At 44.3% G+C, this 55,036-nt stretch carries 52 protein-coding genes and 3 pseudogenes; 36 read left to right on the top strand and 19 right to left on the bottom strand.

What is annotated here, in order from left to right:
• Positions 1-158: 158 nt before the first annotated feature.
• Positions 159-725, bottom strand: coding sequence for a Uma2 family endonuclease (locus tag ACLGGO_RS19430; RefSeq protein WP_446420544.1), 567 nt, complete (start codon positions 723-725; stop codon positions 159-161).
• Positions 726-1,037: 312 nt separating this feature from the next.
• Here ACLGGO_RS19430 and ACLGGO_RS19425 point away from each other — a divergent pair, with 312 nt between their 5' ends.
• From ACLGGO_RS19425 to ACLGGO_RS19375, 11 genes are all read left to right on the top strand, one after another.
• Positions 1,038-1,247 carry a hypothetical protein gene (locus tag ACLGGO_RS19425; RefSeq protein ID WP_446420543.1) on the top strand — a complete coding sequence of 70 codons (210 nt, stop codon included), beginning with the start codon at positions 1,038-1,040 and terminating at the stop codon, positions 1,245-1,247.
• Between the two features lie 526 nt (positions 1,248-1,773).
• Positions 1,774-2,523, top strand: coding sequence for a DUF6920 family protein (locus ACLGGO_RS19420; protein ID WP_446420542.1), 750 nt, complete (start codon positions 1,774-1,776; stop codon positions 2,521-2,523).
• Positions 2,524-2,596: 73 nt separating this feature from the next.
• Positions 2,597-3,289: a hypothetical protein gene (locus tag ACLGGO_RS19415; RefSeq protein ID WP_446420541.1), complete on the top strand. Its 693-nt coding sequence runs from the start codon at positions 2,597-2,599 to the stop codon at positions 3,287-3,289.
• 58 nt (positions 3,290-3,347) lie between these two features.
• Positions 3,348-4,139, top strand: a complete 792-nt coding sequence (locus tag ACLGGO_RS19410) for a CPBP family intramembrane glutamic endopeptidase (RefSeq protein ID WP_446420540.1) — start codon at positions 3,348-3,350, stop codon at positions 4,137-4,139.
• A 105-nt stretch (positions 4,140-4,244) separates the two neighbouring features.
• Positions 4,245-4,568, top strand: a complete 324-nt coding sequence (locus ACLGGO_RS19405) for a hypothetical protein (RefSeq protein WP_446420539.1) — start codon at positions 4,245-4,247, stop codon at positions 4,566-4,568.
• Positions 4,569-4,760: 192 nt separating this feature from the next.
• The gene (locus ACLGGO_RS19400; RefSeq protein ID WP_446420547.1) at positions 4,761-4,994 is read left to right on the top strand and encodes a hypothetical protein; all 234 of its coding nucleotides are present in this window, start codon (positions 4,761-4,763) and stop codon (positions 4,992-4,994) included.
• A 516-nt stretch (positions 4,995-5,510) separates the two neighbouring features.
• The gene (locus tag ACLGGO_RS19395) at positions 5,511-6,131 is read left to right on the top strand and encodes a FeoB small GTPase domain-containing protein (RefSeq protein ID WP_446334209.1); all 621 of its coding nucleotides are present in this window, start codon (positions 5,511-5,513) and stop codon (positions 6,129-6,131) included.
• Positions 6,097-7,548: a nucleoside recognition domain-containing protein gene (locus ACLGGO_RS19390; protein WP_446334208.1), complete on the top strand. Its 1,452-nt coding sequence runs from the start codon at positions 6,097-6,099 to the stop codon at positions 7,546-7,548. The genes ACLGGO_RS19395 and ACLGGO_RS19390 overlap by 35 nt, the downstream gene beginning before the upstream one ends.
• Positions 7,549-7,767 carry a FeoA family protein gene (locus tag ACLGGO_RS19385; protein ID WP_446334207.1) on the top strand — a complete coding sequence of 73 codons (219 nt, stop codon included), beginning with the start codon at positions 7,549-7,551 and terminating at the stop codon, positions 7,765-7,767. It begins immediately after the preceding gene.
• 60 nt (positions 7,768-7,827) lie between these two features.
• A complete protein-coding gene (locus ACLGGO_RS19380) occupies positions 7,828-7,950 on the top strand; it encodes a hypothetical protein (RefSeq protein ID WP_446420538.1) in 123 nt (40 codons plus the stop codon).
• 317 nt (positions 7,951-8,267) lie between these two features.
• Complete coding sequence (locus tag ACLGGO_RS19375) at positions 8,268-10,628, top strand: heavy metal translocating P-type ATPase (RefSeq protein WP_446420537.1); 2,361 nt, start codon at positions 8,268-8,270, stop codon at positions 10,626-10,628.
• Positions 10,629-10,801: 173 nt separating this feature from the next.
• Here ACLGGO_RS19375 and ACLGGO_RS19370 read toward each other — a convergent pair whose 3' ends face one another.
• Positions 10,802-11,338 (bottom strand): DUF3172 domain-containing protein, encoded by a 537-nt coding sequence (locus ACLGGO_RS19370; protein ID WP_446334204.1) that lies wholly within the window; start codon positions 11,336-11,338, stop codon positions 10,802-10,804.
• 196 nt (positions 11,339-11,534) lie between these two features.
• Complete coding sequence (locus tag ACLGGO_RS19365; protein ID WP_446420536.1) at positions 11,535-12,638, bottom strand: TRAP transporter substrate-binding protein; 1,104 nt, start codon at positions 12,636-12,638, stop codon at positions 11,535-11,537.
• A 175-nt stretch (positions 12,639-12,813) separates the two neighbouring features.
• On the opposite strand from ACLGGO_RS19365, the gene ACLGGO_RS19360 reads away from it, so the two are divergent.
• The 3 genes from ACLGGO_RS19360 (at position 12,814) to ACLGGO_RS19350 (ending at position 17,864) form a co-directional block, all read left to right on the top strand.
• Positions 12,814-13,011, top strand: a complete 198-nt coding sequence (locus ACLGGO_RS19360; protein ID WP_446420535.1) for a hypothetical protein — start codon at positions 12,814-12,816, stop codon at positions 13,009-13,011.
• A gap of 595 nt (positions 13,012-13,606) precedes the next feature.
• Entirely contained in the window at positions 13,607-15,847 is a 2,241-nt protein-coding gene (locus ACLGGO_RS19355; protein ID WP_446420534.1) for a caspase family protein, read from the top strand.
• Positions 15,848-16,028: 181 nt separating this feature from the next.
• On the top strand, positions 16,029-17,864 hold the full coding sequence (locus ACLGGO_RS19350; protein WP_446420533.1) for a vWA domain-containing protein: 1,836 nt from the start codon (positions 16,029-16,031) through the stop codon (positions 17,862-17,864).
• 38 nt (positions 17,865-17,902) lie between these two features.
• Here ACLGGO_RS19350 and ACLGGO_RS19345 read toward each other — a convergent pair whose 3' ends face one another.
• Complete coding sequence (locus tag ACLGGO_RS19345) at positions 17,903-18,565, bottom strand: HAD family hydrolase (RefSeq protein ID WP_446420532.1); 663 nt, start codon at positions 18,563-18,565, stop codon at positions 17,903-17,905.
• A gap of 105 nt (positions 18,566-18,670) precedes the next feature.
• On the bottom strand, positions 18,671-20,059 hold the full coding sequence (locus ACLGGO_RS19340; protein WP_446420531.1) for a PEP-CTERM sorting domain-containing protein: 1,389 nt from the start codon (positions 20,057-20,059) through the stop codon (positions 18,671-18,673).
• Between the two features lie 343 nt (positions 20,060-20,402).
• Here ACLGGO_RS19340 and selD point away from each other — a divergent pair, with 343 nt between their 5' ends.
• From selD to ACLGGO_RS19325, 3 genes are all read left to right on the top strand, one after another.
• Positions 20,403-22,664 carry a selenide, water dikinase SelD gene (gene selD, locus ACLGGO_RS19335; RefSeq protein ID WP_446420530.1) on the top strand — a complete coding sequence of 754 codons (2,262 nt, stop codon included), beginning with the start codon at positions 20,403-20,405 and terminating at the stop codon, positions 22,662-22,664.
• 147 nt (positions 22,665-22,811) lie between these two features.
• Positions 22,812-23,309, top strand: coding sequence for a DUF4365 domain-containing protein (locus tag ACLGGO_RS19330; protein WP_446420529.1), 498 nt, complete (start codon positions 22,812-22,814; stop codon positions 23,307-23,309).
• Entirely contained in the window at positions 23,306-23,854 is a 549-nt protein-coding gene (locus tag ACLGGO_RS19325) for a hypothetical protein (RefSeq protein ID WP_446420528.1), read from the top strand. The genes ACLGGO_RS19330 and ACLGGO_RS19325 overlap by 4 nt, the downstream gene beginning before the upstream one ends.
• Positions 23,855-23,951: 97 nt before the next feature.
• Here the strand turns inward: ACLGGO_RS19325 and ACLGGO_RS19320 are convergent, their stop codons facing one another.
• The 4 genes from ACLGGO_RS19320 to ACLGGO_RS19305 form a co-directional block, all read right to left on the bottom strand.
• Entirely contained in the window at positions 23,952-24,281 is a 330-nt protein-coding gene (locus tag ACLGGO_RS19320; protein ID WP_446420527.1) for a hypothetical protein, read from the bottom strand.
• Positions 24,282-24,428: 147 nt separating this feature from the next.
• Complete coding sequence (locus ACLGGO_RS19315; protein WP_446420526.1) at positions 24,429-25,469, bottom strand: hypothetical protein; 1,041 nt, start codon at positions 25,467-25,469, stop codon at positions 24,429-24,431.
• An 11-nt stretch (positions 25,470-25,480) separates the two neighbouring features.
• Entirely contained in the window at positions 25,481-26,260 is a 780-nt protein-coding gene (locus tag ACLGGO_RS19310) for a hypothetical protein (protein WP_446420525.1), read from the bottom strand.
• Entirely contained in the window at positions 26,257-28,140 is a 1,884-nt protein-coding gene (locus ACLGGO_RS19305) for a tetratricopeptide repeat protein (RefSeq protein WP_446420524.1), read from the bottom strand. Before ACLGGO_RS19305 ends, ACLGGO_RS19310 begins: the two co-directional genes overlap by 4 nt.
• Before the next feature lie 226 nt (positions 28,141-28,366).
• Here ACLGGO_RS19305 and ACLGGO_RS19300 point away from each other — a divergent pair, with 226 nt between their 5' ends.
• Positions 28,367-28,606, top strand: a complete 240-nt coding sequence (locus tag ACLGGO_RS19300; RefSeq protein ID WP_446420523.1) for a hypothetical protein — start codon at positions 28,367-28,369, stop codon at positions 28,604-28,606.
• Positions 28,596-28,781, top strand: coding sequence for a hypothetical protein (locus ACLGGO_RS19295; protein WP_446340569.1), 186 nt, complete (start codon positions 28,596-28,598; stop codon positions 28,779-28,781). Before ACLGGO_RS19300 ends, ACLGGO_RS19295 begins: the two co-directional genes overlap by 11 nt.
• 161 nt (positions 28,782-28,942) lie before the next feature.
• Here ACLGGO_RS19295 and ACLGGO_RS19290 read toward each other — a convergent pair whose 3' ends face one another.
• Positions 28,943-29,743, bottom strand: coding sequence for a Uma2 family endonuclease (locus ACLGGO_RS19290; RefSeq protein ID WP_446420546.1), 801 nt, complete (start codon positions 29,741-29,743; stop codon positions 28,943-28,945).
• A gap of 305 nt (positions 29,744-30,048) precedes the next feature.
• On the opposite strand from ACLGGO_RS19290, the gene ACLGGO_RS19285 reads away from it, so the two are divergent.
• The 4 genes and pseudogenes from ACLGGO_RS19285 (at position 30,049) to ACLGGO_RS19270 (ending at position 31,632) form a co-directional block, all read left to right on the top strand.
• Entirely contained in the window at positions 30,049-30,405 is a 357-nt protein-coding gene (locus ACLGGO_RS19285) for a hypothetical protein (RefSeq protein WP_446334195.1), read from the top strand.
• Between the two features lie 21 nt (positions 30,406-30,426).
• Positions 30,427-30,525, top strand: a pseudogene (locus ACLGGO_RS19280) (CHAT domain-containing protein); the annotation flags it as partial.
• Positions 30,526-30,544: 19 nt separating this feature from the next.
• The gene (locus ACLGGO_RS19275) at positions 30,545-31,159 is read left to right on the top strand and encodes a hypothetical protein (RefSeq protein ID WP_446420522.1); all 615 of its coding nucleotides are present in this window, start codon (positions 30,545-30,547) and stop codon (positions 31,157-31,159) included.
• A gap of 53 nt (positions 31,160-31,212) precedes the next feature.
• Positions 31,213-31,632 (top strand): MAPEG family protein, encoded by a 420-nt coding sequence (locus ACLGGO_RS19270; RefSeq protein ID WP_446420521.1) that lies wholly within the window; start codon positions 31,213-31,215, stop codon positions 31,630-31,632.
• Between the two features lie 225 nt (positions 31,633-31,857).
• On the opposite strand, the gene ACLGGO_RS19265 is transcribed toward ACLGGO_RS19270, so the two are convergent.
• A complete protein-coding gene (locus ACLGGO_RS19265) occupies positions 31,858-32,256 on the bottom strand; it encodes a hypothetical protein (protein ID WP_446334192.1) in 399 nt (132 codons plus the stop codon).
• Between the two features lie 324 nt (positions 32,257-32,580).
• On the opposite strand from ACLGGO_RS19265, the gene ACLGGO_RS19260 reads away from it, so the two are divergent.
• From ACLGGO_RS19260 to ACLGGO_RS19200, 13 genes and pseudogenes are all read left to right on the top strand, one after another.
• Positions 32,581-34,794 carry a phosphoketolase gene (locus ACLGGO_RS19260; RefSeq protein ID WP_446420520.1) on the top strand — a complete coding sequence of 738 codons (2,214 nt, stop codon included), beginning with the start codon at positions 32,581-32,583 and terminating at the stop codon, positions 34,792-34,794.
• Between the two features lie 225 nt (positions 34,795-35,019).
• A complete protein-coding gene (locus ACLGGO_RS19255) occupies positions 35,020-35,277 on the top strand; it encodes a hypothetical protein (RefSeq protein ID WP_446420519.1) in 258 nt (85 codons plus the stop codon).
• A gap of 154 nt (positions 35,278-35,431) precedes the next feature.
• On the top strand, positions 35,432-39,700 hold the full coding sequence (locus ACLGGO_RS19250; RefSeq protein ID WP_446420518.1) for an NACHT domain-containing protein: 4,269 nt from the start codon (positions 35,432-35,434) through the stop codon (positions 39,698-39,700).
• Positions 39,701-39,717: 17 nt separating this feature from the next.
• On the top strand, positions 39,718-39,960 hold the full coding sequence (locus ACLGGO_RS19245) for a hypothetical protein (protein WP_446420517.1): 243 nt from the start codon (positions 39,718-39,720) through the stop codon (positions 39,958-39,960).
• A complete protein-coding gene (locus ACLGGO_RS19240; protein ID WP_446420516.1) occupies positions 39,960-40,364 on the top strand; it encodes a PIN domain-containing protein in 405 nt (134 codons plus the stop codon). Before ACLGGO_RS19245 ends, ACLGGO_RS19240 begins: the two co-directional genes overlap by 1 nt.
• A gap of 74 nt (positions 40,365-40,438) precedes the next feature.
• Positions 40,439-40,573, top strand: a pseudogene (locus tag ACLGGO_RS19235) (ACP S-malonyltransferase); the annotation flags it as partial.
• Positions 40,574-40,595: 22 nt separating this feature from the next.
• Positions 40,596-40,805: a DUF4926 domain-containing protein gene (locus ACLGGO_RS19230; RefSeq protein WP_446420515.1), complete on the top strand. Its 210-nt coding sequence runs from the start codon at positions 40,596-40,598 to the stop codon at positions 40,803-40,805.
• Between the two features lie 657 nt (positions 40,806-41,462).
• On the top strand, positions 41,463-41,705 hold the full coding sequence (locus ACLGGO_RS19225) for a hypothetical protein (protein ID WP_446420514.1): 243 nt from the start codon (positions 41,463-41,465) through the stop codon (positions 41,703-41,705).
• Positions 41,698-41,898: a hypothetical protein gene (locus tag ACLGGO_RS19220; protein WP_446420513.1), complete on the top strand. Its 201-nt coding sequence runs from the start codon at positions 41,698-41,700 to the stop codon at positions 41,896-41,898. The genes ACLGGO_RS19225 and ACLGGO_RS19220 overlap by 8 nt, the downstream gene beginning before the upstream one ends.
• Positions 41,899-42,201: 303 nt before the next feature.
• Positions 42,202-42,579, top strand: coding sequence for a DUF433 domain-containing protein (locus ACLGGO_RS19215; RefSeq protein ID WP_446420512.1), 378 nt, complete (start codon positions 42,202-42,204; stop codon positions 42,577-42,579).
• On the top strand, positions 42,576-42,968 hold the full coding sequence (locus ACLGGO_RS19210; protein WP_446420545.1) for a DUF5615 family PIN-like protein: 393 nt from the start codon (positions 42,576-42,578) through the stop codon (positions 42,966-42,968). The genes ACLGGO_RS19215 and ACLGGO_RS19210 overlap by 4 nt, the downstream gene beginning before the upstream one ends.
• Before the next feature lie 214 nt (positions 42,969-43,182).
• A complete protein-coding gene (locus tag ACLGGO_RS19205; protein WP_446420511.1) occupies positions 43,183-43,779 on the top strand; it encodes a Uma2 family endonuclease in 597 nt (198 codons plus the stop codon).
• A gap of 124 nt (positions 43,780-43,903) precedes the next feature.
• Positions 43,904-44,002: pseudogene (locus ACLGGO_RS19200) on the top strand (type II toxin-antitoxin system VapC family toxin); the annotation flags it as partial.
• 110 nt (positions 44,003-44,112) lie between these two features.
• Here ACLGGO_RS19200 and mutL read toward each other — a convergent pair.
• From mutL to ACLGGO_RS19160, 8 genes are all read right to left on the bottom strand, one after another.
• Complete coding sequence (gene mutL / locus ACLGGO_RS19195) at positions 44,113-45,849, bottom strand: DNA mismatch repair endonuclease MutL (protein WP_446420510.1); 1,737 nt, start codon at positions 45,847-45,849, stop codon at positions 44,113-44,115.
• Between the two features lie 96 nt (positions 45,850-45,945).
• On the bottom strand, positions 45,946-46,452 hold the full coding sequence (locus ACLGGO_RS19190; RefSeq protein WP_446334183.1) for a Rab family GTPase: 507 nt from the start codon (positions 46,450-46,452) through the stop codon (positions 45,946-45,948).
• A gap of 78 nt (positions 46,453-46,530) precedes the next feature.
• The gene (locus ACLGGO_RS19185) at positions 46,531-49,377 is read right to left on the bottom strand and encodes an OmpA family protein (protein WP_446420509.1); all 2,847 of its coding nucleotides are present in this window, start codon (positions 49,375-49,377) and stop codon (positions 46,531-46,533) included.
• A gap of 311 nt (positions 49,378-49,688) precedes the next feature.
• A complete protein-coding gene (locus ACLGGO_RS19180) occupies positions 49,689-50,300 on the bottom strand; it encodes a hypothetical protein (protein ID WP_446334181.1) in 612 nt (203 codons plus the stop codon).
• Between the two features lie 501 nt (positions 50,301-50,801).
• Positions 50,802-51,620 (bottom strand): DUF928 domain-containing protein, encoded by an 819-nt coding sequence (locus ACLGGO_RS19175; protein ID WP_446339102.1) that lies wholly within the window; start codon positions 51,618-51,620, stop codon positions 50,802-50,804.
• Between the two features lie 16 nt (positions 51,621-51,636).
• Positions 51,637-52,449 (bottom strand): DUF928 domain-containing protein, encoded by an 813-nt coding sequence (locus ACLGGO_RS19170; RefSeq protein WP_446339101.1) that lies wholly within the window; start codon positions 52,447-52,449, stop codon positions 51,637-51,639.
• A gap of 232 nt (positions 52,450-52,681) precedes the next feature.
• Positions 52,682-53,518, bottom strand: a complete 837-nt coding sequence (locus ACLGGO_RS19165) for a DUF928 domain-containing protein (protein ID WP_446420508.1) — start codon at positions 53,516-53,518, stop codon at positions 52,682-52,684.
• Positions 53,519-54,025: 507 nt separating this feature from the next.
• Complete coding sequence (locus ACLGGO_RS19160; RefSeq protein WP_446420507.1) at positions 54,026-54,874, bottom strand: DUF928 domain-containing protein; 849 nt, start codon at positions 54,872-54,874, stop codon at positions 54,026-54,028.
• Positions 54,875-55,036 lie beyond the last annotated feature (162 nt).

The raw sequence follows: 55,036 nt of genomic DNA, 5'->3' as shown, positions 1-55,036 counted from the left end.
AAGCTGTTTCTTCATTTTTCGACTGTGTTTATTCAGGTATTAACTAACATTTTAGCATAATAAGTCCTGAAGAACCAAACTTCCTCGCCATCAGTAACTTGACCTTTAGCAATTTATTCGGCTCCCACTTCAATCTGTGGGCGGAGTTCGCGGAACAGTTAGAAGGCAATGTCTTCGTACAGGTTAGTCAACTCAGCTTCAAACTCAAGGCTAGTAAGGTGAAAGGTGTTTTGACTGGGGGCATAGAATTGAAATAACCACAGCCCCCCCTCGGTACGACGGTAACAGTCTACCCGTTGCTGTCTGGTACTAATCAAGACATATTCTTGCAGACTTTCGAGGGTTTGATAGTCGATGAATTTATCCCCTCGGTCAAAGGCTTCGGTAGAGTCAGAGAGGACTTCAATGATTAGTTTGGGATAACGCTTATAGGTAGTGGTTTCTGCGTCGCGGGGGTCACAAGTCACCATCAAATCAGGATAGTAGTAACAGTTGCAGTCTTCAAGTTTGGCTTTAACATCGGCAAAATATACGCGACAGTCTGACCCCCGTAGGTGGCTACGCAGCAGGGTGTAGAGGTTTCCGGCAATAGTATTATGAGCATCGGTTGTCCCCGCCATAGCGTAGGCTTCACCATTGCGATATTCGTGTTTGGTGTCGCTGGTGGCTTCGAGTTGGAGGTATTCGTCAGGAGAGAGGTAATAATTGTCTGGGGTAGCAATCATGGGTTAGGAAAGAGGAAATTGGGTAGGGTGCTATTTTTAATGTAGTTCAAAAAGCGCGATGCCTACGGCAGACAATACCCTCGCCCTATTCTCTGGGATAAACTCAAACTATGCTCCTGGAAATTAAAGGACTCGCTGAACCCAAAAGCCAGGAAGCCCAACGGGTTTGTCGGGAGGACTTAACCGAGTTCATCAACTCATTCAATAAATCCAACACAGCTTTGACATAGTTAGGGACATATTAGTTGTCGAGGTTAGTTACAATAGGTTGACGAGCCTAGTGCAATCAAACAAAAGACAGTGGAAGAGCCAATGGCAACACAATATAAAGTGATCAGCGACTGGCTATGCCTGACGACCAAACAAAAAGCCAGGAAAATTGAGAGCCATCTTAATCGACTTTCTGCGGAAGGATGGGAGTTTGTCGCCCTTGATGCCGTGATGTTTTTTGGGAATGACGTTGGATTCTACCTGATCCTCAAGAGATCATTTTCAGAAAACCCTACTATTCAACAGGGTTAGGAATGTAGCTTATGAAATATAAGATTGTATTTCTAGTATTATCGCTTTTCCTATATGGCATAGCACTTGCGCTACCTTGCCTTTTGTTTAATGTAGTTCCTACAGACTCTGTTGGCGTGAGTCCCTCTGACCCTAATGACGTTTATGCCATGAAGGGGATCGAACTGACTTTCTTTGGCATTTTTGGATTACTTTTTCTGCAAATTCCCGCGATTGGATGGTTCGCTAATCCACTCTATTGGTTGTGCTGCATCACTTTTATAATGCAACGATACAGGTTCTCAGCTATAGCTGGAATAGCCGCCATTCTTATTGGTTTTGGAGGAACGTTTTCAGCATTTTGATTCAACTTGCCTGCGGATAGTGGTGGCGTTTCTGAATTTACTCTGAATCAATTATTGTTGGGTTTCTGGCTATGGCTAGCGGCTCCTGGCTTAATAGCCCTAGCTTCTTTCATCGGTCTATTAAAAGAGCCAGCCCGATTAACCACTAGAAGTGATTAAGAAAGGAGCGATAGATTAGAGATATGAACACTAAACAGCTTTCCCTCGATGCCCTATGGGAGTCATCAATATCTCAGGAGCGCGTATTCAGTCCAGATGACTTTGCTCATTTGCCAGATGCAGCTAGACGATATCTCGAACATGCGATCGCGCCTGGAACTGCGATCGCCTCAGCAGTGCGCCTAAAAATGCATGGCGAAATCAAATTAAAGAACTGGAGTCCCTTCACCGCAGAACAAGTCGTCTGCTGGGAGCGCGGATTTATTTGGAGTGCCACCGCCTGGATGAACCACTTACCGATCGTGGGATCAGATCGGATCATTGATGGCATCGGGGCGATGCAATGGAAGCTGCTGGGGCTATTTCCGGTGATGACCGGAACCGGTGCTGATATTACCCGATCGGCGGCGGGTCGCTTCCACACCGAGTTAATGCTGTTGCCATCGGCGCTTTGTCGGAGTGACGTGACCTGGAGCAGCACAGAGACATCGCACCTACATGCCAGTTTTATGGCCCAAGGTGAACAGGCAGGACTCGACTTAACCATTGACCAGAAAGGTCGACTCAAAACTGCGAAACTGCCGCGCTGGGGCAATCCAGAAGGTGCGGAACACCATTATGTGGACTTCGGGGCAATTGTAGAAGAAGAAGGCACATTCTGTAGCTACACGATTCCTACCCGTTTGCGGGTTGGGTGGTACTTCGGCACTGAGCGGTTTGAGTCAGAAGGCGAGTTCTTCCGCGCCACCATTGATGAGGTCATCTATCAGTAATCATGAGTAGTTTCAGAAAGCCCGATCTGAAGAAATCTATGCTGATTAAAAAGATGCAATAACGAGGCCTGCGATGACGATCTTCATTCTGACCCAGATTCTGTTTCCCCTTATCTTGATTGGGTGGTTGGCTTTTGTGCCGCCCCGCAATCTACTGGGTATTGGGATTCAATCCCTGATGACGGCGATCGCCCTAGTTGCGATCGCCCGTATGGGCATCTGGGTCTTTCCGCCTTGGTGGACGCCCTATCTCTATGGGGTGCTGTTTATACTGGCGTTGGCGTTGGGGTTTCTGAGGCATCAGCCAAAGCGCCGGATGCCATTAAGCTGGCCGGGCTGGGTGATGATTGTGGGCTTCGTGGCCTTTGGAGCGTATGCAGGCAATGAGGCAGCCCGCAGTTGGACGGGGCAGTTTCCTGCTGCTGCGCCTGCTGTTGACCTCACCTTTCCGTTGCGTGGTGACAATTTTTTGATCGTCAATGGCGGTAGCGATATTCGCATCAATGCCCACCTAAAAACTTTAGACGAGTCAGTACCGCGTTTTCGAGACTACCGGGGCCAAAGTTACGGCACCGATATCATTCAGGTTAATCGGTGGGGGTTGCGATCGCGCGGCATCATTCCTAAGCACCCTGCGGCGTACTTGATCTACGGCGCGCCGGTGTTCGCTCCCTGTGCAGGTCAGGTGGTGCAGGCGATCGATGGCTTCCCAGATATGACCATCCCAGAGATTGACCTGGTCAAGGTCGCTCCGGCGATCGCTTGAGTCTGTGCTGGTTTGAGAGCATTCCATCTAAAAAATATCCCTGTCAAGGCAACTTGTAATGAAAAAACATCCCGTAACTTGGTTCTACATCTTAGCGTTTAGCTTCTCATGGCTTGGCATGATATCAGCAGCCTTAGGCTCGCGAGCTATTGCCCCATTTGACAGTCCCTACGTCCAGATTCTTTCCATCTTTTATGCGGTTGGACCTGCGCTTGCGGCTGTTATTGTGTCACAAGTGGCCTATGGGAAGACAGGGGTGCAAGAATTTGATAAGGGGCTTATTCAATGGCGGGTTGGTCTAGTCTGGTACATCGTAGCGGTGCTGGGTCCTGTTGTTCTTTTAATTGCGGCACAAGTCGTCACAAAATTACTTAGCTTGCCCGTAACAATCGCAGTGCCACAAGGCAATTTATCTTTCTTCGCCATTTTTGGTTTCGTGATTAATTTCTTCGCCAATACCTGTGAAGAAATTGGGTGGCGTGGTTTCGCATTGCCACGATTGCAGAAACGACATAATGCCTTGACTGCCACCCTCATAGTGGGCATATTGTGGGGTTTTTGGCATTTGCCGCTTGTCTTTTTGGTAGGCAACCCGATGTCTGAGTTTCCTTTCCTCTGGTTCATCATCATCGTGACCAATGCTTTTATCTATACTTGGATTTACAACAGTACTAAAGGCAGTATTTTGCTCGTGGCACTTTTTCATGGTTCGCTGAACATATTTGGAGCATTTATACCTGGAGTGTCTGCTATCTCGTATGTCCTTCTGAATTGTGTGGTGGCTATCATCCTGATCGCCGTGTTTGGAAGAACGAATCTCTCTCGCCGAAAAAGAGTTTGTGCAGGCTAAAATCTGGTTCCAACTAACCGTTAGGCTCCTGAGTGATTAACACAATGGTCTTGGGCCTGCTGGCTGCTGTCTTCGGTTGTTAGACCACAGTTGCCCACCTTAGGTATGGTGCTGTTTATCCCGGGGATTTTTGGCACCGGTATCGCGGCGATCTCTGTGGTGAGGTATGCCAGTGGACAGAACGGGCGGCATAGTTTGCTCTGGCGTTCTCTTCAATGGCGGCTTGGCTGGCGCTGGCTGGCTCTCTCGTTTTTCTTGCCTCTGGCAGTCATGGCGCTGGCCGCCGCTGTGCACATTGCCCTGGGTATTCCATCCGATGACAAGGAACTTCCCCGAAATCATTACCAGTCCGAGTCTTCACCGACAACCGATCGCCCAGTCAATCGACATAGCTGGTCAGTTTTACCAAGTAATTTTTCAATTTGTTAAGGCTTTGGTAACTCTTGTATCATCCTCACTACAATCGTGAGTTGGTTGGGCGAGATGAGCTATGGTAAGAAAAACCAAGCAATCCTTAAGTAATTCTTAAAGGAGTCGTGCTCTTTGCGGGATCGCGACACAGCGCTGGAAAACCAGCTTTATTTCTCGGCTGCTGCAATTTTACCTAAGGAAGGAGATTGTATGAACCCCACAATGCTGCGTCAGTTGTGGTCTTTAATTGAAACGACTCAAACTAACCTACTACTGAAACTTGACGATGCCAGTCTCGTTCAGTGGATACTCAAGCAACTCAAACAAGAGCGAGGTCTCAATTCTGAGGAAATGCATATTTTGAATGAGTACCTCTATAATCGCTTGTCTCTGATCCGGGATCTGGCAGAGCAACGGTATGCGACTAATCACTCGTCATCCTAGTGCAGCTTGGCTGAAATACCCATCAGTCAACAAAAGACGCCATGACAGGGTGACAGGGTGACGGACACAAAGAAGATTCAGGTGGGCAACAGCACTCTCTTGATAACCTGAGCATTTCCAGGTTTATTGCTCTTGCCCACCCTGCTTAAAATTGAATTAGCTTATTCTCAACTTTTATTAAAAAATATTTCGGTAAATTACTAAGTGTTTCCTGAAGAGCCAACGCCAAGTTGCCGCCAATCCCGCGAATGACAAAGGGAATCTGTTTCAGTTTGTATCCGTCTTGTCAGATTGAGACAAGGGGTTTAGACTTTGATCAGGACACAGAAGAAGACTTACATGTCAACATTCGGTTAATGGATCTCAGCTTAAATAGGTTCCTCATCCCCCTCAAATATTAAGCTTTCTTAAAAGGTAGACCTGATACAGAAACCGAGGTTATTATTGACTACACTTAATGAGAATTACTTTTAACAAGTTGCAGAATTCGCTTCCCATCATCGGAGTCAAGAAGATATGGAATGTCACAAATGTCAAAACACTTGCCACCATAAGCCCAGTAGAGGGAGTGGCTGGAAATGGTGGGGCAAACCGCCGCAACCATCACCTCTGAAAACTGAACCCATTCCCCAAGTGGCTTTGGTGGGAACGCCCAATGTGGGTAAAAGTGTTCTGTTTAATGCCCTTACGGGTACTTATGTTACCGTCTCCAATTATCCCGGTACAACAGTGGAAGTCTCTAGGGGTCAGATGACGGTTGGGGATCGCCCGTTTGCGGTGGTGGATACGCCGGGAATGTATTCCCTACTCCCGATTACCGAAGAGGAAAAAGTATCGCGGGATTTATTACTCAGCGAAACCGTAGACTTGGTGATTCATGTCGTCGATGCCAAAAACTTAGGGCGGATGCTTCCCCTGACGTTTCAGCTCATTGAAGCGGGTTTGCCGGTGCTGTTAGCTGTCAACATGATCGATGAAGCCCAACAACTGGGGATTGAGATTCACCGGGATCATCTGGAAATGGAATTAGGGATTCCGGTTGTGACTATGGCGGCTGCACTAAATATTGGTTTACGAGATTTGAAATATAAGGTGGGTGATTATGTTAAGTCAGGTTGCTTATCCGGAACCTATTGAGGTTGCGATCGCGAAACTGGAATCGCTGCTATCCCGGCTGTCGCTATCCCAGGATTATCCTTTGTCTCGGCGCAGTATTGCCTTACTCCTGTTGCAAAAAGATCCCGCACTTTGGCAACAACTTCAGATTCAGGAGACAGAAGCGGAAATTAAAGCCGCGATCGCAGATGCTGAGAGTCAGTTGGATGAACCGCTAATCGCGGCTATTGCCAAGGCGCGTCAGCAACGGGCGTGGGCGATCGAACAACATGTCCTCAGCGAATCGAACCAGGGGAAAACCCCGTTAACGGAACGACTGCACCAACTCACGGTGAATCCTTGGACAGGATTTCCGATTTTGCTGGCAATTCTTTATTACGGGGTTTACAAATTTGTCGGCGAATTCGGGGCGGGGACGATGGTGGATACCATTGAAACCTTTTTTGAAACATATATTAATCCCGTTGTCAACCAAACAGTAGCGGTAATTTTGCCCTGGCAACCCTTACAAGATTTAATTGCCAACGACTACGGAATTATTACCCTGGGGATTCGCTATGCGGTGGCGATTGTCTTACCTGTTGTTGCCACATTCTTTTTCATGTTTTCCTTCCTGGAAGACAGTGGCTATCTGCCGCGATTATCCCTGATGCTGGATAACCTGTTTAAGGCGATCGGGTTATCGGGGCGGGCGGTAATTCCGATTGTGTTGGGATTGGGATGTGACACCATGGCAACATTGGTCACCCGCACCCTGGAAACGACAAGGGAACGATTAATTGCCACATTTTTGTTATCCTTAGCCATTCCCTGTGCGGCACAGTGGGGGGTGATTGTGGGATTATTAGCCCAAAAACCCGCCGCGTTGTTGATTTGGGGTGGGGTTATTGGGGCAATTTTTATGGTTGCGGGGTATTTAACCGCCCGATTGCTTCCCGGAAAACCCGCTAGTTTTTACATGGAAATCCCCCCCTTGCGCTTTCCCAAACTACAAAACATTCTGGTTAAAACCTATCTCAGAATGAAGTGGTATTTTATGGAAATTCTGCCCCTATTTATTTGGGCATCGGTGATTATTTGGTTTGGGCGTTTGACGGGGTTGTTTGGATGGATTATTCAGGGAATTGAGCCGATTGCTTTAGGGTTAGGATTGCCCAGAGAAGCTGCGCCGATCTTTTTATATGGTTTCTTCCGGCGGGATTACGGCGCGGCTGGATTATTTGATATGCAACAGCAGGGTATTTTTACGGGGAATCAGTTGGTGGTGACAGCGATTGTGTTAACCCTGTTTTTACCTTGTATTGCCCAACTGCAAGTAATGTTGAAAGAGCGAGGGGCGAAAGTAACTTGGGCGATTGTGGCGTTTATTTTTCCCTTTGCCTTTTTTGTGGGATATTTGGTTAATGGTTTGTTAAATGGATTAGGAGTAACGATTTAAATGATTGCACTAGCATCGGTTAAACGGGGAAATAGCGGCACCGTTGCTGCGTTAAAGACGAAGGATGAGATGACGTTGCAGAAGTTGATGGCGATGGGGATTAGTCCTGGAATGCCGATTCTGTTGGAGCAGCGGTTTCCTTCTTATATTATTAAGGTGGGCAGAACTCGTGCGGCGTTGGATCGGGAAATGGCAAAGGTGATTTATTTGCATCGGTAAGGGGGCAAAGGATACCTGGTTTAGGGTGATTTTGGGGATAGTTAGATTAACGAGGAGAGGGTGTGGCATTGCCGTGTCTCTACCCTAGACAAACCCCTCCCTAACCCTCCCCTGCAAGGGGAGGGAACTCTAATTGATTTAGAGGGGGTAGGGGATGCGATCGCGCATTATTTACCTAGTTGAGAACGGGCAGTTAAAGGGCTTTCTGTGGGATTGGATTAGGATCTATATTGATGATGAGAGGGCATGGCAGTGCCATGCCCCTACCGTAATTCAAGAGATGGTTGATGGGGTAGGGACACGATACTATCGTGTCCTTAAGGCTGTGATGTCAACTATATGACCATACATCTGATGAAATAGTGACAAATATCAATTATATTTTTTAAATTATTAGCTAATATATTAATGATTTGTGAATAAAAATTGCAGAGAGTGAATTAACCGTCCTTAAGGTTTTACAGTAGAAATGCCTAACTACCAATCAAGATTTCTGAGGCATGAGCATAGTAAATCTGGACAGCCGATGGGACGCGATCGCAGGCTACGCCAGTTATGATAACTCCCAGGATTTCAATCAGGCAAACCTGTCAGGGAACAAGGCTGTACCCTCTGGGAGAATCCCTTGTCGCGTGGTGCATTCGATTCCCGGACGGGTGCGATTTCGCGTGCCCCGGTTGGCAGATGATGCCGATTATGCCCATCGTTTAGAAGCGTTGATGGCGTCCCAAGATGGGGTGATTCAGGTGCGTGTGCGCCGCCCCGCCGCCTCTATTGTAATTGCCTATAACAATCAACAGCTATCCGATGTTCAGATGCGTCGGGTGTTGCTTTCGTTGATTCAAACATCAGGAAAACAAGATAGGGAGCACAGGAGCCAATTTGTAGGGGCGGGTTTGACCGATAACGTTACCCAAGAAACCGCTAACTTAACTAAACCCGCCCTAGTTGGGGAGTCCCAATCCTCAAATCCCAATCCCCAATCATTAGACGAAAATGACTGGTCTGAACTGAAACGTCCCGCCCTGGCTACCCTTCTCGCCCTGCTAGCGGGTCCATTGCGCCTCCCCATTCCTCAATCTCTGGTGGCGGGTTCTGTCGCGGTTGCGGGGTTACCGGTAGCGAAACGGGCGGTCAAAACTTTGCTAGGGGAACACCGACTCACTATCGATTGCTTGGATTTAGTGGCGATTACTCTGTCCTCAATGCAGGGAAACTGGCTGACGCCCGCCCTGATGATGACACTTCATGAACTAGGAGATATTATCCGCGATCGCACGGCTCGTTCAACTCATGCCCAAGCCACAGATTTACTCGATTCTATCGGACAATATGCTTGGATGGACTGTAACGGTGAAAAACAGCAGGTTCCCTTAACTCAGGTACAACCTGGAGACACCGTAATAGTATATCCGGGGGAACAAATTCCCGTCGATGGCGTGGTGTTGCGGGGAAATGCCACGATTGATCAACAGAAACTCACCGGGGAATCCATGCCTGTGGTACGAGAAGCAGGACAAACCGTCTATGCATCCACATTAGTGCGATCGGGGGAATTATATATCAAAGTGGAACGGGTTGGGGCAGATACCTGTGCCGGTGCGAGTATTCAGTTGGTGCAGCAAGCCCCCGTCCATGATACCCGTATGGAAAATTATGCCGCACAACTGGCAGAACGGTCAATTATGCCCGCGTTTCTCCTCGCCACTGGGGTTTGGGCAATTACTCGTAACCCCGCCAGAGCAGCATCTATCCTCACCCTGGATTTTGTCACCGGGATGCGCGTCTCCATTCCCACCACCTTTCTCGCCGCCCTCACCCATGCCACGCGCCATGGTATTTTAATCCGTTCGGGACGGGCATTGGAACAACTTGCCCAGGTGGATACAATTGTTTTCGATAAGACAGGAACCTTAACTCAGGGGAATATTCAAGTTGTTGCGGTGGAAACTGTAACCAATCGCTTGTCGGCACAACGTATCTTAGAACTTGCAGCAGCAGCAGAACAACGATTGACTCATCCAGTGGCTGAAGCGGTGATGCGTCATGTAGAGGAGAAGGGTATAGATATTTTACCCCGTGGTGAGTGGGATTATGAAGTCGGATTAGGTGTGCGGGCGGAAATTGACGGTGAGAGAGTATTAGTAGGCAGCGATCGCTTTTTGCGGCAAGCTGGGATTAGTGTGGATTGTTTTTATGATCAACATCCCTGTTGTCGTCAACTCTGGGGGTGTCAGCAAGATTGTCCCATTTCTGCCGATTCTTCGCTGATTTATGTGGCTTGTGAGGATGAATTCCAAGGGGTGATTCAATATAAAGATCCCTTACGCTTAGAAAGCCGCCGGGTGATTCATCAGTTGCAACATGAGTATGGCATGGAGATTCATCTTTTAACGGGGGATAGCCAAACCAAAGCCATCGCCGTGGCGCAGGAATTAGATATTCCCTTGTCTCAGGTTCACGCCGAAGCCTTCCCCCAAACCAAAGCTGATGTGGTACGTCGGTTAAAAGCAGAGGGGAAAACCGTAGCGTTTACGGGGGATGGGTTAAATGATTCCGTGGCGCTGGCGTATGCGGATGTATCGATTTCCTTTGGCGATGGTTCAGCCGTAGCTAGGGAAACGGCGGATGTAGTGCTAATGGAGAATGGTTTAGCCAGTGTACTGGATGCGATCGCGATTGCCAAGCAAACCCGGGGAATTGTCCAGCAGAATACCGCCATAGCTGTCACTCCTAACCTAGCCGCCTTGGGACTGGCTTCAACGGTGGGACTTCATCCCCTGGTTGCCACAGGGGTGCATAATGGGAGTGCGATCGTAGCTGGATTAAATGCGCTAAGACCATTAATGCATCGGGATTAGTGATTGTTTGTAGTAGGCACTTTAGTGCCTTAAAATGCCTACTACGAATAGGTCATATTATGTCCTAATGATTGCTGCTTCAGCAACGATAGGGGGAAAACCCGCCCCTACACAACCAATGTAGAGACGTTGCAGGCAACGTCTCTACACCCTATAAGGTAAGCAAGATAGGCTTAAAACTTATTGGTTTCAGATGGTGAACTACCTGATCCCGGTTGGTTGAGGAAGAAGTTATCCTCTGCCTCATTCTGGTAGATACAGTCAATTTTCGGCTTACCTTCCAACGGACCGGTGAAGCCAAAAGTATTCATCCGGTTCTTACACTCATTCACTTGCTCCGAGGAAACCAGGTTCTGTTTCTCTAAAATTGCCCAGTTGTTCCGGCGCAAAACACATCCGGGGCGCATACTCGGCTGAGTTACGTAAACGTTAAAGGGGTTGAGGGTGACAAAAACCCGCATATCTGTGACCATAGCGCTGGCACCATACTGGATACACAATTCCGGATTGGGCGCACTGCGGTCAATCGCTTCACGGGATGCCACATTTTCCAGATTGGGACTGGCTGTGGAACTAAAAGCAATACCGACACCAATTCCCAGGATAAAAATCCCGCCGATAATGGCTAGGGTGGTGGCGTTCAGGATAGAAGCGATGGGGGATTTAGCGGGTGAGGTATCACGAGCGGAAGATTTAGATCGACGTGCCATAGGGGTTCAATTAACTTTGGTAAAATTGCAGGGAGGGATTAGAGGGAGATAAAATACCAGAAGGTTAGGTTTAAGATACTATACAGCAGCTAAGTCTATTTTACGGGCATGAAAATCTCACAGAATTGTCCTCCTTCTAGTATGCCTAATAATCTAGGGACACGACATGTCGTACCTCTACGCCCACGACTCATCCCTAATTCGCCATCACAAAATTAGAAAAACTGAGTTGATTGACCTGGTGCCATCGGTAAATCTGTTCGCGAAAGCCCTTCCACTGCTCGTAAACCTCTTTAAAGGTACTATCTTGGGCAGCATTTTCCTCATATATCTCAAAGGATGCCTTCTGAGCCGCCTGCATAATCTCTTGAGAATAGGGCATTAGCTTTGTGCCAGTGTCCAGCAGTTTTCCCAGGGCTTGTTGATTTAAGGCGTCATACTGTGCCAGCATATTCAGGTTGGCGTCCATCGCTGCCGTTTTGAAGACTTCCTGATATTCTTTGGGCAATTTATCCCATTCTGCCTTATTCACCTGTACTTCTAATGTCGCTCCGGGTTCCCACCAGCCGGGATAGTAGTAGAGTTGAGCCGCTTGATGCAAGCCTAGCTTCTCATCATCATAGGGACCTACCCATTCAGCCGCGTCAATCGCACCCCGTTCTAGTGCGAGGTAAATCTCGCCACCGGGTAAGACTTGTGCGTTGACCCCTAAGCGAGACATCACGTCACCTCCTAATCCAGGGATACGCATGGTCAATCCCTTGAGTTCCGCCACCGAGTTGACTTCTCGCTTAAACCAGCCGCCCATCTGAGTTCCCGTATTCCCCGCCGGAAAGCTAATCACGCCGAAGTCACTATAAAGCTTGTGCATCGCCTCTAAACCACCGCCGTGATATAACCAGGCATTCTGTTGTTGGGCGTCTAAACCAAAGGGAACAGTAGTGCCAAACGCCAAGGCGGGATTTTTGCCGATGTAATAATAGCTAGCGGTATGACCACATTGCACGGTTCCGGTTTGTACCGCATCTAGCACCTGCAATCCCGGTACAATCTCACCAGCGGCAAACGGCGTAATCGTGAAACGTCCATTCGTCATTTCACTCACACGCTGACTCATGGTTTGGGCGCCGCCAAAAATAGTATCCAAAGATTTGGGCCAACTCGTTGCCATGCGCCATCGAATTCTAGGTTGGCTACCACTTTGTGCCACTGAACTGGTGGTAGTTTGGCGACAACCCCCTAAGGCGGCGGTGCCCGTTGCACCAATGACAGCATTCCCGACAAATTTTCTGCGTTTCATGATTTTGCCCGTTGCACCAAATTGATTAGTGATTTCCCCAGCCTGTCCTTGGGATTTTGGGAATCTGGGATACTTTCTATCTGCAAACCCTGATTCTATCAGAGCTAGTCACCCGGTAGAGAAGTTGGGGACAATGTCTCTAAAAAGTCATCAGCCCTAAGTTATACATCAAAAAATGACAAGTTTTATAAATCTCCTCTTCCAAATGCAGGCGATTGATATGACAATAGTCGCTCATGTCATTTCCATCAAGCGCATTAGTGTTTTCTTCAGTGTACTCCTGGGACATTTTATTTTTCATGAAGAAGGTATAAAAGAACGGTCAATCGGCGCCGCCATTATGATTGTCGGGGTTGTGTTCATTACACTCTGAGCAACAATTAATTGAGTCGATTCACTCTGCCTTTTTGTCTTCGGAGTCTCTCTATTCGGCGAAGTTCATTCCGATAAAATAAGATGCCCCCTGCCAGGATACCTGGTAAATGTCTGGAAAGATGTAACTAATGCATCAGTATTTTGGGGGGGATTTGATGCTGGCTATCAAATTGCCACAAACTCTAGACAGAAGAAAAAAAGCGATGGTAGCCACAAATAAAAATATAGTTTACGATCAATGTATAGGTTTGTAAATAGACCAAAGAAAATAGAATCTCGGTAGATACCTGCCTGTCTAGCCGGATAGAACAGAAGTAAAGGTTTAAACAGGGTGTACTCAACGACAACCATCAAGGGTCTAAGCTAACACACATTTAAATATCTGCCTTGATATCCTGGTTTTTGCCGCGTGGGGACGTGGTTAATTGATTCCGCAATAAGGGCAAAAACCCATGAATATAGCAGATAAAATGTACAACCGCTCTCGTGGAACCAGTGAATCTAAACTTAGGATCACAAGTTGCCGAATAAAATCTTGATGGTAGTAATTTAGGCAGCACAAAACGTTGTAGCAGTCTAGGGAATCGCCAGTTGTGAAAATAGCATTGCTGATTGGGGTAAGTGAGTACGGTTATGGTTTTCATCCCGTACCCGGAGCCGTTAACGCTGTTGAAGCGATGCAACGAGTTTTGCAGTATTCTTTTGACGAGATAAAAACGCTCATCAATCCGAATCCTCCCGTGATGCGGGAAACCATGGAAACGTTATTTTCCCAGCGTTCAGAGGAAGATATCGTGTTGTTGTTTTTTTCGGGTCAATGTATTCAAGATTATAATGATACCCTATATTTAGGCACTGGCATCACTGCCACTCGCATGACTGATGATCATTCCCAAAAAGAATTAGTTAAGGCAACCGTTGTTCCGGCTAGTTTAATCCAGGATATACTTAAGCATAGTCCTTGTCCGCAGAATATCGTGATCATCGATGGTTACTGTAGCAATATTCTGGATTGGGAGATAAACACAAACGACTATAATGAAGTCGGGCTCAAAGAGCAACTGGCGGGTGAAAAGTGGGCGCTGCTGAGCTGTTTTAGTTCCATTCCCTATTTCAACCAATCAGAACTCTCTCAACCCTCAGATTACACTCGTTATTTAGTCGAGGGACTAGCAACGGGAATCGCTGATCGCAATCATGATGATTGGATTTGTGTTAGGGAACTTCATGACTATGTTTATCAGCAGCTTAAAATCGTTGCTCCCGCTTTAAAACCTAGGTTATATGCTAGCGAACCCTACCAAGCGATCGCACTGAGTCAAGTTCCTCTAAATCGCCTCACCCTGAAGTATCGCAAAGAAGCACAACGTTGGATTAGAGCGGGTGAAATTTCTGTCGGCGGTCGTTCAGCTCTTGATACATTAGCACAGAGTCTACAGCTTACCCCATCAGATTGTGCCGCGATAGAAGCACAAGTCTTAACCCCCTATCGGGAGTACCAGGAAAAATTACAGCGATACAAGCAAGCATTTCGGGAAGTATTCCGAGCCGACAATTCACTCAATTCCAAGTCTCGTAAACTCCTAAAAGATTTGCAACAGTCTTTAGGATTGAGAGATCAAGATATTAAAGGCATTGAAGAGTTAATCGTATCACAAAAGCAACCCCGGGAAACTCCCCCAGGGAATCCCGCCAATAATCGGGAAGCTGAGGGAACAGGGGGAGCCGAAATTAGAGCGTATCTGAGTCGGATTTCCTCCCCACTCATTCTGGATCAAAAAGAGGAATCCACACCCAGGGAGGAGTTACCCCCATCCGGGGATAACTTCCCACCCACTCAATCGGTTGCTCCCACAGCACCACCTGTCTCAGCCTCTGTACCTGTGGAGGTGTCATCTCAAGCCGAGGATAACTTCCCACCCACTCAATCGGTTGCTCCCACCACACCCACTATCTCAGTCTCTGTACCTATGGAGGTGTCATCTCAAGGCGAGGATAACTTCCCACCCACTCAATCGGTTGCTCCCACCGCACCACCTCTTCCAGGCTCCACACCGAAAGAGGTTTCACCCCAACACCACCAGAGTGCGATCGCGCCCCCATCCCCTCCTGAGTCTATTCATCCTCAACCCACGACAGAATCGACGGTAGCCAATGGCGATCAACCCGCTCGACACTCCATAAAACCCGATTCTATCCCTGAATGGTATATGCAAACGCCAGAGGAACCGGAAACCCCTCCCACTTCTGGCGTCCAATTATCATCAAATCTCAACAATTTCTTAAATCCTGAACCGACGGTTTCCAAATCCCCTAAAAAACTCCTACTTTGGCTAGGAATTGGCGGCGGTTTAGCGACAGTAGTTCTACTGATTAGTTTATTTAATCGTGCTTCAGTACAACCGTTAACCGATTCAACGGATACCGTTGTATCCTCACCAACAACTTCTCCCACAGCGACAGAATCCCCAAAGGAGACTAATTCTAGTCCCTCACCGTCTCCCTCTCCAGAACCGGAAGCATCGCCAGAATCTCCGGCTTGTTCAGTTATTGTCACAGGAAATGTACGCTCTGATCCGGCATCATTTCGAGAGAATATCATCACCTATCTCACTAGAGAACAAGTATCGATAACTGGGAAACAAACTAAAGGCGGCTGGGTAGAAATTGAACTTCCCGATCAACGTCTGGCTTGGGCGCATAGGCAGGTAATCTTAGACGATGAGGATATAGATTCTTGTATGTTTGAACAAGGAATGACGATTCAAATCGTTCCGGATATTCCACCGCCGCCCGGTTTCTTTGATGACAATGACGAGGATGAAACGGATTGAACAACGGTAGAGATGTTCCGGCGGAACGTCTCTACGCCCTGATATCATTTCCTTAAGCTGTCACCCCTTTAAATTGGGAATGGGTAGCCAGCAAGATGCTCCCATGACAAGGATTTTTTAGTTGTTGACATTAATTAAGCTAAAATAAAACAATGCCGTCTAAATCCTTCAATCGGTCTATATGAAAGCCAGCTACACCCTCAGTCAATCTTTAATTGCAGCAGAGAGTCCCTCGACTGTAGACTTACTGATTAGCTTTCAAGGATCTGAGTCAAATCAGGAGAAATCATCTCGTCGTCCGCTCAATCTCAGCTTAGTCTTAGATCGTTCGGGTTCAATGGCGGGAGAACCCCTGCGATATGCGATTAAAGCCGCACAAAATCTTATCGATCATCTCACCACCGATGACTTTGTTTCGGTGGTGATTTACGATGATACCGCCGAGGTGATTATTCCCCCAGAATTAGTTAGCGATAAAGCCGCCATTAAAACAAAAATTGGTAAAATTCGGGCAGGGGGCTGCACCAACTTAAGTGGCGGGTGGTTGTTGGGATGTCGTCAAGTTCAATCCCACCAAAGTCCGGAACGAATTAATCGAGTCTTACTCTTAACCGATGGATTGGCAAATTATGGGATTCAAGATCCACAAGTGCTGACGAAGACAGCACAAGAAAAAGCCGAAGCGAATATTGTGACCACAACTTTGGGGTTTGGTAATAATTTTAATGAAGATTTACTGATTAACATAGCCAATGCAGCCAGGGGGAATTTCTATTTCATTCAGTCTCCAGACGACGCCTCTCAAGTGTTTGAAATTGAGATGGAAAGTTTGGTTTCAGTTGTGGCGCAAAATCTGAGGGTGAGGCTACAGCCGGAAGAGTTTGTTGAAGTTGGGGAGATTTTAAATAACTATCGCTTTTCCCAGGCGGGTAATACGGTAGAGGTTTTCTTGGGTGATGTGTATGGCGTTGAACAAAAGCCCTTAGCGATTCCCTTAACGATTTCCCCGCAATCAAAATCTGGAATGAGGGCGATTGCTACTGTGACGTATGACTATCAAACGATTGTTGCAGGAAGTATCAAAGACATTAGCAATCAGTTTTCTATTACCTTAAACGTCGGTTCAGAAGAACAAGCCAAAAACATCCAACCCGATCCTAAGGTTTTGGAACAAACGTCTCAGTTAAGAATTGCTAAATTAAAAGATGAAGCCGTTTCCCTGGCGGATAAGGGAGACTTTCAACAAGCAGTGGCTAAACTGCGGGAAACTATCGAGGAACTCAAAGGCAAGACATTAGACGAATTCTTTGAAATTGCTGAAGAAATTGCCCAACTGGACTACTATGCCCAATGTCTAGAAAATCGGCGATTTGATCGGGCAATCCGCAAAGAAATGCGCGATCAATCCTATCAAACCAAAACCCGCGATCGCGAAGACTTAAAATTACGCGGAATTACAACAGGCGCAGCCAGTGGGTTAGAGGTGACGAGTGATCCAGACGGTGGTGTTTTAGTTAAATGTGAACGGGCGGGTGGTAAACTCCGAGTGCGGGTCATTTCTGAGGGGTACAATCCTGATTTAAATGTACAGTTTCCTCGCCGTATCCGCGAACAGGGTGTCACCTATATCGTAGATGAAATTACCCTATCCGCTAATAGTACGTTTTATCGCGCTTCAGGAAACATTCGCCGCCTGGTTAAACCCGGAGAAGAAACAAAATTTACCCAAAAAACAGCCCGCCCAGGGAAAGAATTACAAACCGCTAAAGCCCAAGGAACAGCGGCTGATTTAGAAACCACAGATACGGTGGGGGATGGGGTTTTGGTTCAATGTGTGAAGGATGGGAAAAAACTACGAGCCAGAGTGGTTTCTGATGGCTATAATCCCGACTACAACATCCGTTTTCCTCGCACGATTCGAGAGGAAGGACTATTATATGTGGTTGATGAGGTTAAGGAAAATCCCCAGGGAGGTTCTTATATTGCCTATGGGAAAATTCGTAAATTGGTTCAGTAGTTGTTGGGGTGAGATCGATGATTAAGAATTTACTGAGATTAAGCCAAAGGAGACTGATCATAGTTAGCGAGTAAATCCGCAGGATTTTGATAGACTTTCATACAGCCGGCTTCTTTTAACTCGGCTTCTGAGAAACCACCGCAAAGTACGCCAATAACATCTAGGTTAATTTTACAGGCGGCTTCAGCATCATAAGGACTATCACCCACCACAATCGCGTCTTGGGCACTCACTCCATCGAGCTTATCTAATGCGGCTTGAAAGATATCGGGATCGGGTTTTGACTTTTCAGCATCGTCTCTAGAGGTTGCGCCGTCTACTAAATCTTCAATCTCTAATAGTTTTTTGTAGTGAGTAAGGGTTTTTGTTCTAGCTGAAGACGCCACGACAACTTTTTTGCCATCTAATTTGAGGCGTTCAAATAGTTGGCGCACTCCCTCAAATGGACGCACTTGGGATAGGAGGTTTTCTTGATAGAATTCTTTGCGATAATTTGCAATATCCTCGCCGATGCGTTCAAACTCCTCTTGGGGAATAAATATGGGAATGATATGCTCACTTCCCTTACCGATTTGATGACGGACTTTATCGTAAGGCACGTCATAGCCAAACTGTTTAAACGCTTCAACCCACGCCTGAGCGTGCAGATCAACGGAATCAACTAAAGTGCCGTCTACATCAAAAATAATCGCCTTGGGCATTACAGTTTCTCCTTTTGTTTCTCTTCATTATGCCGCTGGGATTCTGGGAAATCAATCTAGCCTGAGAGAGATAAGTTGGATATTAAAATACACAATGAACAGTTACTACCTTTTTTTAGCGTTAAATAAGACACCAAAACCAAACGCCACAGCCGAACCCAAAATAGTCATCGGTTCAGGTACAGGGGTAGCCTGAGACGGAGCAAGATTTAAGGGTTGATCGAGTTGGACAAGGATGAATTCATTATTATCTGGTTTGCCAGGAATACGCCCCTGGGAAAATGGGTAGTTATTATCGTTAATCACCAGTAGGGTTTTCTCATCCACAGGTAATACATTCTCAATCGTCACAAAGGGAAAGGTAAATACTCCATTTGTTGTGCCATTACCCCCTAGATTATTGGGATCGGGGATATTCAGCAAATCTACTAATAATTCTTTTTGGACAAAACCCTCACTATTTAATTGATTGATGTCGATTTTGTAAATTCGCTTAAATTCAGCAGGTCTAGTAAATTCAGGATTATTAGGATCACCTTGCCTGTTATCGCGCTCAATGACCAGAAATTCATGATCATTAATTGCCGTCAAGTCACCAATCGCTCGACCTTGGGGATCTCGTTGATAGAAAAACGTTTTACCTGTATACTGTTGGCTAGCTAAATCAAACTCATTAATCAGCAGGCGATCGCGTTGATCATCAGGTTGCAATGCCCCTTCTAACATAGCGTAGAGTTTGGTGCCACTGCTATTAAGTGCCAGCCCTTCAAATCCTTGGGAACCCCGCAAATTGGCTGTACCATCCAATTGGGGATTATCAGGAGATTGAACTAGGGGGTTATCACCCAAACCCAGAAAATTGGGCAGTGGAATTGGCGCATCCAGAACTTGACCCTCTGCCGAAACATGAAAGAGAAAGGGACCAAATTCATCACCAAACCAGTAGGTTCCATCACTCGCTTGACGGAAGGATTCGATGTCAAAATCAGCACCAGTTAACCAGCGATTGGATTGAACATTTGGGTCTACAGGAATGGTGGTTTCTGGATAAAAGGATTGTTCGGCAATAATTGGAAAATCTATCTGATTGTTCCCATCATTTAACTGTAAAAAACTTTCATTGCTAAAGCGAGTCAGTCGTTCGCCCGTTTGGAAATTAACCGGGAAAACTTGACCTGTGGTAAAATCGGGTTCGATAGCATAAACCCGCAGCAGAAAGTCAGCCGAATTGCTTTTACTGCCAAAACCGTTATCTACCATAACCCGAAAGGTTCCGGGTTTGGGTCCCGGTAAAACAGCCGAAAAGCCCTGCACGGGTTGTTGATCGGTAAAAGGGATAGAACTTTGTTGTCCTGAGGTGGGACCTGGGGCGAATGTATCTGCCCCAAGAATAGCACGTCCGGTCAGTTGAACGGCAGCGGCTGGAGAAGTGAAAATTAAGGATACAATTAGGGAGGTTAGACTACCGAGTAATAGATTGGAACGATTGAGCATTTGTTGGCATGAAATAAGACTCTAAGTAAGCAAAATTATATAAGTGTAGTGAATCCTTCGTCTCTGACTTCATTGAAACTTTATAAAAGTTAGATGAATATAAATATTGGATGAAGTATTTGTTTGAGCAAACCTAAATATAGGAACATAGTTACTGTTGTAGGTTGGGTTGAACGGATTGAAACCCAAGGATCTAAACCTAGCTATTATTGGGTCGCGTTCCAAGGGTCTAACCTACTATTAGGATAATCAAATCAAAGCCAATAATTATAAATGGGTTAGTCTAAAGAAACTTAACTATGTTAAATTAGGCATATAAGTGTCAACCCCTGACCAATGACCAATGACCAATGACAAAGACTTAGTCCTGATTGGCGGCGGTCATAGCCACGCGATCGCACTGCGGATGTTGGGGATGAATCCCTTGCCCGGAGTGCGCTTGACCCTGATTACCAATGTTTCTTATACACCCTATTCTGGGATGTTACCGGGTCATGTGGCTGGGTTTTATACCTTTGATGAATGTCATATTGATTTGCGACGCCTTGCCCAATTTGCTGGCGCTCAATTATATATTGATAAAGCCGTAGGTTTGGATTTAAACTCGAATAAAGTTATTTGTGCAAATCGTCCTCCCGTTGCCTTTGATGTCTTATCCATTGATATTGGAAGTACCCCGGCGAAAGAATCGATTCCTGGCGTAGCTAACTACGCGATTCCCGCCAAACCCGTTCCCCAATTTCTAACGCGGTGGAATCAAATAATCGAAACGATTGCCCAACATCCTCAACAATCCCTGAGTTTAGGAATAGTCGGCGGTGGTGCGGGTGGGGTGGAACTGGCAATGACGATGCAACGGCGTATTAATGATGTAGAAACGCGCCATAGCACCTCTGTAAAAATCCATTTGTTTCATCGGGGAAAGCAACTATTACCCGGTCATAATTCCTGGGTGCAGCGATATGTTCAAAAGCTGCTAAAGAAGCGGGGAATTCAGGTACATCTAGGGGAAACCGTTTCTCAGATATTGCCAGATAAAATTTGCTGTGAGTCAGGTTTAGTTGTCGATTGCGATTACAGCTTCTGGGTAACCCAAGCCGCTGCGCCCAGTTGGATAGCTGAATCAGGAATTCATACCAATTCCAAGGGTTTTATTTCAGTTAGCGATACGTTACAATCCCTCTCTCATCCTCATATTTTTGCCGCCGGTGATATCGCCACCATGGTGCATCATCCTCGCCCTAAAGCTGGGGTATTTGCGGTGCGTCAAGGGAAGCCTTTAGTCGGAAATTTGCGTTGCTTTGTACAGGGAAAAGCCCTACATCCTTACAAACCCCAACGGCGGTATTTGAGTTTAATTGGTACGGGTGATGGAAGCGCGATCGCATCCTGGGGTTCCTTTGGCTGGCACTCTCGACTACTATGGCGTTGGAAGGATCATATTGATCGCAAGTTTATGCGGCAATTTAGGGATTTGCCAGCAATGACACCTGCTAAGAATCTCCCGGATAAAACCCAAAACTTGACGAAATCTACCCTTCTAAAGAAGCCGGAAAACACCCCACCCATGTATTGCGCCGGATGTGGTTCTAAGGTGGGTAGCACTACCCTAGAACGAGTGTTAAAACGGTTGCAGGATGAGTATCCTTTCCCCACGCCAGAGGATATTATTCTCGGATTGGGAACGCCAGATGATGCAGCGGTGATCAAAGTTCCCGCCGATAAATTATTGGTGCAAACGGTTGATTATTTTCGTACCTTAATCAATGATCCCTTTATCTTTGGACAAATTAGCACCCATCACTGTCTCAGCGATTTATTTGCCATGGGTGCGACGCCTCAGAGTGTTTTAGCAATGGTAACGGTTCCTTATGGAACAGCAGAAAAACAGGAGGAAACCCTCTATCAATTATTATCGGGGGCGATGAAGGTACTCTCTCAAGTACAAGCACCTTTGGTGGGAGGACATACAACGGAAGGGACAGAATTAACCTTTGGTTTATCCTGTAATGGATTAGTGCATCCTCAGCAAATTATCAAAAAAAGTGGGATGAAACCGGGCGATCAGTTAATTCTCACTAAAGGTTTAGGAACCGGGATATTATTTGCTGCTCATAAGCGTTTACGGGCAAAAGGGCGCTGGATTGATCAGGCGGTTGAGTCGATGTTGTTGTCGAATCAGGAAGCGGTTAAGGTATTCAGAGATCATGGTGTCACGGCTTGTACCGATGTGACTGGCTTTGGATTCGTGGGACATTTGGTGGAAATGGTGCAAGCATCGGGGGTGGCGGTGGAATTAGAGTGGGATAGGATTTCCATCCTGGAGGGGGTGACGGAACTTGTGGAACAGGGAATTGTCAGTTCGCTGTATCCCCAGAATGTACAAGCTGCAAGGTTTATCAGCAATCAGGAAGAGATTTGCGATCGCGCCAATTATCCAGTGCTTTTTGATCCGCAAACCTCTGGCGGGTTATTGGCAACAATTCCGGAGGATCAAGCGGTAAACTGTGAGAAAGTTTTGCAAGAATTAGGATATAAACAAAGTTGTATTATTGGTCAGGTAATTTCAGCTAGTTCAGGCGCTCCACCATTGAGATTCTTCTAGGCTGTCTCAAAAGAAATGTAAAGCTTGCAGAAGATTAGGATTAATGGTACTGAAATTTTGGCTGGTGGGCAATGCCCACCCTACGGTATATTCAAGGTGCCATTGACATTAGGATAACTGCAACTGAAGGTTCAAAATCGGCTTAACGTGGATATCAGACAACAAAAGGAACAATTTAGCAATACCTATTTACAAGCCGTTACAACTGTTGCGAGTTATTCTCTGTACAAGCCTTCTGTAGACGATGACAGTATCGATTGGGGAATTGCCGCTAAGGGGGTAATGGGACGCCTGCGATCGCCTCGCTTGGAATTGCAGTTAAAATCTACCTCTAGAGACGTTCTTGATGATAACCAGTTGCGTTACCCGCTTAAGATTAAGAACTATAATGATTTAAGATTGCCTGATTTCGCCATACCTAGAATTTTAGTTGTCCTTGTGCTTCCTGAAACTCTGACCGACTGGTTACAACAATCTGAGGAAGAACTCTGTATGAGATATTGTGCCTATTGGGTATCACTCCGAGGAATGCCCGATACCAAAAATACAGCGACGGTAACGGTTTCCCTACCCAGAAGCCATCAATTTACCGTGTCAGCGCTTCAGTCAATGATGCAGCGTCTTAGTCAAGGTGTTTTACTATGAAGGTAACGGTGCGGGATGTTGAACGTTTAAAAAGTATAGAACCTAAACAGCTTCAGGCGTATTTAAAAGCTCATGGCTGGTATGAAGACAGTCCATTTTTGGATAATGCCATGATTTGGCTCAAGCAGGATAAGCAGCGAGGAGAATTTGAGATTTTATTGCCCCTAAAAACTAATGTAGGGGATTATGTGACTCGGATTGGTGAGGCGATTGAAACGTTAGCCGTTGTCGAGAATCGTTCTCAAGTTGAGATTTTGAGTGAACTGCTTTCTGGTGGAAAAACGATTACACTTCAGGGAGTAGTCATGCACATTAACACGCCTAATTCTGATCCCTTAAGTGGTAAAATAACGTTGCTAGGTCTTGTTGGAGATAAGCTGCGGAAAATTAAGACTGAGTTAACAGGTTATGACTATATTTTAGCGGTTAAAGCGTATCAAGAACGTTGTCCGATAATCTGTCTGGGTGAATTAAGCAAAGAGAATGGTAGTTTTGTGTTAAAGAATGTTCGGGATTTGATGTTTGATGAATCCTGGGAGCATTAATATATATTCGTTTCCGGCTAGACCATTAGTCTAGTACAAGATTGTAATACTGGTGGCTATAACCTGAATTTAGCCAATAGGTAATTTGTCGTTAAAATCATGGTTTTTTCGGGTGAGACTTTTGTAAATCTTGCATGACTTGCACGAGAAAAACAATTAATGAACCAAAAGCAGCAGAAGCAAAAGGAATCACAAGCAACTCTATTGTATCTTTGGGAAATAAGGTAAAAAGCTTATTTGACCGTATTTCTGATACTGTCGAATTGTGACAAGAGGCATTGAAGGATGTTTTGAGTTGAGAAGCTTTACCCCTAATGTCCAATTTTAATCCATCAGGAACAATTAAAATTTGTTTAATCGTCTCAATTCCAGAGCCTTCAGTACATAAAAATTGTCCTGGCTCAATCTCTAAGATGCTTTGATTCAAAACTAAGTGACCTTTGATAAGATTAGAATGTTTTGTTCTCTCGTTGGGATCATAAGCCTCTTCGACTCTTTCTAAGCTTAAATCACTGACCTCAAGTCCTCGACCCAACCAATCAGAACTGTTGCTTTGTTCTGGAAATTTTGCAGCCTAATCTAATTCTGTTGATGATTCTGGTGGCAGATCAATATATATAGTTGACCTGCTAATAATTGGCAACTGTCTCGTATATGCCCGGGGTTGCAGGTTAAATTGCAAATTTTTAATGGGTTGAGCCAAGTTAGGGTTTACAAGTGTGGCATTTTCTACCGTAACTTGTACGGGTTGTTTACCCAAACCCAGCTTAAGAAAATTACTTTTACATCCTCCTGAAGATTGCTCAATTTTATTGTTGCTTGGGTTGAGTCCGATTTCAAAACGTTGGTCATCTAACTTATTAATATTGCCCTGATTATAGAAAAAATTAGAGATGTGCGTCCCAGGTATTACACATAAATCCTCTATCACCATCTCGCTGTCTGTAGGATTAAGGCTTTGTAACAATAATCTGCTAGTTTCTGGACTGCCAAGCTTAAATGTTATCCCTTCTTTCGTATTAATTTTATTTTTGATTTCTGACTCAATCTCTGGTTCTTGAATAACACCACTGAGGGTTATTTCTGAACCTCCTCTAATCTCAATAGATTTAACGCGATTTATCCCTTTAAGGAGTGAAGAACCTGATTGATATGTAAACTCTACTTGTTGAACAGTTAAATGTCCTGATAACTCACTTTCGATAGTCCATAAATAAAAAAATGCTGGCATGATACTAATCAAAAAGAATAGTGCAGAAATTAAAATCATTTTGTTTGTGCTTGCAAGAAAGCTCAATAATTTTATAATGTTTTTTGAAAATTGATGGGAAATAAATTGAACTATATTCAATCCTAGATTAAGGATATTTAGCCTTGCGTGCTTGACCAAATTCAATAAAAACAAACCTGCACTAAATAAACTGCTCTTGAATTGTTTAAAAAATTTAGTCGTAAAATCAACCAAGTTAATTTTAATTTTATTCAAATGATTTTGAATAAATTGATGCAAATTAAAGCCTAAACCAAGCAATAATGCCCAACATCTTAAGACATTTTTATGGCTAACTTGGATGAGTTTTGTAAACGCCAGTTTCATCTGATACAAAACTTTCATTTTATATTTAATTACTTACGCAAAAATGATTGAATGTGCCTAAAGTACCGATACTTGCGGTTGCGGTTGGACAGATTACCACTAGGTAGTTTAACTTGAGTGGTATATTCTAATTCATAAATACCATCGGGTAGCTGATTTCCGCTTTTATCCCTACCATTCCATTGAAAACTATGGAATGGTCTATAGGTGAGATTATCGTCTACATAGATAGCATTAGGACTGCCCTCTTTTTTAATTTGAAATGCTGTGACAATAAATTCATCATTATAGTTGTTAGTAGCTAGGATAAACTGATAACTGCTGTCTGGCTTTCCTAAACCCACGGGGAGGTAAACGTCTCCAATATCCTCCTGATCAATAGCAAGAGCAAATAATCGACTTGTATCAAATCCTGCTCTCACAAAGATATTGGTTAGCCAATTAAACACGAGGGTTTGTGGAGTCGTAGAATTTTGCGTCCAACTATTTGAACTAATTTTATCGAGAAGATAGCGATCCCGTTCTTGAAACGCTTGAATACTTACTTTTGCCTGAGAGCCAATTTTAGGAATCTGAATTGGAATCTGGTTAACTCTCCCTGAAGTTACACCATTGACGGCAAAAGAAACCAGATTAACATTGTCTCCTAATGGAGTTGACAATACACCTTCCCAGCGAGTGGGATTTTGCCGACGTTGATACTGGCATTCTGAAAGAGGACAGCGCTGTTGAGCTAATGACGTAGTGGAAACAAATAAAGCTAAGGATAATAGCAGTAAAGCGGTAAAATATTGATGTCTTTTGGTCAACTTCCAGGATAATTTCCTATATTGACTGATTGACCATCAAGGCTCGTAAATTCATCAAATATTTCAACATAAAAGTCTACAAAAAAATCCATAACGTTTTCAGCCGCATTAGAGTCTTCGTAGTCAATACTACTCAAGCGATTAATCAACCTGTCAATAGTATTAAATCCAGTATTACCTCTTAATGAAAAATATCCTGGCATACATTGAACTGTTTTGAAAGCAGCATTGAAGTTTGTAGCCTGAGAATTAGATATACTTATTTGATAATTCTGTAAACATTCTGCTGATTCTGAAGTAGTCTGGTCGTCATTATTATTAAAGGTGAAATTATCATTTGCATATTGACGTGCTTTTTCGATATCTTGTTCACTCAATAATAAATAAATGAACTGCATCATTTGAACGTCCTGAGTCTGAGGATGACTGTTAATGGCTCTTGACATTCTTGACATTATAGTCTCATATTCTGCTTTAATATTAATTTCCGATTCATCTTCAAATTGCCGAAATCCAGCTAATAAAAATAAGTACACTATTAATTTTTCAGAATCTCGATCACTTGCTTTATCTATAATAGATAATATTTCTTCCCTCTTTCCTTGTACATATAAAAAAGCACCAGCCATTCCTGTTGAATCGATCCATGGATAATTGCTAGATATAATTGTTCTGGCTAAGTCAAAATAATCATCATCTTCTGTTTCTTCTAAATTCAAAGTGTTAACCGATTTTTCATAATTTATTAACGCCTCATCCATATTTCCCATGAAGGCAAAAGCTAAACTTAAACCCGCATAAGCATTTGAATCGTTCGGATCAGTAAGAATGGCTTGCTGATAAGTTGCTATAGATTCATGGATTTCACCTAACACAAGCTGAGAATTAGCTTTCTGTAAATAATCGCTGGAATTTTGCTCTAAATATTCTCTGAATGTTTTCTGTTGTAAAAAGTAGATAAATGCCGTGTAAAAATTTCTCTCTTTTTTGGGGTTAAGTCTTGCTGCTATTTTATAATCATCATAAGCTTCAGCGATCTTCCGACTTCGCCTACGCGCTTCAGCACGGTTATAGTAGACATCAGCACAGATAGGAGCAGCACTAGGTCTCGCCGAAGCACAATCAGAATTACTGTTAATCCCACTACGGTAAGCTTCTATTGCCTCATCTAACTGACCTTTCTTAACCAAAAATAGCCCTAACCGATTCCATGCCTCAGTATAATTAGGACTAACTTCAGTAGCTTTCCGATAAGCATCGAGTGCCTTTGCTTCCCGGTCTTCCCATTCCAGCGCCACTGCAAAAGAGAGCCAAGCATATCCCCATTGTGGACTCAACTCAACAGCACGTTGATAAGCAGCGATCGCTTCACTTTCTTGATCCTTGTCGTAAAATAAAACATGACCAATACTCAGATAGGCAGAAGCATCATTAGGGTCAGCTTGTATCGCTCGTTGGTAGTCTGCTAATGCCTCATCAAGCTTTTCCTGTTTTCTCAGTGCATCTCCTCGTCCCCTGTAAGCTGCCGCATTTTCTGGGTTCAAGCGAATCGCTGTAGTATAAGCTGTAATTGCCTGATCAAAACGCTGTTGACAATACAACGTATTTCCTAGTCCGAGGTAAGCAAGGGCAGAATTCTGATTAACTTCAAGAACTTGTTGATACAGTTGCTCGGCATACTTACAATCCCCGTTCTGATAAACGCTAGCTGCACGTTCTAAACGTTCATTTTCATTGAACGGTTGACCTAAAACTATCTGAGGTGTTGCCAAGATAGGGAGCAATAGCAAGGCAACAATGTATCGGTATAAGGACATGGGAGCTTTCTGAGTAGCTGGGTGCTGATGAGGAAAATACAGACTATTTACCCAAGCTAACATAAAGATTTGATTACTGTCTGTTGATCAAGTTTGGCGAGTTAAGTGATATCTCGCACACTTGGCAAGACTCCCTACATGACACTGGAGGGGGTAACGGAACTTGTGAAGAAATCGTTAGTTCGCTGTATCCTCAGAATGTACAAGTGGCAAGGTTGATCAGCAGTCACGAGCAATTGTGCGATCGCGCGGTAGGATGAGGATCACGCTACAATAACCCTGATATCTAATGGTTGAAGTCAAAATGGAAGTTTTTAAACTGACAACTACTGTCAATGCCTCCGGTCATTTGATCCTTGATCTTCCCACACAACTCTCTCCAGGACCCGTGAATATTGTGTTGGTACTCAGTTCATCTGTTGAATCTAAAGTGCAAAACCAGAACTATGATTTTTCTGATTTGGCAGGACGACTGAATTGGCGAGGAAATGCAGTAGCCATGCAAAGGGCTTTACGAGATGAGTGGTAATCGCTATGTGCTGGATACTAATGCTATCGTTGCTTTGTTACAAGGCAATCTCCAATTGGTTCAATTACTCCAGAATGCTAGTTGGATTGGCATTTCAATTATTAGCCAGATTGAGTTTCTGGTGTTTTCCGGACTAACTGAAGCGGATCGCCAGCTTTTTCAACATAAAACTTGATCTCGGCTACTCAATTGATCGATCAGTTACCAATTAATGGAATGGTGCGTTCTCATCAAGATGTTTGGTTTGAGATCAGGAGTTGAATTAATGAACGCACCCTACAAGATCGGTGCGATCGCGCTTGCCATGAAAATTATATGTTGCGCTAACCATTAAGCTTACCTTTCAGCAATAGCCCGCACAGTCTCCACTGGTAACGATAACGCTTCAGCAATTTGTTCTACAGTTAAACCCATTGCCAATAACTTGGGAATCGCATTTCGTTGCGCTAACTCCGCTTGTTCTCTTGCCTGTTGTTCTTGTATTTTTTCCTGTTCAGCTTGTTCTCTTGCCTGTTGTTCTTGTATTTTTTCCTGTTCAGCTTGTTCTCTTGCTCGTTTTTCTAACCTTCGCTGTTCAATAATTTCCACAAAAGAAGCAAATCGCTCCCCATCAGGATGGTATAGCTGTAAATTTCCTTGTTCCAATTCAAATCGAATGCCCAGACGGGGACTAATCCAACCCGACATTCTCGGAATTGGCTGTAATACTTCGTTATCCCTTTGCCATCCTTTGAGGATTCCAGACTGAGGATTAAACAGGTAATATTCCTCAACACCATAACGTTCGTAAAAATAACGCTTGGTTTCCTCTAATTCTGCCTTAGTGTTACTGTGAGAGGCAATCTCGAAAACCACTTGGGGCGGAATATTGTCTTCTTCCCACTGTTTATAGGAACGTCGATCACCCTTGGGACGCCCGATGACAACCATGACATCAGGCGCTTGTCTAATCCAGGGTTCGCCTTCCACTGGATACCAGAATAAATCTCCAGCAACGAAGACATTAGGATTCTCAAGAAACAGGGCATCAATTCCACCTTGAATGGTGACAATTAAGCGGAATTGGATTGTATTGTCTGCCAAGGGTTGACCGTCACTTTCGGGGTAGATGATTTTAGAGAAGGTAGAAAGGGGCATGATATCACAGGAACAAACATTTTTTGTCACTTTAGCATATCCCCAAAAGACGATGGAGAAATCCATCGTGCGCTGTATTCCCAGACTGTACAAGCTACCCGGTTGATCAGCACTCAGGAACAATTGTGCGATCGCGCCAAGTCTCAAGAATTTTTTGGTAGCTAAGGCTACAGTTTTTCGGTTTTGTCAACTTAAGCCCTGGAGATGAAAACTATGCCGTTAATATTTCTAAATATTTTTAGGTTGGCAGTGTAGAAAATTAGCGGATAGAATAACTGGAATATCCATCATTCAAGGTTAAATCAATGAAACTGCCCTTCGCGATCGCACTGCTGGCGTTGATTGGTGTGATGGTGTTTTTGATATGGCGCGATTCCCAGAATAATGAAGGGATAGACCCCCATTTACTCAAAGCCGTAAAAGGGAACAAAGGTTTAGCTAAACGACTGCTGGCTCAGGCGCAAATGAAATATCCCGGAAAGTCAGATCGGTGGTACGCGGAGAAAATTATTTATGATTTAGAGCGCGATGGTGCAGGTAGTGGGCGTCGTTCCAGCTATGGGGTTAATCGCAGAGAATTGCGGGAGAACATTTTCCTGGCTGGCTCGATTATATGGCTGGTTAACTCAGTCACCTCCTTGGTTAATCGTTTGTTGAGATAAGGAATTGGATTTGGCACATTATTATTGGTACTCAGTGCTTGTCAAACCGCAACCGGGGATAAACGCGCCGCGTTAGGATTAGCAGGTGTCGCAGTGAGGGCGGGGGCGCGTAGTACCTTGCAGTATTGACGTTAACTCTATGCCTAACATTAAAGCATCCACTCTTGAAGACGCCACAAGCAACTGGTGTATCTACGTTCAACAGATAATAGAAAACTATCATCGTGACGCGATTAATTCAAATAATGTCGTCAATACTATCTACACCCGTTTGGACAAGTTTCTGGAAAGTAAGCCAACGGTGGAAAATGGAAAAATCTACACCAGCACATATTTTCCTTCAGTGAATGAGGTTAACGCTAATTACGAACAGGTTTGGTGCAAAATTAATACCGCTCATCGCATCGATGCGGCTAATCTAGGGTTTCGCTCTCTAGGGGAGCATCAATCTATCTCCAAAATGAACGAACTGGCGTTAAACTGGGCGTACAACTATGTCGATAATTGCATCAAAAATGCCTATCAAGCTGCCGATATTACGATCAATTATAAAGAAACTCAAAAGGCAACCGGATTATCCTGGTCTTATTCTGAACTGGTTTTTCAAAAGCGTGACAACAAATCCTATCTTTTAGAAACTCCCTATTTAAGAACGGGTAACTTATTCTTTGAGGCTTTGAGCTATAAACACTACTGCAAACTATTATCCCCGAAAGGAGCCGTTGATTTTATCGAAAAAATCAGCAATAATTAACAAAGAATAAGTGAACTGTTTTTTACCAATCACCCGTTGATGAGGCTTTAACTATGATTGAACTGAAACCGTTAATTTTTCCCGCTTTAGCCACCGTTGCCACTCTCTTGGTTTACTTAGTTCTGACGATCAATGTGGGTCGAGCTAGGGCAAAATATAAAGTACCTGCACCTCAAATTTCAGGAGATGCCAATTTTGAGCGTGTGTTTCGCGTACAACAAAATACATCAGAACAATTGCTCTTATTTTTACCCAGTTTGTGGTTATTCTCCCTGTTTGTTAGTCCAATTTGGGGGGCGGGAATTGGTGCAGTTTGGGTGATTGGGCGAATTATTTATGCCTGGGGTTACTACACAGCGGCGGAAAAACGCGGCATTGGTTTTGGCATTAATTCTCTATCTGTTCTCGTCCTCCTGATCGGTGCTTTAGTGGGAATGATTAAATTGTTCATCAACACCCCATTGGGAGTATAGAGCGATTTTAGCAAATTGGTTTCCCCTTTTTTAAAGGGGACGAAAGGGGGATCTAATCGGGATGAGCTGGAGGGTTAAGTCTTCCGAATTTGCCAACAGTATCCTCAGTATCAGCGGGTGTACATTCCAAGCATTGATCTGCCACAATCGGGTTTTTGGATAACTTTTTGTCCCTAAACGTCGCTCAAACACCAAAAACCCAAATGTGAGGAGGGTGCTAACGCTTCACCTTGAACCAGGAAAAGAACGCAAAGATGGAGCAGCGGCTGCGCCATAATTAACTCGGCAACCAATATTAAAGACACTGACGCCACATTCTAGAGGAACCACCTCACCTTTAAGCATGGCACTACAGCTAACATAACCATCGTCGTTGGTGTCTTTCATCATGCATTCAATGGGTTCTGCACCAGCACGACTGGACCACGAACCCATCCCCATCCCCGCAACAATGTGGTGCCAAAAGAAAACGAGAAGAAAGAAACCTAGGAAAATTGAAACAACTGCTGTAGAGATTAACCCCGCTTTAAACTTCCAATTTTGCAGAAAATTGCCGGACTTGGTTTGACCTGCGTCTGGCGTAGTAGTTGACTGATTGATTGGTTTATCTTGAGTTTCGGTCATGAGTACTTAATGTCTTTTGATTTTAAGATAATCGCCTATGGGCGTCTAATATGATTGTAGCGATCGGTCAAAAACTTTTGCCGTCATGCACTAGCAGTACCTACAGGCATTCGCTCGCCATCGTGATCGCACCCCCTTCATTACCCTCTGCACACCCCCTGCTGGAGAAATGGTTAGACCGCGACGCTGGGGAACGAAGTCTGATTACCTTGAATTATCACTAAATAACGCAGACCTGATTGAGTTTAACAACATTTAAGTTGCAAAACGTTGTAAAATTTCCATAAAGTTAATCTACCGATACAACTATTTAAGGTACTCAGCATGACTGCAACAACCCCAAAACCTACGTCACCCGTTCCAGCCTTTTGCGAAGGCATCCAATATTTTGGGCAAGCCTTACCGGGTTTGGAGACGTATGGAGGCAAACCTGCCATTGCTGAGGGCAACGTTGCGATCGCATCTCCATCTGACCCGGCGGCTGTCTTCCAAACCCTCCTAGCGGCTGATGCCCTGCGTTACCTAATCCTGCAAGTCACAGCATCCAAAGCATCCGGTCATCCCGGCGGATTTGCCAGTGTTGCCGAAGGCATCGCCGCATTAATCATGCTGGGCTACAAAAATATTATTACCGAAGTGGGACACCATGCCCCCGGCTTTTACAGCACCATGTTCTTAGATCGTTCCCTAGAGGACATGGGGATTACAACAGTACAACAAATGCGGGAACGCTTTCGGGAAATGCATGGACTCCTCGGACACCTTTCCGGTCAAATTCCTGGACTCCTCAACCCGGCTGGACCCCTAGGACAAGGGCAGCATTTCGCCATGGCGGGGGCATTACTCCACCGAGATACCCTCTTCCCGGTTACGATTGGCGATGGGGGGATTGGTGAACCCTACATAATGAGTAGTTTCGGTCACTTCCACACCGCCTATCCCGATGTCACCAACTTCCTACCCATCTTAGTTTGGAATGGATACTCCCAGGAACACCACAGCATGGTATCCACCAAATCCAATGACGAGATGATTAAATACTGGGAAGGCAATGGATTTCAAGAAATTATCTTAGTCAATGCCAAAGACTTTGACGACGCCAACCAACCCGGTGAATACGTTGATAGCACCGCCTTTTCCTGGGAAAAACGCTTGGAATTTACCCAAGCCGTACTAGAAGCTACGGATAAAGCCGCTAAATCTGCCCTTGGCGGTAAGCTGACTGTACTGATTATCAAACAGCTTAAAGGCGCGGGTGTCCATGATCGAGGCGCCAAAGCCCACAACCTCTACGCTCACCATACCCTAGACAATGAAGAAATTGTCAAAGCCTTGAAACAGCGTGCCTTACCCCCAGAAGCTTGGCAACTGGTACGCACCAACTCTGAACGCGCCGCTGGAGGTCCGGCATCTCATCAGGTGGTGACAGAGAAAGAATTACCCCTACCGGATTTAGGCACATTACCCTTAAACGAATTTCCGGTTAAGGGTGATAAGCAAGTGGCGACAACAGCGATGGGGGCTTTAGTTGCCTATGTGGGTAAACAAGACCCTAACTTTATCATTTCTAATGCCGATGGCAATGCCGCCTCTGGGATTAATAACATTAATGTGGCGCTAAAGATTCTCCATCCTACCCCCGATGAACTCTATTATCAGGGACCCAAGGGTCAGGTTTACGAACCGTTGAGTGAAGATGCTTGTGCTGGGTTAGCGGCGAGTTTAGCTTTGTTTGGTGCCCGTACTCTTTGGTGTTCCTATGAATCCTTCGCGATTAATGGGTTACCGATATGGCAAACAGTTACCCAAGCCATGGCAGAATTGCGTCGTCCGACACCGGCTACGATTACCTTATTTACTGCTGGGGCATTAGAACAAGGGCGCAATGGTTGGACTCACCAACGTCCAGAGATTGAAAATTACTTTGCTGCCATGATGCGGAATGGCAATGTGTTTCCTTTATTTCCCTGTGATGCCAATAGTATCCAGGTGTGTTATGACTGGGCGCTGACGATGAAGAATAAGGGAATTACGATTACAGCGAGTAAGTCTCCTTTACCGGTACTAACCACATTTGAGCAAACCCGTCAAGCCTTGAAAGATGGGGGTATGGTGCTACATGACACAGAAGGGAGTAAGAAAGTGGTGTTTGCCGTGATTGGCGATATGACACTGATTCCCGTATTAGATGCAGCGGTGCATCTGGAAAATCAAGGGATTGGCGTGCGAGTTGTTTCCGTGATTAGTCCCCGGCGTTTGTATCGTCCCCATGATGTAGCGTGGGAAACTTGTACAGATCCTGATAGCCACTTTTTAAGTGATCAAGGGTTTGAGGAGTTGTTTGGTGGCGATGCGTTGATTGGCGTAACCGGAGGTGCCAGTGCCATGCTGGAACCGTTGATGTTACGGAGTACCGTTAAGCGCGATATTTTTGCCTGGAAGCGCGGGGAAACGGCATCAAGTGCGGGTGAAATTATGGCATTTAATGGGTTAACGGCAGAGAATTTGGCGAAGCGGGCGACTGAGTTGGTTGGCTAGAATTGAGGTGAATTAGTTGGCTTTCCCCTACCTGAGTTAGTCTTGGGTAGGGGATTGTTATGATAGCACCACTAGCGTTAAACCGCCTTGGGTTTCAACCCAAGGCTAAAAGCGCAAGTCAGCTAAAGCTGACTGGATAAGAGTTTTAAGTCCATTTTAATGGACTTGGGTTCTTGGCTTATGCTGGGACTGACAAATGTGCAAGATCTCAGTCAAACACAATTTATGACTATCTCACTATCTCTGCAAACAATAATTGAATCCATCGAAGCCCTTTCTGTTGAAGAGCAAGCTTTATTATTTAAACAACTTTACAGGCGAAAGCTGGAAAAGCAGCGTCAAGAGAATGTCAAGGAAATAGCTGAGACAAAAGAGAATGAGCCAGGAACAGGCAAGTCTGCCCAACCTCAGAATCCTTTACTACAGATTCCTGCTACGCTCAAAAATAATCCCTTATTCGATGAGGTATTAGGATATCGCTGACATAAGCGAGGTTCGTAGTTGCGCTCTATTCGCCATACACTCTCGCATCGTTTACTAGAATTAAGGGATATAACATTCTTTGTCTGTCAGTGCCATTAAATTTAAGCTAAACTGATCTTTAAACAAGAGTTTTATCTCTCTAAAGTTATTCAGCATGTCTGAGCGGAATTACGATTGGAAAAGGTTTTGGTGTCCTCGATCAGGTTATATTGATCTTAGCGATCGCGGATATTTGGTCGATCCAGAATCAGAATGGGGACAGCACTATAATACTAACCTTGTGACGCTTGAGGCGATCGCTGATATTCCATGCTTGGTTTTACTGGGAGAGCCAGGTATCGGCAAATCTCAGGAGATGAAAAACCTGAGAAGGTATACAGAAGGGACAACTAACCAAACCCATAAAGTCCTTGCACTCAATCTTCAAGCCTATGGCAGCGAGGAGCGGCTAGTTCGCAATCTATTTGAATCTAGACGTTTCACTGACTGGATAAACGGTACACACCGCCTCTATGTATTTTTGGATAGTTTGGATGAAGGTTTGCTGAGGATTGAAACCTTAGCAACATTGCTAGTTGAAGAACTTGGTAAGGAGGAATACCGCGAGCAACTTAGTCGCCTCTCTCTCCGAATAGCATGTCGGACGGCTGTTTTTCCCAAGGTTTTGGAAGAAGGATTAGAAAAACTTTGGACGAAGGACAATTTAAGAATCTACGAGTTGACTCCACTACGTCGAATTGATGTAGAGAGAGCCGTAGATAGATGTGGCTTAGAGCCTGCTGTATTTATGGACGAGGTTGATCGCAAAGGTGCTGCACCATTCGCAATCAAACCAATTACGCTGGACTTCCTTGTGAATATTTTTCAGCGTAACAATGGACAGTTTCCTGCAAATCAGCGCCTCGCAGATCTCTACCTTCAAGGATGTAGAGTACTTTGTGAAGAACCGAGAGATAAAAACTATCACCCGCAAAGAAAACCTAACCATCTTGAGGTTGAACAGCGTCTGATTATTGCAGCCCGTATTGCTGCTGTCACCGTTTTTGCTAGACGATTTGCTGTTTGGATTGAGCAAGACTTGGGAAATATTCCTGATGAAGATGTTCTGTTCAGAAAACTCAGTTTGGGAAGTGAAACTGTTAATGTAAGAGTTTGCCCAGTTACTGAACACGCGATTAGAGAAGTTTTGGACACTGGACTGTTTTCATCTCGCGGAACAAATCGAATGGGATGGGCACATCAAACTTATGCTGAATTTTTAGCCGCCTGGTATTTGCTACAGCACAATTTTAATTTGGCTCAAGTTTTGGATCTGATTATTCATCCAGATCAGAGAGTTGTTCCTCAATTGCAGGAAACAGCGGCTTGGCTAGCTAGTATGATGCCTGAGTTGTTTCGAGAGATTGCCAAAACAGATCCAGATGTTTTACTTCAAAGTGACATAGCGACAGCTACTGACATCGACAAAGCAACTCTTGTGGAATCGTTACTTCGAGCATACGATGAAGATCGATTACCTTATTCCTATAGATTTTTGCAATATCAGCACCTGAATCACTCAGGAATAGCGAGTCAACTTCAGGCATACATCGCTGATTCCGGCAAAAACGATTTATCAAGACTTACGGCGATTGATATTACCAGAGCTTGCAACGTCAAAGATGTTCAATCTAATCTTGCCGATGTAGCCATTGACTCATCACAACCTTACTTGATTCGGTATGCGGCGACACAAGTGCTAGGTAAAATTGGAGATGAGGAAACAAAAGCAAAATTAAAACCACTCGTGCTTGGTGAGCATGAAGATGATCCAGAAGATAAGCTCAAAGGCTATGCGCTTAAGGCAGTCTGGCCCAAACATATCTCAGTGGAAGAATTGCTAGCAAATATTTCGTCTCCAAGATCTAGATATATAGGTGGTTCATACCAAGATTTTATTGCACGGCAACTCACAGAAGGACTTAATATTGCTGATCTACCAGCAACTCTTAAATGGTTAAACCAAAAGTTTCCCCTAGGTTACGAACTAAACTATCCATTTTACGAATTGTCAAAGTCAATAATGATCAAGGCTTGGCAAAATCTTGATGAACCTGGTGTACTTTCTGCTTTTGCTGATGTCGCCATGCTCAGGTTGCAAAAATATAACAGTATTTTTGATTCTCGCCTTCCAGTTGATGATACTCCTGAAGCACCGCTCATAGAATCGGATGAGAAGCGCCGAAAACTTATAGAATCAATAATTTCATCGTTTTCTGATCTAGAGGAAGATATTGCATACTATATACAACCAATCACTCTATCTGAAGACTTTTTTTGGCTCATAGATCGCCTCCTGGCAGAGCCATCCAAGCAATTACAAAGAGTTTGGGCAAAACTTCTACGATGGAAGATGAAATGGAAGAACACAAAGCACATTGATGCAATTATAATTGTGCGTGATTATAACTCAGTGCTGAGAACAGAATTTGACTTAGATATTACTTCCATTGAACTAGACTCAGAGAGAGCAAAGCAAGCGAAAGCTGATTATTTACGATACAAAAAAATCTTGCAGCATCGTGAAACTAAACCTTTACTCGATCCCCCGCCAAAGCAAAGAGTAGTGGAATTGCTGGAAATAGTAGAACAAGAGCAACCTGAACGTTGGTGGCAAGTATGTAATGAATTAACCTTAAAACCAACAAGTACTCACTATTATTTTCCTGACACACCAGATTTAACAAAACTTCCAGGATGGGCAGAAGCTGACGCTGATACAAAAGCGAGAATCATTAAAACAGCGGAATTATACCTGGATTCTGGAGAGCTAGATGTTCAGGGGCTGCTACAAGGAGATAACTTAACGACTGACTCTTTTGCTGGCTATCAAGCGCTATACTTACTAGCCAAGCAAGAATCATTCTTGATTTCAGAGATTCCCCAAAATACCTGGATTAGGTGGATGCCCGTTATTCTCAAAGTTCTAGATATTTATCTGGGTGAGACAAAAGATAACGATGAATATTGTCAGAAAATACTCAAAGCCGCTTATCAAGCAGATCCGAATAAATTTATTCACCAACTTACTGAGTTAATGATTCATAATAATTATCAGCCTAAACGTGTTTACAGCTATGCATATCGCTTGACTATAGATTCCTTAGATGACTCATTAGTGATACCCCTATTAAATAAAATCAAAAAATCTGAAATTACGGCTGGACTGTTAAATGTACTTTTGCCAGATTTATTCAAGTGTGATTTTAATGCAGCAATAGATTGGGCTATATCATTAATTACGCTTCCAGCGATCGCATCTGAAGAAGGACGAGCTAAGGCACTGGTTGCGGCTGATGCTCTTATGCCGTATTTAGATGATTCAAGTTGGAAAAATGTTTGGAATTTAATAGAAAAAGATATTAGATTTGGACGAGAATTTCTTGAATCTGTGTCATACAAAGTCAAATATGATGGGAACCTAGAGCAGTATCTCAAGGAAGATCAAATAGCAGATTTGTATATTTTCTTACATAAACACTATCCTGAACAGCAAATTGAAAAGGAAACTGCTGAGAATGTCAAACTCAAAGGTAGTGAGGCATGGGTAGTCAAACCAGATGATAGTGTTCGGATGTGGAAAAACTACATACCTCAACGCCTGCAAGAACGAGGCACTCCAGAAGCTTGCGACGCACTACGAAAAATTATCCGTGAGCTTCCAGAACAAAAAGATAAACTACAACAGAGGCTATTGGAAACTGAGATTTTAGCACGTCGCAAAACCTGGAAACCACCTGAACCAGAAGCATTACTTCAATTTGTTAGCGATCAAGATAAGCGTCTTGTTCAAAATGGTCAACAACTTCTCAATGTGCTGATTGAATCTCTAAAGCGTCTTGAACTAGAACTTCAAGGAGAAACCCCTGCTGTTAGAGATTTATGGGATAAGGTTAGCGACAAGACTTTCAAACCTGTAGATGAAAATGCCTTTTCAGATTATGTAAAACGATTTCTTGATAAAGATTTGAAATCAAGAGGCATTATTGTAAATCGTGAAGTAGAACTGAGGCGTGGTTATGGAAATGAACCTGGAGAGCGAACTGATATTCATGTAGATGCTGTCCTAAAGCGACCAAATGGTGAAACGTATGACTCGATAACTGTAATCATAGAAGTTAAGGGGTGTTGGCATAGTGAAGTTAAGACGGCAATGGCTACTCAGCTTGTTGAACGTTACTTAAAAGATAATGTTTGTAGTTATGGTTTGTATTTAATTGGCTGGTTCAGTTGTCCTCAATGGGATGCTCAGGATTCAAGGAAGAAAAAAACGCAAAAGATTAGTATTGATGAAGCTAGAAATAAATTTGACCAACAAGCTGAAAAAATATCTTTATCCGGCAATGTAGTTCGAGCGTATGTACTTAACACGACCCTACGATAAGTTAACAAGGAAAACCAATGCAAATCACAATCAACATCCCCAAAGATCTGGAGCAAAACCTGATTCAACAAGCTACCCAACTCAATATTCCCCTTGAAAGCTTTATCCTCCAATCCTTGCGTCAACTGACTCAAACAACCCAAGGCAAAGTTGCCTGTTGGTCAGATACTATCCTTAGCTATAAAGGTGATCCTGACTTTCCAGCATTTGAATCATATCGTGATGAACTTGTACCACCCCGCGAACCGGAGTTATTCTAATGCGCTACCTGCTTGATACCTGCGTCATTAGCGACTTCATCAAAGGGGAACCCGGTACCCAAGCCCAACTCAAGCAAACGCTGCCAATTGACATTGCGGTTTCCGTGATCACGGTTATGGAATTGCGCTATGGCTTACAACTCAACCCTCAACGCGCTCAGAAAATTGAACCGATTATTACCAGTTTTCTCAGTTCCATTACTCTGCTTCCTTTTGGCATTTCAGAAGCAGAACAAGTGGCTCATATTCGTGCCATTCTCAGATCTCAAGGACAGCCAATTGGCGCTTACGACGTGCTAATTGCTGCTACTGCCCTTCAGTACAACCTCGTCATGATCACTGCCAACCAACGGGAATTTGATCGAGTTCCTGGGTTACAAACTGAAAACTGGCGACAGTTATAGAAGAGAATTATTTTAAGAGCAAAATTTTGGATATCACGCCCAATGAAGCAAGCTGAAAAAGGCGATCATAGATGTATTCTGTCGTTACAATTGGTAGTCTTGAGCGCCTTGACGAATTTGACTATCGAGAGCGATGTGTTGAACGCCTCATCGAGATTGTACTGGACATTGAAAACTATATGGGGGTTGGTCGCTTATTCATTCCATAGTGCCAGATGAAGGAGCTAATTCATGAAAATACAATACCCTCTGTTTTCCCAAGTTGCTCTGGCTCAGGACTTACCAGAATACAATTTGAAACGGGGAGATATTGCAACAATTGTGGAATATTACCATAAGGCTGAAGGTGAAGAGGATGGATACAGCTTGGAAGGATTTGATGTGCCTCAAGTGACAATCGAGGTTGCCGCCTCGCAAATTATCCCCGTTGTTCAGTGGTAGCGGGAAGAAATCATATTACGCAAGTTGCGTCAGCTATCAGAATTAAGACAGCAACAATTGGAGGAGTACCTTGATTTTCTCTTGCAAAGAGAGAAGATAGCAAGATGAATAAAAAACAACTTTTTTATACCTGCCAAGACCTTATAAGAGAACAAGTTGAAGCAAGGATTCTATTTTGCAAGTCCTGCCATCGTAGTCTCAACTCCAGCTCAAGGATTTGAACAGTTCTTTGGTGACGATTCGTTATGATAGAGAAAAAATGAGGGGTATAAAAGCATTTATGACCATTTCACTATCTCTGAAAACAATACTTGAATCCATTGAAGCCCTTTATGTTCAAGAGCAAAGTTTATTATTTGAACAACTTTACAGGCGAAGCTAGAAAAGCAGCGTCAAGAGAATGTCAAGGAACTAGCCGAAACAAAAGAGAATGAGTCAGTAACAGGCAAGTCTGCCCAACCTCAGAATCCTTTACTACGGGTTCCTGCTACGCTCAAAAATAATCCCTCCAAGTGACTCGATACATTCTGGACAATGCTCATGTCACACGAAAGTTCAACACAATAGCAAATTTTATTATCGTTACGCGAAACCAAGGTGATCATGATCTATAATTTTAAATTAAATACTAAACATTAGTTTTAACGAGGTATCACCATGACACATGAAGAGTTGTTGAATGAGTTTTTGTCCCTGCCGACTGAAGCACAACGTCAAGTTATAAACTTTATCGCTTTTTTTTTAAAATACAGGGAAACTGAACTTATCTCTCAAGCAAAAAATGTTGATTTAATCAATGATCCATTCATTGGGATGTGGCGAGATCGTCAAGATTTAGCTGATAGTACGGCTTGGGTGCGTAGTGTTAGAGAAAACGAGTGGTCAAAATCCCGTGGCTAATCCAACTATTGTAGATACCGACATACTGATTGATGCTGGTCGTGGTATTTCTGACGCCGTTATCTGTTTGCAAAATTTGAAATCCAGTTCTAGCTTGGCGATTAGTATAGTCACACAAATGGAATTAATTGTCGGCTGTGCTAACAAGGCAGAGCTAAAAATCAACGCGATTACAGATTCATTCAAGGTTTAAACCTATTGTCGTATCCGTAAAGCAATCGAATTATATTAGTAAGCTAATGTTAGAAAGCTTAGTTGATAGGTTGGACTCTTGAAACGTAGGCTCTCGCCTTCTCGTACTCGCCTAGGAGAACCCGAAAGGTAGAGTAACCCAATGCAAGCGGGTTAGACTCAGGACTTACACACAAACGCCATTTATGGTAGGGGCACGGCAATGCCGTGCCCCTACAGGTAGCGCCTGTGCTTACCCCAAATAAAAATGACGGTTCATATTGTATAGATGTAATATAAAATTAGTTGGAGAAAGGCTACAGATATGACTTTGACATCAAATGGAAAAGCCGCAATCATCCGTACAGAACGGGGACTGACTATCGTAGGTACACGCATCACCCTCTATGATGTGATGGATTTTTTGAAGGCTCAGTATCCCCCTAAGTTGATCCGCGATAAATTTAACCTTACGGATGAGCAAATTAATGCAGCATTGTCTTATCTTAAAACCAATCGCACTCAAGTAGAAGCTGAATATCAAGACGTTCTGCAAACCAGGGAAGAAATTCGCCACTATTGGGAAGAGCGCAACCGCGAACACTTTGCCCGAATTGCCACAATGCCACATAAACCAGGTCAAGAAGCTTTATGGGCAAAGCTAGAGGAGCAAAAAGCCAAACGCGCCTCAAAATCGCCATGAATTTTCTGGTAGACTACAATCTTGATGGATATGCCCTGGTTTTTCTTGGGATCTTAACCAAAGGGGGCTGGCTGGAGTTTCTGTCTATCCAGTTTGTAACGTTTACAGAAGCTGGATTGTCGATGGATAGTAGCGATCGCCTTGTCTGGAGCTATGCTCAAGCCAACCAAATGATGATTCTCACAGCGAACCGGAATATGAAGGGTGATGATTCATTGGAACAAGTTATACGCGAAGAAAACACATCAAATTCATTTCCTGTGGTTACAATTGGTAGTCTTGATCGCCTTGACGAATTTGACTATCGAGAGCGATGTGTTGAACGCCTCATCGAGATTGTACTGGACATTGAAAACTATATAGGGGTTGGTCGCTTATTCATTCCATAGAACCTCCCATTTTGGCAAATAGCTAAAATCTGGGGCTACACAAACCGAATCCGGGTTAGCCACCCCCTTTATAATCTAGTCCGCGCAGGCGGACTTTGTTTGTGTAGCTGCGACTTCCAGTCGCCATGGCAAAAAGGGTTGTACTTAATTATTACTAAAAGTATTTGTTATTAAATCGCCTATGTGTACTCCCACTGAAAACTTGAACTTGGCTATGACTATACAACTTACAGAAGAACTAAACCCAGTTAACGATCAGTATTTTATCTTACCCGGTCGTTATAATTGGCAGCAATTCAAGGCAATTCAAGCCGTGATGCAAGATGTGCCTGGATTAAAACTAACTTATCTTGATGGGTGTGTGGAGTTCATGACTACAGGTGAAGACCATGAAATGATTAAAAAATTTATAGCGATTCTCATAGAAGCCTATTTATTTGAAAAGGGGATTCGATTTATCCCCATTGGCAATGCAACTCGTGAAGCAGAAACGAAAGGTGCTTCCTTTGCTCCCGATGAGTCTTACTATATTGGCACAAAGAAAGAGCATCCTGATCTGGCAATTGAAGTGGCTCTCACCAGTGGCGGAACGGATAAACTCAAAAAGTACAAGCGGTTTCAAATTCCTGAAGTTTGGTTTTGGAAGAAGAATAAAATTTTAATCTACCGTTTTCAGGAAAATGACTATGAGCAAGTTGAGCGCAGTGAGTTTCTACCTAAATTGGATTTAGAGTTGCTGGTGCACTGTGTGCTAATGTCTGATATAGTTGAGGCGAGAATGGCGTTTATTGATGGGATACGACAGTCGTAATTTCCGGGTTAATCTCATGTTAAATTATCCCCTTTTGCCACGGCGATTGAAATCGCTGCTACACAAACAAAGTCCGCCTGCGCGGACTGGGTTATAAGGGGGGTAGCTAACCCGGATTTATTATGACATTGCGGTTTCCGTGATCACGGTTATGGAATTGCGCTATGGCTTACAATTCAACCCTCAACGCGCCCAGAAAATTGAACCCGTTTTAACGGGTTTTAGCTTTTAGCCCGTAGACGCGGATCGGCTTCTCTTTGAGTACTTTAGTTCAGGGCTTAAGTTAACGACTCTAGCAATACGATTATGGCGAAGACAGCGCAACTACAAACGTTAAATGCCATGGCTTTTGCCAATCACCCAATGACGACGGAAAAAACGAGCTAGCGCTGATTCTTCTAGGGGTAAGTAAATCGGGCGCCCGTGGGGACAGGTGCGGGGGTGGCGAGTCATTTTCCATTGATTTAATAATGTCTGCATCTGGTCTAACGTTAAGGGTGTGCCATTGCGAATTGCACTGCGACAAGCTGTGGCAACTTGCGCGTTTTGTAAATCTCCACCTAAACTGAGTTCTAATAGGGCATCAGCACAGTCGTCTCGCTGGTGCAGCAGGGCGGGTGCGTTACGAACTGCCCACATTTGATCGCCAAAGGGTTCTATTTCTAACCCAATCCGTTGCAGTTGTTCGAGTTGAACTGGGGTTAAATGGTTGAGAATCACAGGCGGTTCTAGGGGAACAAGTTGCCAGCGATCGCGCAGTTTTTCGTACAAGACTCGCTCATGGGCAATATGCTGCTCAATTAACCACATTCCTGTATCATGTTCTGCCAGAATATACATGTTACGCACCTGGGCAACGGCTTTTAATTCCACTAAGCCAATATCCGAAGTATTACGCTCCTGTTTTGGTGATTCATCCAGGTGATAGACACCCTTTTTTGCCGAGGCTGTCAGTAATTTGCCGACACGATGGGATTGAGAGGCGGTGCCGAAATTTTCCGCCCCAATCCGCAAGGCTTTTTCAATGGCTTGGCTAATTTGTTCTTGCCAATAGGAAAGAGAATGCAGATAAATCTCTGCTTTGGCGGGATGACGATTCCAATCAATTTGACTAGGGCAAATTTGTAGGTGAATAAAACAAATCGGATAGCGATCGCGCGGTAAGGTTCTCGCCATGGCGGTTAGAATCGTCTGTTCCAATTCTGGCGATCGCACTAATCGTCCATTGGTGGCTACTTTAACCCAATCTGGGCGGTGACGGTGACAGCGATCGGGTAATCCTAACACTAAATGTAGAGACGCCCCATGGCGCGTCTTTAGGATTGAGTTGTAAGTCAACTCCCTTATCTCCCCGGCTCCTCCGCTCCCCCCCTCTGGTGTGGGAACATCTACGGTTAATTGCTGCAAATCATGCACGCGCACTTGTTTGAGGAGTTGCGGGATGATCTGTTGAGCCGTTTTACCCGGACTTATTGTAAACCAGGAGCGATCGTTTTGCTGAACTTGCCAGGTAACTGATGGATAGCAAAGGGCTATATTTTGAACCGTGGCTTGTACCATTCGTTGTTGTTGGCTCCTCGACGGTAATCCCTGACGACGCAGACGCCACTTGCCAAATAGATTCGAGACACTCACTACTGTACCCGGCGCGATCGCAACCGCTTCTGTGCCTTCTGTTTCCCCCTGAGTATTATACGCACAGCGCCATCCCTCCAACGTACCTGTTAGTCGGCTGCATATCTCTAATTCTGCTAACGCCGCAATACTATGCAAGGCTTCACCACGAAATCCTAGACTGGTAATCTTGTACAAATCATCGCGACTTTGAATTTTGCTCGTACTGTGCGCTGACGCAGCTTTTTGTAAATCTGTCAAGTCCATACCCGTGCCATTATCTGCCACACGCACACGCCATAGATCAAACCATACAGCCACCGAGATGCGCGTCGCCCCTGCATCCAAAGAATTTTCTACCAATTCTCGTACCACGGCGGCTAATGAATCAATCACCTCGCCAGCCGCAATTAAGTTAACAACCTCCGTCGGTAGGGTTTGAATAGGACAAGTCATAGTTTTGAAGTAGGGGCGAGTTTAGACTCTTACGTTTCGCTGTTGAGAGTTTCATTCAATCTGGGTAATCTGTGTTTACAGAACGGCATAAAAATCCTAAGCGTTTAATATTTTATAAGCAAGTTGTCCAAAAATTTCATCGACGTATACACCTGTTTTCGCTGAGGTTCGATAAAGTCCTGATGTTGGATTTAAGTCTTTATCCTGAACGATTTGAACCAGTTCGTTAAGTTTTACCGGTTCGACTAAATCCGATTTATTTAAGGCAATGGCAATTGTACCTTTAGGATTAACCGATAAAAATAGGTTAACATGTTCATCTAATCGCTCAATGGTTTCCATGCGGCTGACATCAGCAACGACGATGACACCACTCGCCCCCTGTAAGTAACTGGGAGCGATTGATTTAAATTTAGTATGTCCTTCCAAGTCCCAGATGAGTAGCTGTAAATTTACGGATTCTAATATTTTCCGGGAGATCTTCACACCGACAGTAGATAGATACTGATCGCTAAACTGACCTTCGACGAAGCGGCGAATTAAGCTGGTTTTGCCCACGCCAAAGTCACCGACGAGACAAATTTTCTTGGATATTTTAGCCATTGGTTATTGGTCATTGGTTATTGGTTCAGGGAATAATTTTTGACTTTTGACCCTTCGCTTCCCTAGTCGGGCATACTTTCAACGTGTAATCGCCTCAAATTCAACAAATCGGCTGTACTTATGGGGTTCATCAACATACACGCCTGCGGGGGGTTTGGTGGTTCCGGATATTTCTAAGCGTCTAGCATCAATTCCCTGACGCACTAATACCTCAGCCACGGTTTTTGCCCGTTCTAGGGCTAATCCTTGATTTTCTAAAGGTGTACCACTCGGATCACTATGACCAATGACTCGGAGTGATTGGTTGGGGTAATCTTTGAGGAATTCTGTCAAAGCGTCCATTTTGTCTTGTTCTGACGCTTCTAATTCAGCGGAATCGAGATCGAAGTAGATGCGAGAGGCTAAGGCTAGAGGTTGTAGTTGCACGGTGTTGGTTACAGAGTCCACTCCGGGAATTTCCTGCAACGCTTCGGTAATTTTCTGGGCATCTTTGACCTGAATTACACTGCCTTCTACAGTAACTTTACCGTCCTGGAAGTTTGTCCAAATTGCCAAACGTTCGGTTTGATTGAGAATAGCGGTAACTCGCTCAACCTCGGCGGCTACTTCAACTGGATCAGGTGGAACTTTGATGGCAATGATATCATTTTCTATCTCACCATTGGGTATAGTCTTTTGGGCAATTTGTCCCGCTTTTTCGACCAGATATTGATTCGGCAATTTACCAGACAACGTAATCGTATCGCCTTGTGCTTCGACATTTAAACGATAAACAGCGAGTTCGGGATCAGATGCCAAAGCCACGGCGGTTTCTTCCTCAAACTGATGATTAATACCACTTTGATGCAGATAAAAACCCCAAGGAATAAAAATCAGACCCAATACAGAAGCACAAAGGCTTAACAAGGCTACAGGAACTTTACGCGGCGACTGTTCTGATTTGGGATTAACCAGGGTCAATGATTCCAGAAGTGACGGGATTTGAGCCGGTACATTATCCGGATCTCCATCAAATAATTCCATCGCCTTCCCATGGCGGAGAACAATGGTACTCAAGGCGTCGCGTATTTTATCGATAAATGACTGTGGGGGATCGCCTTGCGTCACCACGGCGAGATAACAGTACCCGGCGACTTCCAGGAGAATGTCACAATGTCCATATTCGATGCGATCGAGTTCTGATATTTCACCAGATTGAATAATACAATCATTCACAAAACTGCGAATGGCTGTCAACATCCCCGCCACCATATCTGACTCCAAATGTTGTTTGCCAAAGGGTTGAACTTCAGCAATCACTAATCCTGATGCTTTGTGAATCAGAAAAATCGCCTGGATGGTGAATGGCATTGACTCTTTAAAGATGAGTTCTGCCTCAGAGATTCCCTGGCTTCGTGCCCGAATTTTGCGACTAATTCCCTCCATACTTAGGGAGTTTTCCACTTTCTGGTCAATCGCCCGCATTGCTTCCGATAAATATTTATAGAACGTTCCCCCCATGACTGGATAAAGGGCGTCTACCATTGTATCCCGTTCTATCTCAATTTGTTCTTTAATTGCCGCACTCATTTCCGGGGCAATTGCCCGGGCAAATTCCCCCGGATTGCTGAGAATTTGATAGTTAACAGCGGATGGAATAATCGGCGCCAAGGCGGAACAGATTCCCTGTTTATCTTCTTTTGTTTTCGCCTCGATCATCTGATCCACAATTGGCGCGATCGCACTTGCCATTTCTTCTCTGGCTTCAGCGATTTTCATGCTTAAAATCTGAGTAATTAAAGGCAAAAGTAGTTTAATTAAATTTGTCGGATCGTATATCTGATTTTCTAGAGCTGAAAATTTTTCCTTGAGCAGTTCAATGCCTTCTTGTGAATCGAGAAGATCTGGCGTCAGTAGTAATTTTTGCAAGCGTTCAAATTCATCCTCTATATCTACATCATAAGCTAATATTGATTCCTGGCTATAGTTATCAGGTTTATATTGAAGCTGGGATGATGATTCTGTAGACTGTTCATATTTCTCAGCTTGCGGCTGATTGGATTCACTTAAATGGGATGAGTACGTGCCGTTTTCTGATGAATCTAATTGCGATTTATTCAATTCTCCTAGCGCTATTAAGAGTTTATCAGAGATGGAAGAATCGCTGGATTCGTTAGGTTCTTCAGACAGGTTTTCAGGTGAGGTTGGGTTGATCTGAGATTGATTTAAGGGGTTAGAGTTTTGGGAAGATGATGACGCAGTAGTCGGATGATCAAGTAACGATTCAATTCCCCCATTTGATAAACCCTCTAATCCGGTTAGAGTCTCCTCTGAAGCGAAATGATCCGTAGTGTTTTGGTGTGTCCCATTAACCTGAGATGGATGGAGTGACGGTAACGGCGATAAGAGTTCGGGATTTTCCGCTTGTTGGTTATCCGAGGGACTTAAGTAAAAAGCATTAAATGTTTCTTCAGGCGTTTCTTCAGGTTGAGATAACTCAGAGAAAGCATCTCGCTTTTTGGTGTCGTCATTGATGGTTAAATCAGACGATTGGATTGATGTAGTATTGAACGGGAATTGATTCAATCGCTGGACTTTCCCTTCTAAGGGGGAAGCAACAGGCTGTAAGGACTCAGGCTCTAATTCCTCTATACTAGTGGCATCTGAGCCAATGCTACTTGGATAAGCTCTACTTTCTTCTCCCCCTGCTTTCCCGCCGTAACCTGCTACGTCTTTACTTGCTTCCTCTGCTTCCCCGGTTTTGTCCACTTTCTGTCTCTTTAACTGATCAGTGTGGGGTTCATCCTGAATTTTCCCGTTCTCCTTTGCGGAAGACATTTCTGTTGCGGCGGCTTCAGTTGAGTTAGGATTCTGTAAATCCATCAATAAATCCAGCAAACCCTCTAGCTGGGATATGGCAGATCCCTTTTTTTCTGGTAAAGCCATAATTTGATCCTGCCTTGTCCTATATTGGCACCGAGTTCCGTAGATGCAGAATTGAGTCAAATGCCAAGTTTGACTCAATTCTAATCCTATTTATCGAGGACATCCACTACATTACTAGCTTTGAGCCAACATTTGGCTGAACGTTGGGACTAATAGTGATAACGGGAGCATGTCAACGCAAGTAGGTTGGGTTGAGGTACGAAATCCAACGAGAGCAGGTTAGCTTGAAGATTATGAGCTTTCCCTGACACGCTCCCAGTGATAACAAGCAACTTGAGTGAATGACAACAATTCATCTGTCATCTCGCCTCTTACTGAGACAAGGGACTCGCTTCTAAAAGCCGAACATCAACGTCTACATTATTACCTGCTGCTTCTTTCAGCTCAGGAGCAAATTCCGTTCCTTTAATTCTTAATCCTAATTCAAACAAAATATCTGCCATATCATCTTTATCAATTTTGCCATCATTAATCAGGGAAAATCGTCGTTCTAGTTCTTCAAAAACATAGGATCTTAGGCTTCTAAGGTCTTCTTGAAGTTTTTCCCGAGTTTCTGAGAGTTCGTTATGCAAATTATTGGTTTGTTTTTCTAAGCTATTATCAAGGGATTCCAAATTCCCAGAAAACTTTTTGTTGACTATATCGATGGTTTGCCGAATCTCAGCATTCTCGTTTTGCACTGTCATATTCAGCGACTTCAGTTTTTTCTCCAGGGAATCTACAGCAGCTCGTAGCTCCGTCACATAAACAGTCTTGGTTTGCTCAATGCGATCGCGCATTTCTTGTTGGATCAACGTGAGGTTCGACTCAATTTTGTCAATTCGGCTATCGTACTCTCGTAATTGAGCGCCGAAGATGATATCCCGGATTTGGTCAATATTACCCAGTCGCTCGCGCATTTGGTCTTTGCTGATTTCTGCCATGCTTTTCCCTCTCTCTTGGTTAAACTGTCGGTTGGCTCAACTGGATTGGTTTGCAGTAAATATCACCCGATTGGGGGTTGACACTACTATAACACTGCTGCTATCTCTAGAAGACAAGTCAGAATCATTCCAGGTAAAGTCTTTCCAACTGAGTCAGTTATTGGATTGACGGCTTGTCTCATAAAAACTCTTCCGTTGCGGGAAACTCCGTGTCTTTAGACCGGGGTTGCTTACAGGAGTTAGTTGGGTAAGATGTCAACAAGTTTAGCGATAGTTTTCTTAGATCACCAATCGAGCCGGAAAAAGTTGACAAATTAAATATTATATGAGTCAGTAGAAGCAAGACATGTCCTGCCCCTACTGATGGTGGGTAAAATCGATTACGCTATTTTAGTGCATTCGTTGTATAGCAACCGCTACAACGATTAGGACACGCCTGCTTGCATCGAAACAATAAACGGCATTCGTCTGAGGTCCTAATGACCTTGGCTACTGCTATAATTATGGTTGTGCCGAAGGTAAGGGTACATTAACAGGAGTTTTCTGAGACGCCAGTGACTCACCCACCAGATTGCTAAGTCCCGCCGCATTCAAAAGCTTAACCCACTGATTCGTCACTTCTGAATCACTCGGATAGTTGCGGCGCAGTTCAATGAGCTGTGCTAGAGTATCCTGCCAAAGTTCTTCCTCAGCATAGAGTTCCACTTTTTTTATCGGTGATGCCTGTGCTAACTGAGTTTCTAGGGTAGGATCGAGTGCTACCCGTCTCACCCATCCTTCAACCACCAAATCATTAGAGCGTTCGTCTTGGGGTGGGCACAGAATTGAGAAAGACCAACGATAATCCTCACCCACCGCCAAGGGTAATAAGCTAACGTCGTGAGGTAGATTCAATGTGATTATGCCTGACTTGCCGTTAGTCCGGAACTGGCTTTGATAAACCAGATTTCCCTCGCTATCCTCCAGGACAAACTCAACGGGTAAGGTTGTGCTGGGAGCAAGTGAAGCGGGTAGGTAAACAAAAAAGCTAGGATAAGCCGCAACGGTTGTACCAAAGCCATCGCTAGGGATTAAAGCCGTTAAGGGTTTCCCTACAACAGGGCAATTGCCCCCAGAACCTCGGGTTGCCCCTCCTTCAACACGACTCGGTGCGCCGATTCCTCTGGGGGGTTGGTATTTGTTGGTTGTCCAGGTTTGGGGTATTCCTTGAGCCTGGAGAATTTGGGGGCTGTGGATCAGGGCAAAGCTTACGGCAAATAGCCCTAGTTTTACCCCCACAGCCAGAGAAAATCGGCAAAAACGATGTCGCATTGATACCATGACGGTGACTCAGTAATTAGTTCGGATTTGTTCTTGCCTTCTGAGCTACTGGTTCTTCGACAATTTGCTCTAGTCCTACTGAACTGAGCAGTCGGCTCCATGCCGCCTTTAAAGTGGGATCATTGGGGCGAGTGCGACGCAGTTCCACTAAGGTATTGAGCGCATCATACCAAAGTCGTTCCTGAGCATAGATACCCACTCGCTGTTCCGGCGTTGCTTGTTGGAGGCGGCGTGCCAGATTGGGATCGGGTTCCACGCGCTCGAATACACCATCGACATAGACATCACCAGAGCGATCATTGGTATTGCATATTAACCTTAACTGCCATTTATATTGCTTACCAGTCTCTGGGGGAAGAACACTACTTTCTAAGTTAGGCAGCGTTAAGCTCATGATACCGGGGGTATCAACAACGTATTTTTGATCGGTGTCATGGGCGAAGGCGTACTTCGTGGAGTAAATTTCCTCACCATTGGCATTTTGCACCAACAACTCTACCCCCCAACCTGTGTTTTTCGGTAGATACCAGGAGAGAGTAGGATACTCGGCTATGGTTTTGCCGACACCAGACTCAGGAACCAATGCGATCGGAACTCGACCTGTGTTTTCAGTAATACAAGGTCCTCTTGTACCACCACCTTCTCTATTACCTGGAAGACTAGCACCTTGCCTGTCTGATGGAGTGAATTCCCATTCGGTAGGGATTTCGCGGCTGAGGGGTGAATCTCCTAACTGTGCTTGTACCCCGGTGGCAATATTAGCCACAAGTCCTAGGGTTAACCCTAAAGCTACTACAGTAAAACGGGATGAACGAGTAAACCAAGCCATAATAATTTAGAACTCCTACTTAATCAGAGTCTTGCTTTTGGAACAATATGTCTAAGCAGACACTTAACCTTCCTACAAAGGGGGTGATAATTGCAGAATTTTCAGGTTTTTACTTAAATGATTTGCCTGAATATTTCTATTTTAGCGTGAGATAGGGAGTGAACTGACACCCATAATTCCCCTCTTATCTGAATCTTTATATTAATTTTTCCCTATCTTGATATTGATTGTTTTATTCAACAGAACTATCTCCTGAGTTGGACAACGATTCAGGTAAAGTGGCACTCCTGTTTGGATTCAATTGCTCAGAAAGACTTTGTAAGCCAACTGAGTACAATAACTTGTTCCATGCGGCTTGCACGTTGCGATCATTGGGAAAATCCTGATGGAGTTCTACCAATGTCTCTAACGTGTCATACCAGAGCAATTCCTGGGCATAGAGGGCTACTCGTTCTTGGGGAGTTGCCTGTTGAATCCGCATGGTTAACGTTGGACTCGGTTCAACCCGCTTAATCCCACCACCCACTACAATATCGGCTGAACGCTCCATAGGGTTGCAAACCAGTACTAATTGCCAGTAATATAGCTGATTCGCTTTCAGGGGAGCAAGATTGGCAGAGGTGGGAATGTCTAGGCTCATAATTCTGGGCTTATTTGTCTCCCCTGTCGCCGACGGCTTCAAGGAATACTTAACCCGGTAAATTTCTTCATCACTAGCGTTCCAGAGTACAAACTCAACTGCCGATGCAGTTGTTGGTGGCATATACCAGAATAATTTGGGATATTCTGCCAACGTTTTGCCGATCAACGATTCTGGAACTAAAGCTATTAGTGATTGATCAGGCGGGGTACACTCTGGACCTCGCGTTCCACCAGCTTCTCGATTTACAGGAATCTGATCGGCCGTTGAACCGTCTGGAGTTCTGAAGCCCCACTGATCCGGTAGTTGAGCACCCAAAGAGGTAGTTCTAACCTGGGTTGGCACTTGAGCGACTAGATTGGTCGCTAGCCCTAGTGTCAACGCGATGGTTAAAAATGTTAGGTTTGATAAGCGGGTGAAACAAGTCATAATTCAGATATACACTCGTAGAACCGAGTCCTTAGTATATAGATGTTATAGCAGAAGCCAATGTTCCAGACTTTGGTTAGTTTCCGTCAAACATTATCAGTTAGCTGGGTCACTCAAGCATCTGCCTTTAGTGGACTGTTGCTGAATTAGGAGTTTGTCGTCAGCACCGCCAGCACGGCTAGTACGCTTTGAGTCCGACGATGAACCTTGGTTATGCCAGTACCCTTGTTTTAGATTGTTAATATTTTAACTTTAGACATAGGCAATTCCGGAACTTTGTTTCCACTCTTATCTAAATCTTCATCACTCTTAAAGCCGATTCCTGATTTCTGTACCTTTATCGCCTGAAAAATTAAATTCTTTGTAAAGATATAAAATCTTCTTTATCTTCTCTCTTGTCTCCTTCAAGTGGGAAAGAGGGGATTGGAAATGGGTGAACCGGGAAATTCTTCCTTGTCTCCCCCGCACCTGGAGCGCCTGGAGAACCCCTGCACCCAGAAGCGGTGATCACAAACTTCTGTCGTCCTGCTTGATTAATGTGCTACTTTCCCTGACAAAGGGTTGGGCAATTATATCTAGCCCTACAGACTTGAGCAGTTTGTTCCAAGCTGTAATCACCGCCTGATCGTTGGGGCGATCGCGCCGGAGTTTAACCAAAATCTCTAATGCCTCGTACCAAAGTCGTTCCTTTGCATAAAGTACCACACGTTCCTCAGGTGGTGCTTGCTGTAAGCGACGGGCTAGGGTAGGGTCAATTGACACTCGCTCGATTGTGCCTGCCATATAAACATCACCGGATGGATCATTGGGATTACAGATTACTCTGACAATCCAGTCATACTCTTGACCCACTTTCAGCGGCAGAGAGCTACCATCTAATCTTGGTAGAGTTAAACTGAGTATGCCTGGAGTGCCAACCACCAATTGTGCGTTTGTACCCTGATAATCTTTTGGGGTGTAACGGGCAAAGGCGTACTTGGTCGAGTAAATTTCCTGATTATCACTATCTGTTAGCTTAAACTCCATGCCCCAAGCCCTCGTTTGGGGTAGATACCAAAAGATAGTGGGATACTCCGCAATTGTCTGTCCCATACCAGATGCTGGTACTAAGGCGACGGGATAACTGCTTAGGCAACCCGCAAACGGTAAATTGCGGCTATCTGGTAGACTTGAATCACCAGAATTAGGCAATGGCGCGGATTCCCATTGATCAGGTAACTGAGAACTGATGGAGGTATTGCTCAACTGCGCTTGTATCCGAACGGGCTGTTTCAGGCTTAACCCCACCGTTACAACTATTGTTACTAAAGCGGTTATGGCAACTTTGTGTGGGAAGAAACGGATGAATTTAAGCATACATAAAAAGCTACTATTGTCAATAAAACTATTGAATGAAAACTATCCAAAATAGCTAACCCATGTTCAAATGTGTTTACGCACATTTAGCTTGCTTCGCCGGAAGCCCCGCACCATAGCGGTACACCGAAGAGGTGTCGGGATGGATAGGCGGTCAATCAA

It is taken from the genome of Coleofasciculus sp., from assembly GCF_046565525.1.
Classification (GTDB): domain Bacteria; phylum Cyanobacteriota; class Cyanobacteriia; order Cyanobacteriales; family Coleofasciculaceae; genus Coleofasciculus.
The sequence above is the reverse complement of the archived record's forward strand: the minus strand, read 5'-3'. Positions and strand labels throughout refer to the sequence as shown.

Bases quoted from the DNA above. Each gene is read 5' to 3' on its own strand.
- ACLGGO_RS19210 (WP_446420545.1), top strand. From the start codon at position 42,576: ATGAATTTTCTGGTAGACTACAATCTTGATGGATATGCCCTGGTTTTT.
- ACLGGO_RS19305 (WP_446420524.1), bottom strand. From the start codon at position 28,140: ATGTTAGCTTGGGTAAATAGTCTGTATTTTCCTCATCAGCACCCAGCT.
- ACLGGO_RS19260 (WP_446420520.1), top strand. From the start codon at position 32,581: ATGACTGCAACAACCCCAAAACCTACGTCACCCGTTCCAGCCTTTTGC.
- ACLGGO_RS19205 (WP_446420511.1), top strand. From the start codon at position 43,183: ATGACTATACAACTTACAGAAGAACTAAACCCAGTTAACGATCAGTAT.
- ACLGGO_RS19405 (WP_446420539.1), top strand. From the start codon at position 4,245: ATGGTGCTGTTTATCCCGGGGATTTTTGGCACCGGTATCGCGGCGATC.
- ACLGGO_RS19175 (WP_446339102.1), bottom strand. From the start codon at position 51,620: ATGGTATCAATGCGACATCGTTTTTGCCGATTTTCTCTGGCTGTGGGG.
- ACLGGO_RS19275 (WP_446420522.1), top strand. From the start codon at position 30,545: ATGCCTAACATTAAAGCATCCACTCTTGAAGACGCCACAAGCAACTGG.
- selD (WP_446420530.1), top strand. From the start codon at position 20,403: ATGACCAATGACAAAGACTTAGTCCTGATTGGCGGCGGTCATAGCCAC.
- ACLGGO_RS19425 (WP_446420543.1), top strand. From the start codon at position 1,038: ATGGCAACACAATATAAAGTGATCAGCGACTGGCTATGCCTGACGACC.
- ACLGGO_RS19165 (WP_446420508.1), bottom strand. From the start codon at position 53,518: ATGACTTGTTTCACCCGCTTATCAAACCTAACATTTTTAACCATCGCG.
- ACLGGO_RS19185 (WP_446420509.1), bottom strand. From the start codon at position 49,377: ATGGCTTTACCAGAAAAAAAGGGATCTGCCATATCCCAGCTAGAGGGT.
- ACLGGO_RS19375 (WP_446420537.1), top strand. From the start codon at position 8,268: ATGAGCATAGTAAATCTGGACAGCCGATGGGACGCGATCGCAGGCTAC.
- ACLGGO_RS19160 (WP_446420507.1), bottom strand. From the start codon at position 54,874: ATGCTTAAATTCATCCGTTTCTTCCCACACAAAGTTGCCATAACCGCT.
- ACLGGO_RS19415 (WP_446420541.1), top strand. From the start codon at position 2,597: ATGACGATCTTCATTCTGACCCAGATTCTGTTTCCCCTTATCTTGATT.
- ACLGGO_RS19340 (WP_446420531.1), bottom strand. From the start codon at position 20,059: ATGCTCAATCGTTCCAATCTATTACTCGGTAGTCTAACCTCCCTAATT.
- mutL (WP_446420510.1), bottom strand. From the start codon at position 45,849: ATGACTTGTCCTATTCAAACCCTACCGACGGAGGTTGTTAACTTAATT.
- ACLGGO_RS19225 (WP_446420514.1), top strand. From the start codon at position 41,463: ATGACACATGAAGAGTTGTTGAATGAGTTTTTGTCCCTGCCGACTGAA.
- ACLGGO_RS19390 (WP_446334208.1), top strand. From the start codon at position 6,097: ATGTTAAGTCAGGTTGCTTATCCGGAACCTATTGAGGTTGCGATCGCG.
- ACLGGO_RS19315 (WP_446420526.1), bottom strand. From the start codon at position 25,469: ATGAAAGTTTTGTATCAGATGAAACTGGCGTTTACAAAACTCATCCAA.
- ACLGGO_RS19325 (WP_446420528.1), top strand. From the start codon at position 23,306: ATGAAGGTAACGGTGCGGGATGTTGAACGTTTAAAAAGTATAGAACCT.
- ACLGGO_RS19250 (WP_446420518.1), top strand. From the start codon at position 35,432: ATGTCTGAGCGGAATTACGATTGGAAAAGGTTTTGGTGTCCTCGATCA.
- ACLGGO_RS19370 (WP_446334204.1), bottom strand. From the start codon at position 11,338: ATGGCACGTCGATCTAAATCTTCCGCTCGTGATACCTCACCCGCTAAA.
- ACLGGO_RS19190 (WP_446334183.1), bottom strand. From the start codon at position 46,452: ATGGCTAAAATATCCAAGAAAATTTGTCTCGTCGGTGACTTTGGCGTG.
- ACLGGO_RS19215 (WP_446420512.1), top strand. From the start codon at position 42,202: ATGACTTTGACATCAAATGGAAAAGCCGCAATCATCCGTACAGAACGG.
- ACLGGO_RS19230 (WP_446420515.1), top strand. From the start codon at position 40,596: ATGAAAATACAATACCCTCTGTTTTCCCAAGTTGCTCTGGCTCAGGAC.
- ACLGGO_RS19430 (WP_446420544.1), bottom strand. From the start codon at position 725: ATGATTGCTACCCCAGACAATTATTACCTCTCTCCTGACGAATACCTC.
- ACLGGO_RS19410 (WP_446420540.1), top strand. From the start codon at position 3,348: ATGAAAAAACATCCCGTAACTTGGTTCTACATCTTAGCGTTTAGCTTC.
- ACLGGO_RS19350 (WP_446420533.1), top strand. From the start codon at position 16,029: ATGAAAGCCAGCTACACCCTCAGTCAATCTTTAATTGCAGCAGAGAGT.
- ACLGGO_RS19245 (WP_446420517.1), top strand. From the start codon at position 39,718: ATGCAAATCACAATCAACATCCCCAAAGATCTGGAGCAAAACCTGATT.
- ACLGGO_RS19385 (WP_446334207.1), top strand. From the start codon at position 7,549: ATGATTGCACTAGCATCGGTTAAACGGGGAAATAGCGGCACCGTTGCT.
- ACLGGO_RS19400 (WP_446420547.1), top strand. From the start codon at position 4,761: ATGAACCCCACAATGCTGCGTCAGTTGTGGTCTTTAATTGAAACGACT.
- ACLGGO_RS19395 (WP_446334209.1), top strand. From the start codon at position 5,511: ATGGAATGTCACAAATGTCAAAACACTTGCCACCATAAGCCCAGTAGA.
- ACLGGO_RS19270 (WP_446420521.1), top strand. From the start codon at position 31,213: ATGATTGAACTGAAACCGTTAATTTTTCCCGCTTTAGCCACCGTTGCC.
- ACLGGO_RS19345 (WP_446420532.1), bottom strand. From the start codon at position 18,565: ATGCCCAAGGCGATTATTTTTGATGTAGACGGCACTTTAGTTGATTCC.
- ACLGGO_RS19255 (WP_446420519.1), top strand. From the start codon at position 35,020: ATGACTATCTCACTATCTCTGCAAACAATAATTGAATCCATCGAAGCC.
- ACLGGO_RS19285 (WP_446334195.1), top strand. From the start codon at position 30,049: ATGAAACTGCCCTTCGCGATCGCACTGCTGGCGTTGATTGGTGTGATG.
- ACLGGO_RS19420 (WP_446420542.1), top strand. From the start codon at position 1,774: ATGAACACTAAACAGCTTTCCCTCGATGCCCTATGGGAGTCATCAATA.
- ACLGGO_RS19360 (WP_446420535.1), top strand. From the start codon at position 12,814: ATGACAAGTTTTATAAATCTCCTCTTCCAAATGCAGGCGATTGATATG.
- ACLGGO_RS19180 (WP_446334181.1), bottom strand. From the start codon at position 50,300: ATGGCAGAAATCAGCAAAGACCAAATGCGCGAGCGACTGGGTAATATT.
- ACLGGO_RS19365 (WP_446420536.1), bottom strand. From the start codon at position 12,638: ATGAAACGCAGAAAATTTGTCGGGAATGCTGTCATTGGTGCAACGGGC.
- ACLGGO_RS19300 (WP_446420523.1), top strand. From the start codon at position 28,367: ATGGTTGAAGTCAAAATGGAAGTTTTTAAACTGACAACTACTGTCAAT.
- ACLGGO_RS19240 (WP_446420516.1), top strand. From the start codon at position 39,960: ATGCGCTACCTGCTTGATACCTGCGTCATTAGCGACTTCATCAAAGGG.
- ACLGGO_RS19170 (WP_446339101.1), bottom strand. From the start codon at position 52,449: ATGGCTTGGTTTACTCGTTCATCCCGTTTTACTGTAGTAGCTTTAGGG.
- ACLGGO_RS19290 (WP_446420546.1), bottom strand. From the start codon at position 29,743: ATGCCCCTTTCTACCTTCTCTAAAATCATCTACCCCGAAAGTGACGGT.
- ACLGGO_RS19295 (WP_446340569.1), top strand. From the start codon at position 28,596: ATGAGTGGTAATCGCTATGTGCTGGATACTAATGCTATCGTTGCTTTG.
- ACLGGO_RS19265 (WP_446334192.1), bottom strand. From the start codon at position 32,256: ATGACCGAAACTCAAGATAAACCAATCAATCAGTCAACTACTACGCCA.